This is a genomic window from Methylocystis suflitae, assembly GCF_024448135.1.
Lineage (GTDB): Bacteria > Pseudomonadota > Alphaproteobacteria > Rhizobiales > Beijerinckiaceae > Methylocystis > Methylocystis suflitae.
This window is the reverse complement of record NZ_JAMRYX010000236.1, coordinates 1-56,589: the sequence shown is the minus strand read 5'-3', so window position 1 is coordinate 56,589 and position 56,589 is coordinate 1. Positions and strand designations below refer to the sequence as shown.

49 protein-coding genes and 10 pseudogenes are annotated in these 56,589 nt (G+C 60.3%); 39 read left to right on the top strand and 20 right to left on the bottom strand.

Translation table 11 applies throughout. The annotated features are described in order from the left end of the window. Positions 1–278: 278 nt before the first annotated feature. Positions 279–455 (top strand): annotated as a pseudogene (locus tag NEI07_RS18265) (IS3 family transposase); the annotation flags it as partial. 18 nt (positions 456–473) lie between these two features. Here NEI07_RS18265 and NEI07_RS18260 read toward each other — a convergent pair. Together NEI07_RS18260 and NEI07_RS18255 are read right to left on the bottom strand one after the other, a co-directional pair. After that, positions 474–734: pseudogene (locus tag NEI07_RS18260) on the bottom strand (strawberry notch-like NTP hydrolase domain-containing protein); the annotation flags it as partial. Positions 735–1,106: 372 nt separating this feature from the next. Continuing rightward, entirely contained in the window at positions 1,107–2,249 is a 1,143-nt protein-coding gene (locus NEI07_RS18255) for a hypothetical protein (RefSeq protein ID WP_256036578.1), read from the bottom strand. 635 nt (positions 2,250–2,884) lie between these two features. Between NEI07_RS18255 and NEI07_RS18250 the strand changes: the two are divergent. After that, positions 2,885–3,910: pseudogene (locus NEI07_RS18250) on the top strand (IS110 family RNA-guided transposase); the annotation flags it as partial. Positions 3,911–4,112: 202 nt separating this feature from the next. Here NEI07_RS18250 and NEI07_RS18245 read toward each other — a convergent pair. The 4 genes from NEI07_RS18245 to NEI07_RS18230 form a co-directional block, all read right to left on the bottom strand. Further along, positions 4,113–5,384 (bottom strand): tetratricopeptide repeat protein, encoded by a 1,272-nt coding sequence (locus NEI07_RS18245; RefSeq protein WP_256036577.1) that lies wholly within the window; start codon positions 5,382–5,384, stop codon positions 4,113–4,115. Between the two features lie 105 nt (positions 5,385–5,489). Further along, positions 5,490–6,134, bottom strand: a complete 645-nt coding sequence (locus tag NEI07_RS18240) for a J domain-containing protein (RefSeq protein WP_256036576.1) — start codon at positions 6,132–6,134, stop codon at positions 5,490–5,492. Continuing rightward, positions 6,112–8,409 carry a GumC family protein gene (locus NEI07_RS18235; protein WP_256036575.1) on the bottom strand — a complete coding sequence of 766 codons (2,298 nt, stop codon included), beginning with the start codon at positions 8,407–8,409 and terminating at the stop codon, positions 6,112–6,114. Before NEI07_RS18235 ends, NEI07_RS18240 begins: the two co-directional genes overlap by 23 nt. 86 nt (positions 8,410–8,495) lie before the next feature. Then, positions 8,496–9,122: a polysaccharide biosynthesis/export family protein gene (locus NEI07_RS18230; RefSeq protein ID WP_256036572.1), complete on the bottom strand. Its 627-nt coding sequence runs from the start codon at positions 9,120–9,122 to the stop codon at positions 8,496–8,498. Positions 9,123–10,161: 1,039 nt separating this feature from the next. On the opposite strand from NEI07_RS18230, the gene NEI07_RS18225 reads away from it, so the two are divergent. The 12 genes and pseudogenes from NEI07_RS18225 to NEI07_RS18170 all read left to right on the top strand — a co-directional run bounded on the left by NEI07_RS18225 (position 10,162) and on the right by NEI07_RS18170 (position 21,639). Next, the gene (locus tag NEI07_RS18225; RefSeq protein WP_256036570.1) at positions 10,162–11,610 is read left to right on the top strand and encodes an O-antigen ligase family protein; all 1,449 of its coding nucleotides are present in this window, start codon (positions 10,162–10,164) and stop codon (positions 11,608–11,610) included. Positions 11,611–11,673: 63 nt separating this feature from the next. Further along, positions 11,674–13,024, top strand: a pseudogene (locus NEI07_RS18220) (IS3 family transposase). A 203-nt stretch (positions 13,025–13,227) separates the two neighbouring features. Next, complete coding sequence (locus tag NEI07_RS18215) at positions 13,228–13,497, top strand: CopG family ribbon-helix-helix protein (protein WP_256036568.1); 270 nt, start codon at positions 13,228–13,230, stop codon at positions 13,495–13,497. After that, the gene (locus NEI07_RS18210; protein ID WP_256036565.1) at positions 13,494–13,787 is read left to right on the top strand and encodes a type II toxin-antitoxin system RelE/ParE family toxin; all 294 of its coding nucleotides are present in this window, start codon (positions 13,494–13,496) and stop codon (positions 13,785–13,787) included. The genes NEI07_RS18215 and NEI07_RS18210 overlap by 4 nt, the downstream gene beginning before the upstream one ends. 1,058 nt (positions 13,788–14,845) lie before the next feature. Further along, positions 14,846–15,922: a dTDP-glucose 4,6-dehydratase gene (rfbB, locus tag NEI07_RS18205; RefSeq protein WP_256036563.1), complete on the top strand. Its 1,077-nt coding sequence runs from the start codon at positions 14,846–14,848 to the stop codon at positions 15,920–15,922. Continuing rightward, positions 15,903–16,493, top strand: a complete 591-nt coding sequence (rfbC, locus tag NEI07_RS18200) for a dTDP-4-dehydrorhamnose 3,5-epimerase (RefSeq protein ID WP_256036562.1) — start codon at positions 15,903–15,905, stop codon at positions 16,491–16,493. The genes rfbB and rfbC overlap by 20 nt, the downstream gene beginning before the upstream one ends. Positions 16,494–16,503: 10 nt before the next feature. Beyond that, entirely contained in the window at positions 16,504–17,385 is an 882-nt protein-coding gene (gene rfbD, locus NEI07_RS18195) for a dTDP-4-dehydrorhamnose reductase (RefSeq protein WP_256036637.1), read from the top strand. Positions 17,386–17,396: 11 nt separating this feature from the next. Beyond that, complete coding sequence (rfbA, locus tag NEI07_RS18190; protein ID WP_256036561.1) at positions 17,397–18,284, top strand: glucose-1-phosphate thymidylyltransferase RfbA; 888 nt, start codon at positions 17,397–17,399, stop codon at positions 18,282–18,284. Positions 18,285–18,466: 182 nt separating this feature from the next. Further along, a pseudogene (locus NEI07_RS18185) lies at positions 18,467–18,679 on the top strand (transposase); the annotation flags it as partial. A gap of 1,094 nt (positions 18,680–19,773) precedes the next feature. Next, positions 19,774–20,283: pseudogene (locus NEI07_RS18180) on the top strand (IS3 family transposase); the annotation flags it as partial. Between the two features lie 475 nt (positions 20,284–20,758). Then, positions 20,759–21,124, top strand: a complete 366-nt coding sequence (locus tag NEI07_RS18175) for an antitoxin Xre/MbcA/ParS toxin-binding domain-containing protein (protein ID WP_256036560.1) — start codon at positions 20,759–20,761, stop codon at positions 21,122–21,124. After that, positions 21,121–21,639, top strand: coding sequence for an RES family NAD+ phosphorylase (locus NEI07_RS18170; RefSeq protein WP_256036559.1), 519 nt, complete (start codon positions 21,121–21,123; stop codon positions 21,637–21,639). Before NEI07_RS18175 ends, NEI07_RS18170 begins: the two co-directional genes overlap by 4 nt. Positions 21,640–21,943: 304 nt before the next feature. Here the strand turns inward: NEI07_RS18170 and NEI07_RS18165 are convergent. Both NEI07_RS18165 and NEI07_RS18160 read right to left on the bottom strand, forming a co-directional pair. Then, a pseudogene (locus tag NEI07_RS18165) lies at positions 21,944–23,215 on the bottom strand (ISNCY family transposase). Between the two features lie 260 nt (positions 23,216–23,475). Then, positions 23,476–24,396, bottom strand: a complete 921-nt coding sequence (locus NEI07_RS18160) for a helix-turn-helix domain-containing protein (protein ID WP_256036557.1) — start codon at positions 24,394–24,396, stop codon at positions 23,476–23,478. A 355-nt stretch (positions 24,397–24,751) separates the two neighbouring features. Here NEI07_RS18160 and NEI07_RS18155 point away from each other — a divergent pair. The 3 genes and pseudogenes from NEI07_RS18155 to NEI07_RS18145 form a co-directional block, all read left to right on the top strand. Beyond that, positions 24,752–25,582: pseudogene (locus NEI07_RS18155) on the top strand (transposase); the annotation flags it as partial. Beyond that, entirely contained in the window at positions 25,579–26,004 is a 426-nt protein-coding gene (locus NEI07_RS18150; RefSeq protein ID WP_256036555.1) for a hypothetical protein, read from the top strand. The pseudogene NEI07_RS18155 and the gene NEI07_RS18150, both read left to right, overlap by 4 nt. A gap of 93 nt (positions 26,005–26,097) precedes the next feature. Further along, the gene (locus tag NEI07_RS18145) at positions 26,098–26,298 is read left to right on the top strand and encodes a hypothetical protein (RefSeq protein ID WP_256036552.1); all 201 of its coding nucleotides are present in this window, start codon (positions 26,098–26,100) and stop codon (positions 26,296–26,298) included. Between the two features lie 340 nt (positions 26,299–26,638). On the opposite strand, the gene NEI07_RS18140 is transcribed toward NEI07_RS18145, so the two are convergent. After that, positions 26,639–26,986, bottom strand: a complete 348-nt coding sequence (locus NEI07_RS18140) for a 4a-hydroxytetrahydrobiopterin dehydratase (protein WP_256036550.1) — start codon at positions 26,984–26,986, stop codon at positions 26,639–26,641. Positions 26,987–27,434: 448 nt separating this feature from the next. Here NEI07_RS18140 and NEI07_RS18130 point away from each other — a divergent pair, with 448 nt between their 5' ends. The 3 genes from NEI07_RS18130 (at position 27,435) to NEI07_RS18120 (ending at position 30,154) form a co-directional block, all read left to right on the top strand. Continuing rightward, positions 27,435–27,908: a ferritin-like domain-containing protein gene (locus tag NEI07_RS18130; RefSeq protein ID WP_256036549.1), complete on the top strand. Its 474-nt coding sequence runs from the start codon at positions 27,435–27,437 to the stop codon at positions 27,906–27,908. A gap of 643 nt (positions 27,909–28,551) precedes the next feature. Beyond that, complete coding sequence (locus NEI07_RS18125) at positions 28,552–28,893, top strand: helix-turn-helix domain-containing protein (protein ID WP_256036548.1); 342 nt, start codon at positions 28,552–28,554, stop codon at positions 28,891–28,893. Continuing rightward, a complete protein-coding gene (locus NEI07_RS18120; RefSeq protein ID WP_256036547.1) occupies positions 28,883–30,154 on the top strand; it encodes a type II toxin-antitoxin system HipA family toxin in 1,272 nt (423 codons plus the stop codon). Before NEI07_RS18125 ends, NEI07_RS18120 begins: the two co-directional genes overlap by 11 nt. A gap of 124 nt (positions 30,155–30,278) precedes the next feature. Here NEI07_RS18120 and NEI07_RS18115 read toward each other — a convergent pair whose 3' ends face one another. Beyond that, positions 30,279–30,407: a hypothetical protein gene (locus NEI07_RS18115; RefSeq protein WP_256036546.1), complete on the bottom strand. Its 129-nt coding sequence runs from the start codon at positions 30,405–30,407 to the stop codon at positions 30,279–30,281. Positions 30,408–30,503: 96 nt separating this feature from the next. Between NEI07_RS18115 and NEI07_RS18110 the strand changes: the two genes are divergently transcribed. Then, complete coding sequence (locus tag NEI07_RS18110; RefSeq protein ID WP_256036544.1) at positions 30,504–30,920, top strand: DUF429 domain-containing protein; 417 nt, start codon at positions 30,504–30,506, stop codon at positions 30,918–30,920. Positions 30,921–30,961: 41 nt separating this feature from the next. Here NEI07_RS18110 and NEI07_RS18105 read toward each other — a convergent pair. Then, a pseudogene (locus NEI07_RS18105) lies at positions 30,962–31,270 on the bottom strand (hypothetical protein); the annotation flags it as partial. Here NEI07_RS18105 and NEI07_RS19790 point away from each other — a divergent pair. Then, positions 31,175–31,612 (top strand): annotated as a pseudogene (locus NEI07_RS19790) (hypothetical protein). The pseudogenes NEI07_RS18105 and NEI07_RS19790 overlap by 96 nt on opposite strands. 279 nt (positions 31,613–31,891) lie before the next feature. Further along, positions 31,892–32,455, top strand: a complete 564-nt coding sequence (locus NEI07_RS18095) for a thioredoxin family protein (protein WP_256036543.1) — start codon at positions 31,892–31,894, stop codon at positions 32,453–32,455. Positions 32,456–32,626: 171 nt separating this feature from the next. On the opposite strand, the gene NEI07_RS18090 is transcribed toward NEI07_RS18095, so the two are convergent. Next, a complete protein-coding gene (locus NEI07_RS18090; RefSeq protein ID WP_256036541.1) occupies positions 32,627–33,472 on the bottom strand; it encodes a bifunctional DNA primase/polymerase in 846 nt (281 codons plus the stop codon). A 213-nt stretch (positions 33,473–33,685) separates the two neighbouring features. Here NEI07_RS18090 and NEI07_RS18085 point away from each other — a divergent pair, with 213 nt between their 5' ends. Both NEI07_RS18085 and NEI07_RS18080 read left to right on the top strand, forming a co-directional pair. After that, entirely contained in the window at positions 33,686–35,371 is a 1,686-nt protein-coding gene (locus NEI07_RS18085; RefSeq protein ID WP_256036540.1) for a DNA topoisomerase VI subunit B, read from the top strand. Continuing rightward, on the top strand, positions 35,368–36,504 hold the full coding sequence (locus tag NEI07_RS18080; protein ID WP_256036538.1) for a DNA topoisomerase IV subunit A: 1,137 nt from the start codon (positions 35,368–35,370) through the stop codon (positions 36,502–36,504). The genes NEI07_RS18085 and NEI07_RS18080 overlap by 4 nt, the downstream gene beginning before the upstream one ends. Before the next feature lie 387 nt (positions 36,505–36,891). Here the strand turns inward: NEI07_RS18080 and NEI07_RS18075 are convergent, their stop codons facing one another. Further along, the gene (locus NEI07_RS18075; RefSeq protein WP_256036536.1) at positions 36,892–37,620 is read right to left on the bottom strand and encodes a helix-turn-helix transcriptional regulator; all 729 of its coding nucleotides are present in this window, start codon (positions 37,618–37,620) and stop codon (positions 36,892–36,894) included. Positions 37,621–38,000: 380 nt separating this feature from the next. On the opposite strand from NEI07_RS18075, the gene NEI07_RS18070 reads away from it, so the two are divergent. The 13 genes from NEI07_RS18070 to NEI07_RS18010 all read left to right on the top strand — a co-directional run bounded on the left by NEI07_RS18070 (position 38,001) and on the right by NEI07_RS18010 (position 50,618). After that, a complete protein-coding gene (locus NEI07_RS18070; protein WP_256036534.1) occupies positions 38,001–38,570 on the top strand; it encodes a lysozyme family protein in 570 nt (189 codons plus the stop codon). 73 nt (positions 38,571–38,643) lie between these two features. Further along, positions 38,644–38,937, top strand: coding sequence for a TrbC/VirB2 family protein (locus tag NEI07_RS18065; RefSeq protein WP_256036532.1), 294 nt, complete (start codon positions 38,644–38,646; stop codon positions 38,935–38,937). Beyond that, complete coding sequence (locus NEI07_RS18060; protein ID WP_256036530.1) at positions 38,937–39,275, top strand: type IV secretion system protein VirB3; 339 nt, start codon at positions 38,937–38,939, stop codon at positions 39,273–39,275. The genes NEI07_RS18065 and NEI07_RS18060 overlap by 1 nt, the downstream gene beginning before the upstream one ends. After that, positions 39,268–41,634: a VirB4 family type IV secretion/conjugal transfer ATPase gene (locus tag NEI07_RS18055; RefSeq protein ID WP_256036528.1), complete on the top strand. Its 2,367-nt coding sequence runs from the start codon at positions 39,268–39,270 to the stop codon at positions 41,632–41,634. The genes NEI07_RS18060 and NEI07_RS18055 overlap by 8 nt, the downstream gene beginning before the upstream one ends. Beyond that, on the top strand, positions 41,631–42,347 hold the full coding sequence (gene virB5, locus NEI07_RS18050) for a P-type DNA transfer protein VirB5 (protein ID WP_256036527.1): 717 nt from the start codon (positions 41,631–41,633) through the stop codon (positions 42,345–42,347). The genes NEI07_RS18055 and virB5 overlap by 4 nt, the downstream gene beginning before the upstream one ends. Further along, positions 42,344–42,637, top strand: a complete 294-nt coding sequence (locus NEI07_RS18045) for an EexN family lipoprotein (RefSeq protein WP_256036526.1) — start codon at positions 42,344–42,346, stop codon at positions 42,635–42,637. Before virB5 ends, NEI07_RS18045 begins: the two co-directional genes overlap by 4 nt. Positions 42,638–42,648: 11 nt before the next feature. Beyond that, positions 42,649–43,611, top strand: a complete 963-nt coding sequence (locus NEI07_RS18040) for a type IV secretion system protein (protein ID WP_256036525.1) — start codon at positions 42,649–42,651, stop codon at positions 43,609–43,611. 379 nt (positions 43,612–43,990) lie between these two features. Further along, a complete protein-coding gene (locus NEI07_RS18035; protein WP_256036524.1) occupies positions 43,991–44,662 on the top strand; it encodes a virB8 family protein in 672 nt (223 codons plus the stop codon). Further along, the gene (locus tag NEI07_RS18030) at positions 44,659–45,513 is read left to right on the top strand and encodes a TrbG/VirB9 family P-type conjugative transfer protein (RefSeq protein ID WP_407659939.1); all 855 of its coding nucleotides are present in this window, start codon (positions 44,659–44,661) and stop codon (positions 45,511–45,513) included. Before NEI07_RS18035 ends, NEI07_RS18030 begins: the two co-directional genes overlap by 4 nt. A gap of 10 nt (positions 45,514–45,523) precedes the next feature. Further along, complete coding sequence (virB10, locus tag NEI07_RS18025; RefSeq protein WP_256036523.1) at positions 45,524–46,669, top strand: type IV secretion system protein VirB10; 1,146 nt, start codon at positions 45,524–45,526, stop codon at positions 46,667–46,669. Continuing rightward, the gene (gene virB11, locus NEI07_RS18020; RefSeq protein ID WP_256036522.1) at positions 46,666–47,697 is read left to right on the top strand and encodes a P-type DNA transfer ATPase VirB11; all 1,032 of its coding nucleotides are present in this window, start codon (positions 46,666–46,668) and stop codon (positions 47,695–47,697) included. Before virB10 ends, virB11 begins: the two co-directional genes overlap by 4 nt. Continuing rightward, a complete protein-coding gene (locus NEI07_RS18015; protein ID WP_256036521.1) occupies positions 47,663–49,609 on the top strand; it encodes a type IV secretory system conjugative DNA transfer family protein in 1,947 nt (648 codons plus the stop codon). The genes virB11 and NEI07_RS18015 overlap by 35 nt, the downstream gene beginning before the upstream one ends. Next, positions 49,593–50,618 (top strand): LPD7 domain-containing protein, encoded by a 1,026-nt coding sequence (locus NEI07_RS18010; protein ID WP_256036519.1) that lies wholly within the window; start codon positions 49,593–49,595, stop codon positions 50,616–50,618. The genes NEI07_RS18015 and NEI07_RS18010 overlap by 17 nt, the downstream gene beginning before the upstream one ends. Positions 50,619–50,639: 21 nt before the next feature. Here the strand turns inward: NEI07_RS18010 and NEI07_RS18005 are convergent, their stop codons facing one another. Beyond that, the gene (locus NEI07_RS18005) at positions 50,640–50,912 is read right to left on the bottom strand and encodes a helix-turn-helix domain-containing protein (protein WP_256036517.1); all 273 of its coding nucleotides are present in this window, start codon (positions 50,910–50,912) and stop codon (positions 50,640–50,642) included. 133 nt (positions 50,913–51,045) lie between these two features. On the opposite strand from NEI07_RS18005, the gene NEI07_RS18000 reads away from it, so the two are divergent. Further along, the gene (locus tag NEI07_RS18000) at positions 51,046–51,462 is read left to right on the top strand and encodes a hypothetical protein (protein WP_256036515.1); all 417 of its coding nucleotides are present in this window, start codon (positions 51,046–51,048) and stop codon (positions 51,460–51,462) included. Between the two features lie 317 nt (positions 51,463–51,779). Here NEI07_RS18000 and NEI07_RS17995 read toward each other — a convergent pair whose 3' ends face one another. From NEI07_RS17995 to NEI07_RS17970, 6 genes are all read right to left on the bottom strand, one after another. Beyond that, positions 51,780–52,085 carry a HigA family addiction module antitoxin gene (locus tag NEI07_RS17995; protein WP_256036514.1) on the bottom strand — a complete coding sequence of 102 codons (306 nt, stop codon included), beginning with the start codon at positions 52,083–52,085 and terminating at the stop codon, positions 51,780–51,782. A 14-nt stretch (positions 52,086–52,099) separates the two neighbouring features. After that, on the bottom strand, positions 52,100–52,381 hold the full coding sequence (locus tag NEI07_RS17990) for a type II toxin-antitoxin system RelE/ParE family toxin (protein ID WP_256036513.1): 282 nt from the start codon (positions 52,379–52,381) through the stop codon (positions 52,100–52,102). A 115-nt stretch (positions 52,382–52,496) separates the two neighbouring features. Continuing rightward, positions 52,497–53,579, bottom strand: a complete 1,083-nt coding sequence (locus tag NEI07_RS17985) for a relaxase/mobilization nuclease domain-containing protein (RefSeq protein ID WP_256036512.1) — start codon at positions 53,577–53,579, stop codon at positions 52,497–52,499. Next, a complete protein-coding gene (locus NEI07_RS17980) occupies positions 53,576–54,094 on the bottom strand; it encodes a MobC family plasmid mobilization relaxosome protein (protein WP_256036511.1) in 519 nt (172 codons plus the stop codon). Before NEI07_RS17980 ends, NEI07_RS17985 begins: the two co-directional genes overlap by 4 nt. 151 nt (positions 54,095–54,245) lie before the next feature. Beyond that, positions 54,246–55,160 (bottom strand): ParB/RepB/Spo0J family partition protein, encoded by a 915-nt coding sequence (locus NEI07_RS17975; protein WP_256036635.1) that lies wholly within the window; start codon positions 55,158–55,160, stop codon positions 54,246–54,248. 69 nt (positions 55,161–55,229) lie between these two features. Next, positions 55,230–55,973: a ParA family protein gene (locus NEI07_RS17970; RefSeq protein ID WP_256036510.1), complete on the bottom strand. Its 744-nt coding sequence runs from the start codon at positions 55,971–55,973 to the stop codon at positions 55,230–55,232. Positions 55,974–56,589: the final 616 nt, after the last annotated feature.

Genomic DNA, 56,589 nt, shown 5'->3' with positions numbered 1-56,589 from the left:
CACCTGATCCAGCAGGGAGGATAATGCGTTGAGCGCTTGCAGACTGACGGCGGGGACGGAAGTAAAGCTGACTTCTGACGCGCATGCAGCGCGATCGAACATCCACGCGGGGACCTCGAGCAGCCGCTTGACGTTTGAGCCGTCGACTGAGCACCGGAACACGACGCCATCGATCTTGTCGATAGCCTCATGGATGAAAACTTCGCGCCCGAACCACGGATGAAGCCGATAGAGAACCTCCCCGCAGGCGGTCCTGTGGGCGTTCTCAAGCCCCGTTCTACAACCATCGACGCCCGCATTCTTCGCTCGGCTACGCGACGCCGGCGGAATATGCGGCCAATCTCACCGCAACAGGCGATCGGCTGCGCAACCCCGACCAGCTCCGCCGATCGCCTGTTGCTACATCCGCGCCCTCGGGCGTATCAAACACCGCGACTCTAATTGCCGCTGGATGAAACTTCAGGGGCAGGTCAACGGCCCTTTCCGGCGCCCGTGCCGTCGACGTCGAAAGCCCACCGCCTTTCCGGCGTCGTCCGGCGCGACAGCAACCATATCGAAGCTTTCGTTGACGAGGAACGAACCGGCGAGATGACCGCCATGAGCCTCGCCAGCGTAAATGACGCTCTCGAGCTGCGCGTCGGAGAGAAGTCCGGACTCGATGACGCCCTTTGGCAGATATGCGGCCGATAGGAGGGATTTGGCGGTGCGATGGACGCCATGGCGGCGGATTGGACTCAGACACAAGACTCGGCACGGTTCGTTCACTGCACGTTCGACAAAGGCTCCCGAAAATTGCCACTGTCGCCGTCGTTTAGGACGCTGATAGTCTCTCGCGCTGGAGAGTGTGGAACTCGCGGGGAAATGATCTGTAGAGACGGGGCTCGAAACCGCGACCTCCGGCGTGACAGGCGAGCGGTTTCGATGATAACCGTAAGAAATTCAAAATTCAGATGCCCCTAAAAAAACCTATTTTGAAATGGTTAGCGATGCGCTTCTGATGCAACGTCGCCACCCGACGCGCGTTCGACGTCGCCGCCCTCCGTCGGCACCTGCGCGATCGTGTTCACCACTCGCGTCCTCCACTCCAATCTCGACAATTAAGGGGCTCATTCCGAGCCGTTGAGCGCGTCGAGCGCGCGTTGCAGAATGTACTCGCTGGGCCGGTGGGCTTCCGCGCCGCCCGTGTCACGAGGCGTTTCCTGTGGAGGGGCGCCTCCGTCCTGCTCGCCCTGTGCAGTTTTCGCGCTCGGGCGCTCCGATGGCGAGCTGACGGAGCGGCGCCGCGGCAGAGGCGCTCTCTTGGGCGGCGATTGTGGGGAACCAGCAAGGGGCTCACCCGGCGTCTCGCCGCGAGCGTGAGCGATCTTGCCTGATCTTCCGGGAGTTTCTTTTGTCGACCCCGCCGCAGGAGCTTGTGGGGGCTCCTGCGACAAGAAAGCGCCCGTCGGGAGAGCTGGCGCGTTAAAGCTCGCCATTGGCTGCGCGAGCTGAGCCGCCGCCGCAAGCGGATCCTGTACTTGCTGTGGCGAAGCGGTAGGAGGGCGGTTCGCTTCGCTCGCCACCGGTCCGCTCTCGCTGGGTGGCGACGCCTCGCTTGCGTCTTCGACTTTATCCCGAAGCGCCGAAGATAGCTGCGGGTCGCCGGCCGGCATGTCCCGGGGCATAGCCTGCGCTTGCGTCTCCTCCTGCTCCAGCTCGGACGTCTTTGGCTCAAGGTTCTGAGCCGTCTCCCCCACGCTGTCAAAAGCGAAGCTTGCGGCGAGCGCCGCCAATCCAAGGACAATGACGATCGCCGACGCTCCCAAAAGATAGCGACGTGATATGACGTTGACGGCGGCCGCGGATGTCGAAAACTGTTCCTCGTGCTCAGGAAGGAAATCTTCCAGCTCGTCCTCATCATTGCGATGATCGCGCATAGCATCTGATGGATCGGCCCCAGGCGACAGCGCCATCTCCGCTCTTTCCGCGAGGATGTCCGCAGAAGCCGTCTGCCGACCGTGCCCTCGCGGCCCCAAACCTTTGATTTCCGAGCCCCGCCCCTGCAGCGGAGGAGTCGGTCTTCGAACCCGTCCGTCGGGAGCGGCATGCGCCCCCCGCCCGCTCGCAAGATCGGCCGCCCGCGCGGGAGCCTCGACGCGCCTTTCGCGAGGGAACTCGACCTGAGGATTTTTGCCGGCGCTGGCGATGTGTGGGTCGCGCACCAATTCCTGCAACTGGGCGATAGTGCGGCGGCGCTCATCTTCGTTCATGCATCCGTCCTTCAAAAACGCGCGGCTGCGCTCTGCGGCGAGGCCTTTTGACGCAGAACGCCCGGGGCAGTTTGCGCCAGTCTCGCACGGAATTGTGGCTGATTTTGCGGCCGGCCGCGTCACGCAAAGAACTCGGCCTCGGGGAGATCAGCGATGGCCGTGAACGGAATCAAACGGTGCACAGACGACCGGCGGCTCCCACCGCCGCCGGCGCTGCGGGTCGGTCAGGATTTCGGCTTTCGGAAAAGAACCAGTCATAGACACGGCATTACTCCTTACCCTTATCTTAAGGGTGGGCCGTGTCCGGGCAATTAAGGGGCTACGTCAGAGAACCTCCCCGCAGGCGGTCCTGTGGGCCTTCTCAAGCCCCGTTCTACAATCATCGACGCCCACATTCTTCGCTCGGCTACGCGACGCCGGCGGAATATGCGGCCAATCTCACCGCAACAGGCGATCGGCTGCGCAACCCCGACCAGCTCCGCCGATCGCCTGTTGCTCCATCCGCGCCCTCGGGCGTATCAACAAACAGATGGGGTGATTGGTCTTGGCCGAGGTGTGATGAAGGCGGCTGCTCCTGTCGAGATGTGAGAACGTGGTCGGTGTCGAATGGCCACGAGCATCGGGAAGGAGCAGCCATGAAGTATTTTGCCGGACTGGACGTGTCATTGGAAGAGACCGCGATTTGCGTGGTCGACGAGACTGGCCAGATCATGAAGGAGGCGCGCGCGGCCAGCGAACCGGAAGCGCTCGACGCTCTCCTTTCGAACCTTGGCCTGCCGCTGGAGCGTTTAGGATTGGAAGCTTGCTCGTTGACGGCATGGTTGCATGGTGAGTTGAAAGCCGCTGGGTGGCCGGCGATCTGCATCGAGTCGCGACAGGCGAAGGCGGCCATGGGCGCCATGCCGAACAAGACCGATCGCAACGATGCGCGCGCGATCGCCATGCGGACTGGCTGGTTCCGCGCGGTGCATGTAAAAACATCGACTTGCCGTTCCTGGCGTTCGCTCTTGGTCGCGCGCCGGACGGTTCTCAACAAGATGCGATCGATCGAAAACGTGGTTCGGGCCATCATGCGCGAAACCGGCCTCAAGCTCGGAACTCCGGCGCGAAGGGACTTCGTCGTCCGCGCCCGAGAGCTGATCGAGGACGAGCACGGCTTGGCGCGCATGATCGAGCCTCTGCTCGAAATTCTCGGCACGATGCTGCGTGAGTTCGCAAGATTGACCAAACAGGTTCTCGACATCGTGCGGGACGAGCCTATTTGCCGCCGATTGATGAGCGCTCCGGGCGTCGGTCCCCTGACGGCTCTCGCTTTTCGAGCGACGATCGATCAGCCGGAAAGATTCCGTAAATCGAGGGATGTCGGCGCTCACTTGGGTTTGACCCCACGACGCTATCAATCCGGCGAAACGGACATCCAAGGGCGGGTCAGCCGATGTGGCGACGAACTGGCGCGCACGGCTCTTTATGAGGCGGCGCATTCGCTGCTGGTTCGCAGCAAGAAGTGGTCAATCCTGCGCGCATGGGGCATGAAGATCGCCAAACGTCGCGGCCTGGCGAGAGCCAGGGTCGCCATCGCCCGCAAGCTCGCGACCATCCTCCATCGGATGTGGGTCGACGGCGCCGAGTTCCGGTTCGAGAGTGAAAAGGCCGCTGCAGCAGGCGCCTCGAAGATGATCGCCGCGACCGCAAGGGATACCTTTCGTCTGCTGAACGTCCTCCAGCGAGCGCGGCGGGATGGGGTCTCTACGGAGGCCGAGCGGAAACGCTTCCGCGTTCGCTTTCACGGCACAGGAAACAACTCGATCCGTTCTGTTGCGTCGCGAGAACGATCTACAGTGCGATAGAACTGCGGCCGAACCTTTAATTAGGCGTGCTTTCGTTTGCCCGCGATATTGAAATCTTATCGAACCAAATTTCTCCGTTGACTAATTGTTCCGAGGGGGACCGCGCCGCTAGGCTAAGCTGTACCATTTGCGCGGAGCAACCGGCTTCTGGCACGACGAATGGAAATTCAAAGGCGCGCCAATTCGGGAACGACCCGCGAACCATTTCACTTGTGCCAATTGTAGACCCGCCCATACACTTGACGCTCCACTGCAGGCCGCGAGGTCCCGCAACCTCGCCCATCAAAGATCCCTTGAGCAAATATGAGCCTGGGGCCAGAACTACGGCCTGGGTCACGCGGGGAAACTCTACCCGGCCTGGGCCGAGCTCTATTAAAAGCGCATGAGCTCTAGGGTTTTCAGGCCTCGGCGCAAAATTGACGACAACGTTACCGCCGGCGGGCCACTGCCAATCGAAGGGGGCGCCTGACGGACGCATCTCGAAATCGCCGTTGAATAAGAACCCAGCAGACTCAAATTCCTCTGGCGCTAAAAATTGCAACCAAACGTAATAGCCAAGTTCATATAGCTTGTGACTGAATAGAAACGTCTGATAAGCGTTAAGCTCTTTCCTGGTCGGGGGCGCCTTACTATCTTTAAGATTCAAGAGCAGATGAAATGGCGCGCGCGCGTCAGTGAGATACGGTCCTAGCGCGTTGAAGAACGAAGGTCTCCAGCGTGGATTGGCGGAGAGAAGCCTTTCAACTTCTTGCTTGGCGAATTTGTCTTCCGCCATATGCGCCAAAATTGGCATCGCACTGCTCATTCGACTTGTTGATCGCAGGAGCACGTCCGCGTAAAAGGCCGCGCCTGCATAATTCTTCCTTTCGAAATTTCTCCGCATCAACCAGTCGACAGCTAAACTTTCGTCGAGCGAATGACGCGTGGCGGCCAGCATGAATTTCTCCGCCTCTTGGGCGGAGCCTTGAAGTTCGGCAATTTGTCCCAGCAACCGGTAGGCTTTCGATGGAAGCGGATCGTTAGCGACCGCTGATTGAATTTGCCTGCGCAATATCGTTAAACGCTGCGGCGTGAGTCGGGGTCGATCAGCTGTATTGCCATTGCGGTCCTCTGAAGAATTGATCTCCGCGTCAGCGACAGTAACGAGCGATCTCGCCTCGTTGGAATTCAGGAACAGCGCAGATCTCGGCGCTGTCGTGGCCAAAAAAGCTGCGACGCTATGGACAATGATTAACCAACAGAGCGCTAGTGCAAGGAAGGCAAAAACCGTTAGTCGTATTGGCTTCAACCGAACCCCTACACGCTCCCGAGGGGAGGGAGGCGGTTCCATGCCGGCATAATCATGGGGCACCCAGTCTTTTAGCATCAAATTACTCTCGTTTTTAAGCCTGTTTCATCGCCGTAAACACGGGCCGAACACGAAGTCTGCCAATTCACGCCAAAAATTGATGGCGCCCCTTCCATCTGGTGAACGCCGCTTTCGGCCGCCGCAAGTATCGACCATCGGCAGCAACCCCATGCCTTTTCGCCGATCCGGATTTGTCTTTTGATCTCGCTTTCGACGAGAGGCATTCGGTGCCCACAACCGCGCGTCCAATTTGGCGTCGTAGGCGCTGCGACGCTCAGGCGTTTTGAGGTCATTCCACGCTTGAGTGACACGCAGCAAAAACACGGATTGCATCGTGTTCTGGCAGACGTCTGAATGCAACCACTTGCACAGATATCCTAGATTTTGACGCAGTTCAGCGGCGGTAGCGTTCCGTTGGCCCCCGAGCACCCGGTAGCTATCGGAATGCGGCGCTAGCATCACTTGTTCGATGTAAAACTCCGCAGCCTGACGTAGCCTTTTAGGGGACGCTTCGGTCCATGCTGCGGAGCTATTGACCGTATTCGGGTCGTCTACGACGATCCGCAAGAGCAAAACAATGTCTCCTGGCAGAGGACTCTCTCGCATGTAGCGACGACGCGAAGGCAGCGCCAATAGATCGAGCGCCGCCCTGACCGCAGAGATGTCCTCATGATGCCGCTGCAGCGCCACTGTTCAGCTTCCGAGGATGTTCAGGCTGCTTCTCGAGCTTCTCACTATCAGCCGCCATCTCGGCGCCATACCCGTATCCATACTCATACCCATACCCATACCCATACCCATAGGCAGAGGTCGCGGCAAACTTGTTAAGGATCATACCCAACGGTCTTGCCCGCGCCAGGCCAAGGCGCTTCAGAGTGCCTCTGACCATATGAGTTCGTCCCTCCCCAGCTGCGATAACAAGCAGTGTGGTGCTGGTCATATTTGCGAGTATCAACGAGTCCGCCATTCCCATAACGGGAGGACCGTCGATAATAATTAAATCAAAGATCTCGCCGCCCACCGACAGCAAAGAAGCGAATCTCGGTCCGTGGAGCAATTCAACGGGATTCGGCGGCAGCGGGCCTGATGTCATGGCATACAGGTTCGTCTCTTCAATTCGACGAATTGCATCGCGGACTTCGCAATTGTGCGTCAGATAACTGCTGAGCCCAATGCTGTTGTCCAAACCAGTCTTCTTGTGGAGCGATGGATTACGAAGATCGGAGTCCAGGAGAAGCACCTTAAGGCCAGTCGCGGCGAAATGGTGGGCAACGCCCAATGCAACACTTGATTTTCCTTCACCGGGTCTGGAACTCGTAATTAATAGCGTTTTGGGAACACCATTTTCCGTAGAGTAATGCAACGAAGTGCATAACGATCGGAACGACTCTGAGATAGGCGAGCGGAGATCCTCGCACGCCGCTTGAAAAGTCTGCGGCGGCTTGGTCTTAGGTATAACGCCCAGAAGCGTCAATCCCGATGCCAACTCGGCCTCGACGGGCGAGTAGATAATATCATCGAATTGTTCGAGCGCGAAAGCGCCCCCAACCCCGAGGACTAGTCCAAGTGCTAGGGAGATCAGAAAGGCCTTAGGTATGTTAGGCGAACTAGGACTAACTGGCAGCTGAGCTTTATCGACGATAAATACGTTGTTTGTTCCAACTCCGCTCGCCACATCCACTTCCTTGTAACGCTGCAGCAGATTCTCATAGAGAGAACGAGTTGTCTCCACCTCGTGCTTCAGTATATTATACCTGATGCTACGCTTTTGTAGGTCAAGCGCTTCTGTGCGGAGCTTCTCGATTCGTTGTTTCATGTCTGCTTCTTGACCAAGCGAAGCATCGTAGGCGCCTTTGAGGGACGACTTTATCATCTTTGTCTCAATACCCAACTGACGGTCGATCTCCTTGATTTTGTTATTGAGCTGAATCATAGCCGGGTAATCTGCACGGAATGTATCCGATTTTTCTTGGTATTCGGCGACAAGTTGCCCGCGTTGGCTTCGCAAGTCCCCGATTGCTTTGTTCGTTAATATCTGTGGCAAATCGAACGCTGAGGCGTTTTGGGTCTGTCGCCACAACTGTTCGTTCTTGATGCGCTCGCCGATAACGGCGCCGAGAGCAGCGTTGGCGGCGGTTAGCTCGTTCTCCGTAATTGATGCTTTATCAGTCGTCGCAATAATCTGCTCCTTTTCTGCGAAGGCGATCATGGCCTTTTGGGAATCCTCAAGACGATGTTTTATTTGTACGAGCTGATCTTCAAGGAACGATTTTGCGTGAGCATTAGCCTGAAATCGTTTATCAAGGTTGGTTGCGACGAAGGCCTCGCCATAAGCATTGGCAATTCTCTGCGCTCGTTCGGGCTGCGGATCAGTGTAACTTATATCAACGAGCCTTGTGCCTGGCGCCAGCTTGATTAAAAGACCGTCAAGAATCACCTTCGCGGCTTCGCGCACACCATCTCTACTCCCAATTTTGCCATTCTCGCCAGAACCTTCTGCCCTCGACGCGGAAGCGGGCTGTCCTGACAAGTCACGCGAAAAGTGGGTCAGCGACGCCACCCGTTCTGCAAGGTTGTGACTTTTGAGCAGTTCAATCTCTGTTGCAAGATCGGCCGCGTCGCTTTCGTGCAATCCGATATCATCCCCTTTGAACATCTTCGGCGCGGAGCGCGCGATCTCCAGTCGAAGAGACGCAGTGTAGAGTGGTTTTTTCAAGAGGGTCCACAGCAGTCCGGAAAGCAAACACGCAGCAATGCAGCCACCGATCAACCATTTTCGCTTACTGAGAATGCGCCAGATTGCGCGCAAATCCATGCCGGCGAGCGCACCGGCAGTCTCGGCGAAGCTTCCTCCGCTCTCGCGGTAACCGTACCCCGGCAACTCAGAACCACGGGTCTGGACCATCGAGTTTTTTGCCAACGCGCTGTCCTGCGTAGACAACGCGCTGCTATGATGGTCACTCATATCGTACCTTCCCCGTGTCGATGGCGCCCCAGCGATCGGGCGATAAAAGTGCTATTTCTGCGACAGATGCGTCTGACGTGAAGCCTTCAAAGGATGGCAACTGCATAGCCCGCTATTGGCAGCAGTCGCATCAATGCATTGAATCCCGACTTCGCCATAGAATCGTCGACGACGATGACATCGCCGGGGCGCACCTGCGGATCGCGTTCCGTTCCGCCGTGAATGGCGGCAATATCAAACCTAGTGGCAGTGCGCGCGCCATCAGCCGTTCGGAAAATGACGACATTGCTCGACGCCGTCGCTCGATCCAACCCACCGCTCTTGGCGATCACCTCCATAAGAGTGTGATCGCCTCGCAGGGTGACCACCCCTGGGGTTTTTACCGCTCCTTCTACGGTAACCCTCTGACTGTTGTATTCTTTAACAAAGACAGTTACTTGCGGAGATTTCATATAACGGGCGTTGAGGCGCGCCTGAATTTCCTTCTCGAGTCGAGAGGGGCTCTTCCCCGCAGCCGGCACCTCACCTAGAAGAGGCAAATTGACGACTCCATTCTCGTCGACCTGCACCGTCTGGGTGAGTTCCGGCGCCTGAAACACGGCGATAGCCAAAACATCCTGCGGGCCTACCAAATAGCCGGCGTTTCCGGGAGTGGAGGCTGCGACGTGCTCTGCCGCTACGCGCGCGAGTTCCGCGCTGTCTCCAGCGGCCAAACTCGACTGCGGAGCAAATGTGGAATTCTCTCCCGGAACCCCGTTGCAGCTACCGAGCTGTATCAAGCAGCTCAACACAAAGATCCGCCGTGAGGCCCTTAGAACCCCACCACCGAAAAATTTCGAATTACGAACCCCCATAGCGCACCTCAAAAAAGGAATCGACTAACCGTCCAAACCGCATGTGCCAAAAAAGATAATCAGGTTGGGACAATGTCGCTCCTGCTGTCTGCGTTTCGTCGCGTGTCCTTTTGTGAACGCCGCATTCCTTGACGTCCCATTTTCGCGAATTGATCCTTAGCCGAGAGTCAGTACCTTACATCCGAACATACAGCTCGGCACTCCTAAATACCCAAAAATTGACAAAATGATGGAGCAACTTAGCGTAGTGCGCGTCAGAATAATTGCGCTCGGTTGCGCCAATGATGGGGGCAGACTGTTGCGCGGGCGCCACACTGGAATGGAAAACGCATGAGTCGCGCCTCGTTCCCTTGCTAAGTGCCGCATAGCTCGGTAGAATTTTTCCCGTGACGGTTTGCAAGTCGCTCGAGCTGGCGATTGAAATCATTGCAGCTCATCGTCTGATCAGAGAAAGGAAGTGTAATATGAGGCCTAGCAAGATCTTCTTTTTGGCTGCTCTGCTTGCCAGCAGCTCCGCCAATTCGGCTTCGCTTCGAGATGTAACCGGAGACGTCTGGGTTGGTCGGGAAAATGGGTTTACCTCTGTTCGCGGCTCAGCCGACGTTGCTCCGGGAGACAAGGTAAAAGTTGGCCGCAAAGGGGTCGCCCGTCTGGTCTATCCCGATGGCTGCAGCGTGAATGTCCACGCAAATTCGCTGACGAGAGTGTCGAAGCATTCGCCTTGTTCGTTTAACGCTCAAATTATCGACCCGTTGGGCCAGCCTGACGACGACCGTAAATGGGGCGCTGTTGGCCTGGGGATAGCGGCTGCGGGCGGTGGCATTGCGGCCGGACTCCTAGCTACCGGGGGCGGCAGCACTCAGTACGTGCCAGTCCCCGTATTTATTCCGGCGAGCCCATGAAGTCTGCCATGTCGGCCCTCAGGCCGACTTGGTTTTTTTTTCTCTCCGCGACAAACCTTCTGTCCTGCCTCTTGCTTGGAGGCGGGACAAAGGGCGGTTTTCTTTCTGATGCGATTCTTGAGCTATGTTCAGTTCCTCTGTTTCTCGCCGCACTCTGGCGTCTCACGGATGCTGCCTACGACCGCGCGCTTCGCTGGGCCTTGACGTTTTGCGGCCTCATCGGAGCCTTGGTATTAGTTCAACTGATCCCATTGCCGCCAGCGATTTGGACAAAATTGCCTGGCCGGGAAGCTGTCCTCAGCTCTCTTGAGCTCCTTGATCGGCGTCCATTGTGGGCGACCATCAGCATGGCTCCGGAAGCGTCTTGGTTGACCGCGCTCTCCCTATTGCCGCCTGCGGCGGTGTTTCTTTCTGTCCTGACGCTCGACTGGCGAGAGCGCAGGTACTTGAGCCTCTTGGTCATCGGGGTCGCCGTGATGAGCGCCTTTCTCGGATTGATGCAGCTCGCGCAGGGCTCGAATAGTTCGCTGCGGCTTTTTCAGATAACCAATCAGAGTTCCCCGGTTGGTTTTTTTGCCAATCGGAACCACTTTGCGGCGTTGCTCTATTGCGCCTTCTTGTTGTCGGCGGCGTGGGTCCCGACTGTGGTCGGCGATCTGCAATTTCCCTTCCCTGGACAAGACCGCCGCAAATATGACACAGCGCCCTTGATAGCGGGGTCTGTTGCAATAATAGGGACGCTCCTCGTGCTCGCCGCCGCAGTAGTTATGACGCGCTCCCGGGCCGGGCTTGTTTTGACTTTTGTAGCGGTCTTGGGAGCTTTGGCGCTGCCGAGCAGTCCGCTCCAAAGGCAAAAGCCGAAAATTTCGGTTACCCTCTGGGCAATGATCGGCGTGGTTGTGCTCGCATTGCTCTTTGTAGGCGGCTCCGAATTGCTAGGAGCGCTTGATCGATTTGACGTCAGTCCTCTGGCCGACGAACGAAAGATATTTGCCCGCGTCACTTTTGAGGGCGCCAAGACTTTTATGCCAGTCGGAGCTGGACTCGGCGCGTTTGTCGCAGCCTATCCGATGTTCGCTAGACGCGACGACCTGGTCCCGGGCACCTACGCCAATCATGCCCACAACGATCTGCTTGAGTTGTGGTTGGAGACTGGGATTGTAGGTCCTCTGCTGCTTGGGTTTTTCGTTTACTGGCTTCTTCGAAGAGGCATAACCGCGTGGGGACCTTCGAACCCTGGGCCTCTCCCGATCGATCGATCCTTAATCCGAGCTGCAGTTTTGATTGTTGCCTTGCTTCTTGGCCACTCACTCGTCGACTATCCATTGCGAACTGCCGCAATGATGGCGATCCTGGCGTTTTCCTGCGCCTTGTTAATCAGGCCTACCGTCACGCGTTCGGTTTTCAGTCCTTCACTCAGCAGTGTCCGGCGTCAGAGCCATTGAGACAAACTGGGCGGATTGCTGAAAGGAGGATTTCTGGCTCATCGTAACCGTCAGGAAGTGAAGATGAGCCAGAAATCCGATAGCCCGAAACAGTCGTCTGAACGGCTTGTGAGCGATATTCGCCGCGCGACTCGCCGGCATCATTCGGCCGAAGAGAAAATCCGCACCGTTCTCGATGGCCTGCGCGGCGAGCACAGCATCGCCGAGCTGTGCCGACGCGAAGGCATCGCCGAGAGCCTGTATTATTCCTGGTCGAAAGAGTTCCTCGAAGCCGGCAAACGGCGTCTTGCCGGCGACACGGGGCGGGCGGCGACGACCGGCGAGGTCAAGGATCTGCGACGGCAGGCCAAGGAGCTGAATGAAGTCGTCGCCGAGCAGGCGCTCGGATTGCGACTGCTTAAAAAAAGTATGATCGCGGATGGGGGAGACGAGGAATGAGATATCCCCAACCGAAAAGCTGGAGATCATCCGCCTTGTTGAGCAGTCGCATCTGCCGGCAAGTAAGACGCTGGACAAGATCGGCGTCGCACGTCCGACATTTTGCCGCTGGTGCGATCTCTATCGGTCCGGCGGATTGGAAGCTTTGGCCGACAAGCCGTCCCGACCTTCGCGCGTTTGGAACCGCATCCCCGATGAGAAGCGCGATGAGATCGTTCAACTGGCGCTCGATGAGCCGGAACTGTCGCCGCGGGAGTTCGCAGCGCGCTTCGTCGATACGAAAAACTATTTTGTGTCAGAAGCTTCAGTCTATCGCCTACTCAAAGCGCATGATCTGATCACGAGCCCGGCCTTCATCGTCGTCAGGGCGGCGGATGAGTTTAAGGACAAGACCACCGCGCCCAACCAGCTCTGGCAAACGGACTTCACCTATCTGAAGGTGATCGGCTGGGGCTGGTTTTATCTCAGCACCATTCTCGATGACTTCTCACGCTACATCGTCGCCTGGAAGCTGTGCACGACGATGAAGGCTGAGGACGTGACCGAGACGCTGAATATGGCGCTCGAAGCATCCGGCCTCGATCAGGCCCATGTCGTTCATCGGCCGCGTCTGCTCTCGGACAACGGCTTGTCCTATATCTCGGGCGATCTGGCGACATGGCTCAACGATCATAAAATCGAGCACATTCGCGGCGCGCCGTTGCATCCACAGACCCAAGGCAAGATCGAGCGCTGGCATCAAACGCTCAAGAACCGCATCCTGCTCGAAAATTATTATCTTCCGGGCGACCTGAAGGCGAAGATCGGCGCCTGCGTCGATCACTACAATCATCGCCGCTATCACGAGAGCCTGAACAACCTCGCGCCCGCCGACGTCTACTGCGGACGCGGCGCAAAAATCCTGCGCGAAAGAGAAAGGATCAAACGCATCACAATCGAGAATCGACGCTTGCAACATCAAATGACCGCCGCTTAAACTCAATCATCAGGTGAGCCGCGTCCTCCAATAAATCGCAGCCCAGCCTGTCTCAAATCATTCGACGACGGACAACGTTAGGGATCCGCACGGAGCGCAGCGGAGATAGAGCTGCGATCCCCGCAGGGAGGTGCCACAAACTAACCATCTTGTTCTTCTTCATTTCGATTATATTTTAATCGAAATGATGGCGGGTGATAAAGATGGCTAACGAGACGAAGGTATTGACCGCGCATGTCCCACTGGGACTCGCGGAGAAAGTTGAAGCAATGGCCGCCCGGCTCGAACGCTCTCGCGGCTGGGTGATGAAGCAGGCGCTCGCTGCCTGGGTCGACCAGGAGGAGGAACGTCACCGTATGACGCTCGAAGCCTTAGAGGATGTCAATGCGGGCCGGGTGATCGACCATCAGGCGATCCAGGCATGGGCCGACAGCCTTGGAACGGATAAGCCGCTGCCCTCGCCAGTCAATTGAAGATCCAGTGGACCAGCAAGGCGCCGTCGGACCTTGTGCGACTGCACGAGCATCTAAACTCGGTCGCCCCCGAGGCGGCGACGCGCGTGGTCCAGCAGCTCGCCCACGCGCCGGAGCGGCTACTCGATTATCCGCGGATCGGCGAGAAGCTGGAAGCCTATGTGCCGCGTGAGGTCCGCCGGATTATCGTCGGCAATTACGAGATGCGCTACGAGATCGCGGCCGAGACCATCTTCATCCTGCGTCTCTGGCATTGCCGTGAAAATCGCAGCTTCGAGTCGGAGGAGTAGCGGCAATGGCACCCCGCTTCGCGTGGAGGAAACCCCGACGGTCATGGCGACGGCCCGCGCGCCGCGCTCTATCTCGCGTTCCACCGGCCGAGAGGCCGAGAGCGACCTGTCAATTCCCGATCAGCGCCGCTAGATCGAAGGCTATTGCCTGTAGCGCGGCTGGGAGGCCGCGGCCGAGTTCCTCGAACCCGGTGATACCGCGACCGATGATCGTCGCCCCGCGTTCCAAGCGATGATCGACGCGGCGCTACAGAAGCCGTCGCCATTCTGGAATCGCCGAGGCCGGGCAGCGTGTCGCGAAGATCAAAAAGATGCCGGAGCGACCCGATCCAGCCGAGACGGTGCGGCGCATCTACCGGATGGCGCTGAATGGGGTCAATAACAATGGACCGATGGGCCTAAACGCCATCGTAACGTGGCTGAATGCACACAACATCCGCACTCGCGACGGCGGGCGAGCGTCAAATGCGGATTTTCAGAGATCTGGGATCTTCTATGTCGTCCCTGGAGCGGGGTCAACGCGACGACCGTTTCGATAGAATCGCGGTCGATGTTGAAAGGCCGCGCGCCCGTTCCAGAATTATTTTGGTCTCATTGAGGCGAGTTTCGAGGCCTCGCAGCGCGCGGCGATTCATTCGACCGCGGCATTGGACAGAGCAAAATGGCTGCTCGGCGGTGTTGTTATCCAGAACGGCAGCTAATCGCACCTGCCGCAGAATCGATGGCGAACGCATACGCCGAAATACCGGTCATCTTGGAGCATCGCCTCGAACAGCTCGAAGCCGCCACTCTATCTTAGCGCGAGGAGTGTAATACGCCGACGCGACCATAGAGTCGTCTCAGTTTGATATGGGTTCCCTCTCCGCTTGTCGCGCGCAGCAATCGCGCAATTCAGGCCATCGCGCGCGGCCAAGCCAAATTCTTATGCAGCGCCATGACGTTGTTCTGCCACATAGTCCGCGTAAACGGCTTGAGCGCTGACCGCCGCCTTCGCAATAAAGCTTGCGGGCGTGAAGGCGCGATTTCAGGGCGGAGCGATAGCGAAAAGCGGGGCTTTGATGAAATTATTGATCACCGGGGGCGCGGGGTTCATCGGCTCGGCCGTTGCGCGCGCCGTCATCGGCAAGAGCGTCGATCAGATTCTCGTTCTCGACAAGCTCACCTATGCGGGAAACCTCGCATCGCTGCGGCCCATCGCCGACAATCCCCTTTTCGCCTTTCTTCAAGCCGATATCTGCGACGCGGTGGCGGTCGCGCGCGCCTTCGAGGATTTTCAGCCTGACATCGTCATGCATCTTGCCGCCGAAAGCCATGTCGATCGCTCGATCGACGGGCCGGCCGCCTTCATCGAGACTAATGTCGTCGGCACATTTGTCATGCTGCGGGCGGCGCTCGACTATTGGCGGCGGCTTGATCGCGCCCGCGCGCGCGCCTTCCGCTTCATGCATATCTCCACCGATGAGGTGTTCGGCGCGCTCGGCACGGAAGGCCTCTTCTGCGAAGACACGCCCTATGCGCCGACGTCGCCCTATTCGGCCTCGAAGGCGGGGTCGGATCATCTCGTGCGCGCCTGGCGCCATACATATGGTCTTCCGACGATCGTCACCAATTGCTCCAACAATTATGGTCCCTATCATTTTCCCGAGAAGCTCATTCCGCTCACCATCATCAACGCGATCGAGGAGAAACCGCTGCCGATCTACGGCCGCGGCGAGAATGTGCGCGACTGGCTTTATGTCGAGGACCACGCCTCGGCGCTGATGCGCGTTGCGCGCGAAGGGGAAGTCGGCGAATCTTATAACGTCGGCGGACGCAACGAATGGCGCAATATCGACGTGGTGCAAGCGATCTGCGAACTCATGGACGAATTCCGTCCGCGGCGGGCCGGACCGCATCGCGATCTCATCGCCTTCGTCGCCGATCGGCCGGGACATGATCTGCGCTACGCCATCGACGCCTCCAAGATCGAACGCGAACTCGGATGGCGGCCGGCTGAGCGGTTTGAAACCGGTCTTCGCAAAACCGTGCGCTGGTATCTCGATAACTCGGATTGGTGGCAAGCGATCCGTTCGGGGACATATCGCGGCGAGCGCCTCGGTGTGCTTACCGAGCAAGATGAAGAAGCCGTCGCCTGACGCGCGACAGGGGGACTGTTTGTTTGAAGATCTCGAGCTTCCTGGGCTGAAGCTCGTTACGCCTATAAAATTCGGCGACGAGCGGGGCTTCTTTTGCGAAACGCATAACGAAAAGACCTGGGCGAACGCCGGATTGAATTTCGACTTCGTCCAGGACAATCACTCATTGTCCCGCGACGTCGGGACGGTGCGCGGCTTGCATTACCAGACCGCGCCCTTCGCGCAGGACAAGCTCGTCCGCGTGATCAGTGGTCGCATACTCGACGTCGCCGTCGATCTTCGACGGTCTTCGCCGACGTTCGGGCGTCACGTTGTCGTCGAGCTTTCGAAAGAGAACTGGCGTCAGCTGTTCATTCCCATCGGATTCGCGCATGGTTTCGTCACGCTCGAGCCCGATACGGAAGTCATCTACAAAGTTACGAATTTCTATTCGCCGCAGCATGATTGCGGCGTCGCTTGGGATGACCCTGACATCGGGATAGCGTGGCCGGCCGCCGCCGGAAGCGCCGTGCTGTCGGACAAGGATCGCAAATGGCCGCGGCTGCGTGATCTGGCGGAGGTTTTTGCGTAAAGTGGGCAAGATGAAGCGCATCGCCGTCACCGGGCTCACGGGCCAGGTCGTCAGCTCCCTCATCGAGCGCGCGCCGAGAGGCGTCGAAATGCTCGCGCTCGGCCGTCCGCGCTTCGACCTCTCCTCGCGCGACATGGTTCTCGCGTCACTACGCAGCGTGCGCTGCGACGCGATCGTCAACGCCGCCGCTTACACTCAAGTCGACAAGGCCGAGAGCGAACCCGACGTCGCGATGCGCGTCAATGGCGCGGGCGCGGGCTTCGTCGCCGAAACCGCCGCCGAACTGAAGGTGCCGCTGCTGCATCTTTCGACCGACTACGTCTTCGATGGAACGCTCGATCGGCCCTATCGCGAAGACGACGAACCCGGCCCGACCGGCGCCTATGGACGCTCGAAGCTCGAAGGCGAAAAGCAGATTGCCGCGCGCTGCGAAAATTCGGTCATTTTGCGCACCGCCTGGGTTTACAGTCCGTTTGGAGCGAATTTCGTCAAGTCGATGCTGCGTCTTGGCGAGACCCGGGACGAAATCGGCGTCGTCGCCGACCAGATCGGCAATCCGACGAGCGCGCTCGATATCGCCGACGCGCTGCTCGCCATCGTCGAAAGGCTGGTCGACGATTCCGATCCGAGCCTGCGTGGCGCTTTCCACATGACCGGGGAGGGCGAAGCAAGCTGGGCGGACATGGCGGACGCGATCTTTGCCGCGGCAGAGAGGCAGGGCCGCAAGCCCGTGCGCGTCAAGCGCATCGCCACCGCAGACTATCCGACGCCGGCCCGCCGTCCAGCGAATTCACGGCTCGACAACGCCAAGCTCGAAGCCGGCTACGGCGTCGCGCTGCCCAAATGGCGCGACTCCGTCAACGCCTGCGTCGCCCGATTAATTCCAAACTGAATAGGATTCTCATGCGTGGCATCATTCTCGCTGGAGGAAGCGGCACAAGGCTGCATCCGATGACGCTCGTCACCTCGAAGCAGTTGCTTCCCGTCTACGACAAGCCGATGATCTATTACCCGCTCAGCACGCTGATGCTCGCCGGCGTGCGTGAGATCCTGATCATCACTACGCCGGAGGACCTGCTTTCCTTCAAGCGGCTGCTCGGGAGCGGCGCGCAATGGGGCCTGTCGCTGTCTTACGCCGTGCAGCCGCGGCCGGAGGGGCTGGCGCAGGCCTATCTTATCGGCGCCGAATTCGTCGATGTCGAACCCTCGGTGCTCATCCTTGGCGACAATATCTTCTATGGCCATGGCCTGCCGGAAGTATTGAGCGAATCGTCGCGCAGTTCGGCCGCGGTATTCGCCTATCATGTGCGCGATCCGGAGCGTTACGGCGTCGTCGAATTTGATTCGGCCGGCCGCGCGATCTCAATCGAAGAAAAGCCGACGCGCCCGCGATCGAATTGGGCCGTGACAGGCCTCTATTTTTACGACGAACGTGCGCCGGAATTCGCGGCGCAACTGAAGCCTTCCCCGCGCGGCGAATTGGAGATCACTGATCTCAACCGCGTCTATTTGGAGCTCGGCGAACTGCAGGTCGCTCGACTTGGCCGCGGATTCGCCTGGCTCGACACCGGCACGCCCGAGGCGCTGATCGAAGCGAGCGAATATGTGCGCGCCATCGAGCAGCGGCAGGGACAGCGCGTCGCCTGCCTCGAAGAGATCGCCTTCCGAGCGGGGTGGATCGACGCCGCGCAGGTGCGCGCCGCCTCGTCTAGACTCTCCAAGAGCGGTTATGGTCAATATATCTCGCAGGTGCTCGCCGAGACAGAGCGGGAGTTCTCGCCGGTCGCATAGAGCGGCGAAGCCGCGGCGCGGCGCAGCTCAGCGGCGATGATTTTGGGATCGAAGCGACGCCTCGCATCAGCCGGCGGCGCCGAGTGACGCTGGCGCGGAACGACGGCGCTGACCTCCCCCTTAAAAAGCTCCTCCAGCTTCCATCAGAGTCCCCATCTGACCCCATTGCAGGGACGGACGAGATGAAGAAGAAGCGGTTCACAGAAGAGCAGATCATCGGGATTTTACGGGAGCGGGAAGCAGGCGCGAAGGTCGCGGATCTGGCGCGCAAATACGCGGTTTCGGAAGCGACGCTCTACAATTGGAAAGCCAAATTCGGCGGCATGGACGCTTCCGAAGCGAAGCGGCTGAAGGCATTGGAGGACGAGAACGCAAAGCTGAAGAAGCTTCTGGCTGCGGATACCGACGAAGCCGGCCATGCATTCCAATATGAAGCCGGCCACCTATTCCAATCCGAAGCCGGCCGGCATTCCGATTTGATGTCGGCCACCGGCGTTGCTCTGCTGCAGATCGGTTTGAATGATGTTTCGCGTTTTGAACGCGGTCAAGCGGGTTCGTTTTTTGTCGCGGCCGAGCGCCGCTTTGTCACGCGGTTTTCTCGGCCGAGCTGGCAGCACGCCGACGCCGTAATGCGACGCGAGCGCGCCATAGGTCCGATTGATCTCGGGGTCGTAGAACGACGCCTTGTTGACCCCGCTCTTCAGATTGTCAGGAACCAGCAGCCGCGGCGCGCCGCCGAAAAAACGGAACATGCGCACATGTGCCCCGGTTCAATCCGTCAGCTTCTGCGTCCAAGTTGCTTCCGCATAAGTGAGGTTCGAGGTGCCGAGCACGGCGACGAAAATCTCCGCCTCGCGGATCTCGCCCGTGGCTGGGTTCACGATGCCGATGCGCTTGGCCGAATAGTCGACGAAGACCTTGTCGCCGGGCGCATGGCGCTCCCGTATCACCGGCGTCAGTCGTCGCTCAAAGCCGCGAAGCAGATCGCAAAAACGGCTGTAGCCATAACCTTCGGTTGCGTGGCCCGGTATTCCTCCCACAAGATCATCATGTTGACGCCGGCGCGTTTCAGCTCCCGCGCCAGTTCCGCCCAGTCCGGCTCAACCCGGCGGCGCGCACCCGTCTTGACGCCGGCTGCGTGAATAGACGCTTCTCCAGCGCCGCGTCGTCCAACTCCTCGGGCAGCGGCCAGATCACACCCCCGTCGTGGCCCGCTTCAAATTGTCCTGGATCGTGCTGCGCGCCACGCCGAGCCGGCGCCCCATCTCGCGCGCGCGCTCACCCCCTCGTGGGCAAGCCGCAGCATGTGCCTCAGTTGTCCCATGGTCGGTTCTCTCTTCGCCGGCATCCCGTTCTCCCCGTCGATCTCGACAAGGCGGAATGCCAAAGTTGCTGACCTGCAGGCAGCAGACGAAAAGAGGACCAAAGGACTCTCAGGCGGCCGGCTTCATCTCGGAATGGTGGCCGGAATGAAATCGGAGTCCCCGGCGCCGTGAAGCGTGCAGCCGTCGCGCACCTTCGGGCCGTCATGGGCCTGTCGGAGCGTCGGGCCTGTAACATCGTCGCCATCGACCGCACGACGGTTCGCTATACGCCAAAGCGGCCGGCGGATCGGGAACTGCGCGAAAGACTTCGGGAACTCGCCAACGCGCGCCGACGCTTTGGCTATCGGCGACTGTTCATCCTGCTGCGCCAGGAAGGCGAGCGCTCGGGCAAAAAACCCATCTACCGGCTTTACCGCGAGGAAGGGATTACGGTGCGCAAACGCGGCCCGCCACGCCGTCGGAACACGGGTGCCGATCCTTGTCGAGCCAAGGCCGAATGCGCGCTGGTCTTTGGCCTTCGCGCATGACAGTTCGCCTGCGGCAGGTGGTTCCGCATCCTCAACATCGTCGTCGACGACGTGACGCGCGAATGCCTGGCGGCGATCCGCGACACATCGATCTCGGGCAAGCGTGTCGCCCGTGAGCTGTCGACGCTGATCCGAGGGCGCGGAAAACTGGAATGATGTCTCTGATCGCCTCCCATCTTACGAACTGACGCGGGTCGCGGGCGCGACGCGGAGGAGGGGATAAAGCGCGAGAAGTTTCTCGACGATTTTGCAGCCTCATCGCCGAGCGGCACGAAGAGCCGCAGCTTCCAGGCGACGATTCCTGCAATCAAGCCCTGCGCCTTCAGTCGATCGACCATCGTATCGCTGAAGCCCACGAGTTTCGAGCCGATGCCGGTTCATCACGAGCGCGCGCTTGAGAAAGAGTCCGTCGACAAGAACAATGAAACGCCCCGGGTTCCGCGGCACAAAGCCCAAAGGGCCCTCTTACTTTTCCACTTGAGGCGGCGAGAAGATGCCCTATAATATGACCTGTAAATCTGGCAGGATATCTCCCATGGCCGCCCCCAAAGCCCCCGCCGCACAAGTCAAGAAACTCCCCACGCGTAGGACGCATAGGCGCAGAGCGGCTCAAAAGACTGTCATGGCCGCCGGCCCCCTTGCGGCGATCCTAATAGGCAAACGCGGCCTCGTGCAGCTCGATGGCGTCGCCTCGGCCTTCGGCATGTCCAAAGGACAACTCGCCGAAACCATCGGCCTCAGCCGCGAAGCCCTTTATAAGCGCGCGCGTCTCGAGGGACCCAAGACCCAGTCGCGCCTCAAGGAAATGCTCGAAATCGTCTCTCGTATTTCCGACTGGGCGGGTGGCAAGGAGCAGGCGATGGCCTGGTATCGCGCCCAGCCGATTCCGGCGTTCGGCGGCCGAACCGCCGAAGCGCTGGTCAAGGATGGGCAGGCTGGGGCGCTGCGTGACTATCTCGATCACATTGCCCTTGGCGGGTTTGCTTGAGATTCCATGGGACCTGCTACCGGGCGCATGATCCGAGATGGTCCTTCGCGCCGCTCTCTGGTGAAGGCGCGGCGATCCATGGAGGCCGCTTCAATCCGAAAGGCGTTCCAGCGCTCTACCTTGCGCTGACGATCACGACAGCCGTCAAGGAAATCAACCAGGGATTCGCACATAAGATCGAGCCATGCGTGATCTGCTCTTATGACGTCGACTGCGACGACATCGTCGACCTGCGCACCGAGGACGATCGAAAAACCGACGGTGCCTCGCTCGCCGATTTGGCTTGCGCTTGGTTCTCGAACATCTCGCAAGGCAGTGAGCCGCCGTCGTGGCGGATCTCACGGAAGCTGCTCGACGCGGGAAAGGCCGGCATCCTTGTTCCGAGTTTTGCGCCCGGCGCAACCTCCGCCGATCAAAATCTCGTGCTTTGGAAATGGGGCAAGAGTCGCCCTCACCAAGTTTCCGTTTACGATCCGAGCGGTCGGCTACCCAAGGATCAGCTCTCATGGAGATAGTGTAGTTTCGCTTCCTGCACTTCCGGATAAAGGTGTCCGATTTTGATCGATCGCGGGCTTTTGTGTTGAGCCATAACGAGCACGCAACACCAAATACGCAGGGAGCCGAGAAGGAATGCGACATCTCTATATTGCAGCTACAATATTTGTCAGAACTCAATAGACAAGTCGCAGCTTGTGCTCGTTAGAAATGTCACAGGCAGCGCCCGCAATCTCGGGGTTCGGGCAGCGCGCGGCGCAGCCGGTCGGGTTAGCGCAGCCGCGCTGCTCGAACGGAACCCGCAATCTCTCAGAGACATTCAGCCTACCTTGAAAATGCTCTTGGCGTGGCCCCACGGCGCGGCGCCTTTTTGCTGCGGCTCTCACCGAGTTGCTTCTGGCGGTCTGCGATATAGGCCAGAACGGGCCCCAATCGCTTGTTCTCGACAATGGCGGCTTGATCGACCTGCTGCACCTTATCGAAAATGCGATAGGGCAGCTCGCGGCCCTGGTGCTTGATGACGAAGCGGCCATCCGGATAGTCGAAAATCGTCACGCGCTGGCGGGCGAGGGGAGGTGTGATCTCGTTCGCCTCGAGGATGAATAGCACCTTGTCGTGTTGAAGCGTCAGGCTGTTGGAGACCGTGCGATCCTCCTTCCAAGCGAAAACCTCATCAAGATCGTCGTCCTTGCAAAGCGGCCGGTGAAGATCTTTGTCGCTGAAAGGGGAACCGGCGATTGTAATCCTCCATGAACGCCGGCAAGAAAGCGTTGCCGGCTTCCATCGTCGAGATTCCGGCGAGCCGAAGCTCCTTCAAAAGCCGATCCTGCAACGTCAGATTCGCGCGCTCCACTCTGCCTTTCGCCTGGCTGGTATTCGCGCAGATGATATCGATGTTTAGCTCATGCAGCGCTCGGCCAAATTGCGTCATGCCGTTGCCACCCGTCGCACCGGTCTTGTTCACGCGAAACGCATGCTTGTCCGAGTAAAAAGCCACCGGCTTGCCGTAGTGCTGCAAATACGTGCGAGCGGCGACGAAATAATCGAACGTCGATTCGGTCTCGATAAAAGCCAAATGCATGATCCGGCTCGTGGCGTCGTCGAAGAAAACGAGCAGGGTGCATTGAGGGCCACGATCCTCAAACCACCAATGCTCGGAGCCATCGATCCGACTAAGTTCGCCGACGCAGTCGCGCCGATGCCTCGGCTGGTGAACCGGTTTGAGACGTTGCCGGCGATCTTTCCAGAGCCCTTCAGCCAGCATCCAACGCCGCACTGTTTCTACGCCCAAACGCAATCCGTGACGTTCAGAAAACTTTTTCGGCCGCCAACGTCGGACCAAAGTCTGAGTAGTTGGCTCTTATCAGCGCCAGCACTTCAGTCCTGACGACCGGCGGATACGATCGGTTGCTCGGCTTGCCCCGTCGCTTCGATAATAGCGCCGATGGCCCATCTGCCCGATAAACCTGCAACAAGCGAAACACCTGGCGCGGCGTCATGCGCATCAGCTTCCCGGGCCGGAATCCGCTCTCCAATAACATCACGCAACACATATAACCGGTCGATCTCCGCGCCGCTCATCGACAAGAGCGTCATCACTCACTTCTCCAAGCGGGTCGCCTCGGGATGAGTGACATCTCTAACGGGGAGAGCTGTGACCTTTCTAATGGGGTTCTACATCCATTGTCACAGCAAGGCAGAAATGGCGCTGCTTGTGCAAAGTTGAAATGTCACCCGTCGGGCTTCCCGGATGCTGCGGGTTCGAGCAGCGCGGCAGAGCTGGTCGGGTTGCGCTGCCGCGCTGCTCGAACGGAGCCGTACCTTTCTGCTAAGCTTTAGCCTACCTTGAAAAGCGCTCAACTGACCTTGAACATATGCCGCTCGGCCTGGCCCCGGCGGCGCGGGGCTTTCTTGGAGCGTCCCTCGGTCTGCGTCTCCTGCCGCGCGGCGATGTAGGCCAGCACTTCGCCAAGCCGCTTGTTCTCGACGATCGCCGCCTGATTGATCTTCTGCAGCTTGTCGAATGTTCGGTACGGCAGGTCGAGGCCCTTGTGGCGGATGGCGATGCGACCGTCGGGGTAGTCGACGATCATTAGGCGCTGACGGGCGAGGGGACGCGTGATCTCGTTCGGCTCAAGCATGAACAGCACTTTGTCGTAATGAACCGTCAGATTGTGCGTCAGCGTGCGTTCTTCTTTCCAAGCGAATACGTCGCCAAGCAGCTGGCGCCCGTCATGCGGCCGATGCGCCGCATGTTGAATCCGGCTCGTCGCGTCGTCGATATAGACGATCAGCGTCACTTCGGGGCCGCGATTCTCAAACCAGTAGTGACGTGAGCCATCGATCTGAACGAGTTCGCCGACGCGCTCGCGCCGATGTCGAGGCTGATGAACCGGGGGTAGGCGATGCTTGCGGTCGATCCAAAGCCCGTCTTCAATCATCCATTTGCGCAGCGTCTCACGTGAGACGAGGCACGCGTGGTTCTCTCGCAGCTTCTCGACGGCGAGCGTCGGACCAAAATCGGCGTAGCGCTCTTTGACGATCGCCATAGTGAGTTCGCGGACGGCGGCGGGCAGTTTGTTGTTCCTCGGCCGGCCTCGGCGTTTTGACGCCAGACTGGCGGCGCCATGCGCTCGAAAATCCCTGCGGAGGCGAAGCACTTGCCGCAGACTTATGTTGAGAAGTTGCGCCGCGTCCCCAATCCGTAATCGTCCTGAATCAATGTCCATCAAAACACGAAGCCGCGAAAACTCTCTTTCGCTCATAGAGACCACCATGCCGCCGCCCGTCCTCAGTCGATGCGCTTATCGAGGGGAGCGACATCTCAACTTTGCGGGCCGGTGACATCTGTATATTGCAGCTACATCCATGATTCGCATAATTTGGATTATGGAACTAAAACAATATGTTACGAAGATTTTGCGTAAGTTATTTGCGTAAGTTAAATGTCTTCGTCACCGCCACGTCCGACAGACGCCGCGCCGCCCGGCGCATCGCAACGACGTGCTGCAAGCCACTGAAGACGCAACGCCTGGGTTTGCAGCATGCGGCGGAGGCCTGTGTATACTGAAAACTATATCCGGACGTAATGGTGATGAAGTCCGCCGAGAATGGGGTGTGGTTTTAAGTCTCCAATCCTATGAGCGCATCGGCAAGCACGCGCTGATCGCGCATCAGCGTTACGCGCACGCCAAGCAGTTCAAACGCGCGAACAAGGCGTTGCGCAAACTCCACACGTTTCTGGGCCGCGTCGAGCGCGACATCGCGCGCAGGATCAAAGATGACTTCTCGTTGCGCGCGATTTTCGCGCGTCCGCTCTATCTCGCCGAGCGCGTGCGCGAGCAAAGGCAGAAGCAGCGGGGCAAGAAGGTCTATTCCCTGCACGCGCCCGAGGTGGAATGCATCGGCAAGGGCAAGGCGCATCGCCCCTACGAGTTCGGCGTGAAAGTGTCGGTGGCGACGACGCTGCATCCCTCGAAGGGCGGCCAGTTCGTGGCCCATGTGAATTCGCTGCCGGGCAATCCTTACGACGGCCACACGCTCGCCGTCCTCATTCCGGAAATGGAGACGCAGATCGGCGCACAGATGAAGCGCATCGTCGCCGACCGCGGCTATCGCGGCCACAATGCCCCGGAGACGCATAAGTTCAGGGTCTACATCTCGGGCCAGAGACGGCGCATCACCGAGGCGATCAAGCGCGAACTGCGACGCCGTTCCGCCGTCGAGCCGGTCATCGGCCATCTGAAAGCCGACCATCGCATGGGCCGCAACTTCCTCGCCCATGCGGTCGGCGACGCCATCAATGCCGTCCTCGCCGCCGCAGGCTACAACTTCCGCCGCTTGCTCGCCTGGCTCGCAAGCTTGTGCGCCCTCTTGCTCGCCGAGCTCGCCGGCCCGACACAATCAGAAAATAACCCCGTCACGCCGCAAGGACCGTTCTTCACGGACGACTGCTTAGTATGACCCTTGAAGGAAGACCCGACGACCGGCAGGTCGAGACGACTGCCAGCGCAATTTATCTGAATTTGCGGAGGCTACAGCCGTACGTAACACTGCAATCCTATGGCCCCGGTTTTTGGGAGATAATCGCTTCGACCTCGCCCAAAATGATCGTCAAAGCGGGTAACGACAAAGCGTCGGGTATATCGCTTATGCTAACCAACAGGTATGATCCGCCCGAGCTATACATTGAAGAAATTAACTCGCTGCGAGTTGGGATGGGCGCACAGATGGTGGGCGCAATCATCGATGCGTTAAAATACCAACCCAGAGCCTTTCAAATCAGACTCAATGACCGGTCGCCAATAGTGAGAGACGACCTTACCTGGTGGCAGCACATCATCTCGGCGCATCCAGAATTCACATGGGTCAGAACGCAATTTTAAAATGAGGTGGCAACAGCGCGGACGACTGTCAGGAATCTTGTGTGTCAGGCCCACATTGCCATTCCGAACCATTCGTCGAGCATGGTGGCGTGCATGGAAGCAATCATCTTCTACATCCTCCTCATTGACGCAATCAGCGCCAATCTGATGGCTCGATTTGGTAGCGAGTGGTACGTGCACAACTTCCGCACGATCTCCCGCTGGTTCCCGCCGGCGGAGGGATGGGCGCTCTATTACTTGGCGCTTGTCTTGTGGGTCGGCTCGCTCCTCTACCGCACTGGCAAGCTGTTTTAATCGCCGTAATGGACAGCATGAGCATTCGCGGCATGCTGACAAGCGGTATAATGCAGTAAGCAGCCTCCCCCTCGCGCTTCGACGCGCCACTGTGGTGCGTCGATTGTGAGGAAGAGCACAAATGCCGCGAATTGACACCGCACGATTGCATCCGCGAATTAAATGATGCGTTCCACAAGACGTTGATTTGCTCGAAAGGCTCGCCTGTTCTGACCGCCGGCTTCGCTTCCCTACCGAGCGACGAGCAGGCTACCGGAATGCGCCGCGATAAAGGCCAGCGTGATGGCGATCGTTGGAGTGAAGGGAGCCGAACGGAAAGTAGCGGCGAGACGCCCGATCTTCAGCCGCGCGGCAGATCGAACAATCGATCGATTTTCGCCGCTATGATGAAGTCGTTCTCGTGCAGGCCCTTGATCTTCTTGGTATGCAAGGAGACTGTGGCGTATCCCCAGCCGAAACTCACGTCAGGATGATGGCCTTCGGCATCGGCGAGTTCGCTTACGGCGGTGACGAAGTTCAGCGCCTCGCGGAAATTCGCGAAGAGGAAACGGCGCTCGATGCGATGCGCATCGTCGCACAAATCCCAGTCTTGGACATTCGCCAGAAACGCCTCGGCTTGCTCACGCTCGAGAGGCGGAACGCCGCCGCGGCAGGGTACGCAGGTCTTCTCCGCGAGAGCCATAGTCATCGATCGAACTCCTCGAACACGATATCTAGCGCGCCGCCGATCGCTGACACGCCGGCCAGCCAACACAAAGAGCAGTACAATGGGATGAAGAATTCTCTCGGCCGACGCGGCGACGATAGCGGATCATGAAGCGGATGAAATCGCGGCGGCAGGCCCAGAAATTCCTTTCGATGCACGATCAGACCGCCAATCTTTTCCAATTTCGCCGTCGCGAGAATATGTCTGCGCCTGATTGTCACGCCTTTCGCGACCATGCCTTTGCGGCCTGGCCCGAGATCACAAGCGCTCAGCTCGCCGCGCGAAGGAGCCGTTATCCGGAAAACCACCTCTTCGCGTCCACGGTCAGGTTAACTTGACGGCGCCCCGAACCGGACTACGTCATGGAGAATTCGTCAGCGTCGAGCAACTCCATGCAGAGCAACCCGGATATTCCAACCAGGAGACGGGCATGGCCAAGAAAGAAAATGCGATCAAGAGCGACGACAAGATCATCGCCATGCTCAACCGCATCATGGAAAGTGAACTGGCGGGGGTGGTGCGCTATACGCACTATTCCTTGATGGTATTCGGCTACAACCGCCTCCCGATCATTTCCTGGCTGCGCGGACAGGCAGACGAATCTCTCGCCCATGCGCACCAGGCGGGTGAGCTGATCACTCACATCGGCGGCCATCCGTCGCTTCACATCGGCCCGCTGCTGGAAACCCACAAACACGATATCGGCGATATCCTGCGCGAGTCGCTGGCCCACGAAGGGGCGGCGTTGCAGCTTTACCGCGACCTGCTCAAGGAAGTGGAAGGCGTGTCGGTGATGTTGGAAGAGTATGCGCGCAAGATGATCTACACCGAGGAACTGCATCAGGGAGAGGTCAACAAGATGCTGCGAAAACCGGGGGACGTGTCCGTTTTTTCCGGTCGCTGATCAGCCCCTGCCTCGCCCTGGCAAAATGCTTTTGCCGAACGGTTAATCGGGTCGATCCGACGCGAGTGTGTCGACCATCTCATCGCTCGATCGAGCTGCGCAACGCGCACTACAACCTACACATCATCCGCAGGGCGCTGGCGCGGCCGGGTAACGGGCCGCGGCTGTGAGCGCAGCGGGCCCGCGCATGCCGGAAGCGGTGTGCGCGGTCCACTCAGGCGGCCCTGGCCGCTGCCGAAGCGGACCCCCACGCTTCACAACTCAGGGGGTGTCCTCCTTCCGCCAAAAAGGGCGGATGCGGCGGGCCAAAAAACCGGACTTTTTCGAAGCAAAACGCGCCCCTCGTTGTCAGCTATGTTGTTGAATTTCGACACGCTATGAAGGCAGTAGACCGGACAAAAAACGGACGCAGAAACGGGCAATGGCGGGGGCGGGACGTTTCCCCTTACGGACGCGCTGCTGAATCGCAGCCGCTTCTGAACGCCAATCGACGGGCCGTTTTGTGTTAATTTAAAATAACCTGTATTCTAGACAAGTTGCTTCAAATCAACCAATGCATTAGCCATACCTTGACTTAACAGTAATCTTCGTGATATGTTATTTTAAAGCATCTCATGCGCGTAAGAAGTAGCTTTAAAATGCCATGACCCGTGTAAGCAAGATCGCAGAGGCACCACCCTACGCCGTCGAGACGGCCCTAAAGCGCCTCGGCGCGAATATCCGTACGGCACGGCTGCGCCGCGGCCTGCGCCTCGACGAGCTTGCCGCAAAAATCGGGCTGTCCCGCTTCGCACTATCCGATGTCGAAAAGGGCAAGCCGACGACCGGCATCGCCGCTTACGTCGGGGCGCTCTGGGCCCTCGGCCTGCTCGGCGACATGGAAACGGTTGCCAGCCCCGACCGGGATGAGGAAGGCAAGACCCTGGAAGCCGCGCGCCGGCCGAAGACCGCTCATGGCAGCAGGAAGCTGGACAATGAGTTCTGAGCGCGAATGTTTCGTCTATATCGTTCTGCCCGGCGCGACGGAGTTCGTGACAGCCGGCCGTTTCCGCGTGACCACCGACCGAACCGGGGTTGCGCGCGGCTCTTTCGTCTACGGCAAGAGCTATCTTGCCCGGCCCGACGCCGTTGAATTCGACCCCATCGAATTGCGCCTTGCGCCGCGTGTCTATGAGACCGTGCGGCTTGACGGCTTCTTCGGCGCGATCCGGGATTCCATGCCGGATTATTGGGGCCGCAGGGTGATCGAAAAACACGCCGGCCTCACCGTTCTCGAAGAATTCGACTATCTGCTGCAAGGGCCGGACGATCGCGCGGGCGCGCTCGGATTCGGGCTCAATGTCACTCCGCCCGCGCCGCGCCGCGCGTTCAACAGCACCCTCGACCTTGCGCGTCTCCAGGCCGCCGCCGATGCCATCATGGCGGATGACGCGGACCGGGCCGATGAAATCGTGGCCCAGGCCGGCAATCTGGTCGACCCCGGCACTTCGATGGGCGGCGCCCGTCCCAAGGCTGTCGTCCAAGACGACGGCAGTCTCTGGATCGCGAAATTCAGCGCGCGCGAAGACCGCTTCAACTATCCGCGCGTCGAGCATGGCATGTTGCGCCTTGCCGCCGAATGCGGCCTTCATGTCGCGGACAGCCGTATTGAAACCGTCGGCGGCAAGGATGTCCTGCTCGTGCGTCGCTTCGACCGCGACCCCACCGAAAGCGGCTATCGCCGTCACCGCATGGTCAGCGCCCTCACCTTGCTGCGGACGGGTGACCAGCCGGAAGACCGCGCGCAGTGGTCCTACCTCCTCCTTGCCGATGAAATCAGGCGCGTCAGCGCTGCACCGGAAGCCGATCTCCGGGAGCTGTTCGGCAGGATTTGTTTCAATGCGGCGGTTTCCAATCTCGACGACCACCCGCGCAATCATGCGGTGCTCGGCAAGGACAGGAGTTGGCGGCTCAGCCCCGCCTACGATCTCACGCCAACCCCGGCCATCGCCGAGGAGCGGCGCGACCTTGCGATGACATGCGGCCCCTATGGCCGCTACGCGAACCGCGTCAATCTGATCGCCGACCACGGCCGTTTCCTGCTTTCGGAAGATGACGCGGCGGCAATCTTCGACCGCATCGCCGCAACGGCAAAAGAGCACTGGCGCCCGCTCATGCGCAGCATCGGAGTGACCGAACGCGGCTGCGAAATCATCGCCCGCGCCTTCGTATACGGCGGACTCTTCCTGCAAGAGCGCGAGGCCTGATCGATGAGGGTCTACGATATCGATCACGAGCACGCCATCACGCCGCAAACCCCTCGCCTGCCTTGCCTGCACGTTTGACGGCGGCCTCCTGCGTACAGAAACCCTCGAAGAATGGCGGGATTTTTCAGAGTTCGAGCGGGCGCTGAAACGCCCCGGGCCGTGGATCGCCGGCATTGACTTTCCATTCGGTCAATCCCGGCAATTCATTGAAAACATCGGCTGGCCAGCCGACTGGGCCGGCTATGTCCGCCACGCGCAAAGCCTCGGACGGGCCGGATTCCGGAAAGCGCTCGACAGCTAACGCGCGTCCCGGCCTGACGGCGACAGAGAATACCGCCGCCAGACAGACATGGCCGCGGGGTCGATAAGCCCGCAAAAACTTTATGGCGTTCCGATCGCTTTGATGTTCTCCGAAGGCGCTCCGCGCCTGATCGACGCAAACGTTACGATTCCGCGTCTCCAGGACGGCGACCCCGGGCACATCGTCGTCGAGGCCTACCCCGGCATGCTCGCCCGCTCGATCATCGGCCGCCGCAGCTACAAGCAGGACACGAAAAAGAAACAGACACAAGACCAGCGCACCGCGCGGCTTCAACTCCTCTCTGCCCTGCGTGATGGTGACGCGGAAGCTCGTTACAGCTTCGCGATCGAAGCATCGGAAGCGCTCTGCCACAATCCCGGTGGAGACCATCTCGATGCTCTGCTTTGCGCCATACAGGCCGCCTGGGCTTGGCGGAACAGAGAGAACGGGTTCGGGGGCGCCTGAAACGCTCGACGCTGCCGAAGGCTGGATCGCCGATCCGCAGCTCAGCGATGAAGCGAACGGCAAGCACGGAGGGCCACGGTAAATGGAAGCGACCACGCCGCCACACCTCCTTCATCCTGCTTCCCGCCCCTTACTACGATCATGAGCGCGTCGTCCGCGAGTGGCCCCTGCAGCCTGAGCGCCTCTTCGGCGGGAGCGGCCATCCAAAGGTCAATCTCCTTGCGCGTCGTCAAAATGACGGGCATTGCCTTCGGGTGGATTACGCCGACTGCCTTGTTCGGCTCAGTGGTGAGAAACGCGAAGAGTTCATCGGTTGTCTCGCCTGCCTTTACCTTGCACACAGAGGTCCCGCCTGCCTTTACCCCGACCCTTTTCCGCATGCGCATGTCGTGACAACGACTACATACAAATCCCTGCACGGCGCGCGCGGCGGCCTCGCGCTCTGGAACGATGAAGCGCTGAGCGACAGGATCAACCACGGAATCTTCCCGGCGTGCAGGGATCAGTGATGCTGCATGGCGTTCACCGGCAAGGCCGCCTGCCTCGGCGGGGCGCTACGCCCAGAGTTCAAAGTCTACAATGAGGCAATCGTGGAGAACGCGCAGGCTCTGGCGGTGACGCTCAGCGACGGCGGGCTTCGCATCGTCACCGGTGGAACCGACACCAGCCTGATGCTGATGGAGCTTGCTTGAGCGCGCGGGCCTCGCCGTCAACAAAAACCTGATCCCTTTCGATCCGCGCCCTCCAGAAGCGACTTCGGGTTTGCGCCTTTCCAGCAACGGGGGGGGGGACGCGCGGCTTTGGGGTTTCGGAATTCCTAATGATCGCGCAATGGATAGCCCGCATCCTGCAAGTTCCAACTGACGCGCTGACGATCGCGACTCTTCGTGAAGAGGTTCGGGCGCTCTGTAGGAGGCACCCTATCTACTGAGCCTCAAGAAGCCCTTTTTAAGTAGAATGGAGGCGCGGCCATGGCGGCGATGAGTCCCGAAGAGATCATCCTTGAGACGTCGGCGGCGGATTTTCGACTTCCCGCCACGGACGGCCGAACCTGCTCGCTCGACGATATCGCCGGCGAAAATGGAACAGTGATCGTCTTCATCTGCAATCACTGCCCTTACGTCAAAGCCGTGATCGACCGGCTTGTCGGCGACGCCCGCGTGCTCATGAAAGAAGGGATCGGCTTTGCGGCCATCTGCGCGAACGACGCCGAGATTTATCCCGAGGACTCCTTCGACAAGATGAAGGAATTCGCGAAGACGCACGATTTCCCCTTTCCCTATCTTCACGACGAAACACAATCCGTCGCGCGAGCCTATGGCGCGGTCTGCACGCCCGATTTCTTTGGCTACGATCGAGATCGCAAACTCAAATATCGAGGTCGTCTCGATGCGGGACGCACGTTTCCGCCTCCGGCCGGAGCGAGGCGAGAACTCGTCGAGGCGATGCGCGCGATCGCCGCCAGGGGAGCGGCCCCGCCCGACCAAATTCCCTCGATCGGCTGTTCGATTAAATGGAAATCGACGCTCGGCTGAGCGCACCAAGCAGACTTGAGATAGCGCCTGCCCTAAACAGGCGGCGAAATAGCGCCGAGCGGTAGGCGCGATTTGAGGACGGGCGCAACATGACCCTCCTCGTTGTATGAGGCCGATCCATGCAATCACCTGCTCCTGTTGAGCAACACGCTGTTCGGATTTGTGGGCGCGTCATGGCGCCTTTGGCCACGACCTAAATTCCTCCGAGCCGAGTCGTTGCTGTTCGAACGCGTTTTCAACGTCGTGCAGTTTTGTGATACTTGCCACAACCCCCGCAACCTCCGCATCGTCAAGCGGGGGGCGACATCGCATGCGGTTCCAGGCGAGCAATAATTCGAGCGCGACGTCGGGGTCGACATTGTGCCAGAGCAAATGGCCGGTCAGCGAGGCAATCGTCGAGTTGCGTTGACCCTCCGCCACCCCTTCTTTCACGAGATGCCGCCAATCGGAAAGCGAACGTCCGACGCGCAGCCCCTGCATTGGCGCGATCAGCCAGCGCGACAGAGGCGCCAGCGCGATCTCGTCGGGGTTGCGTCCCGGAGCCCATTCGTAAAAAGCGCCGCTCGGGTGAATGGACGGCGGGGCGACGATGTAACCGCCGTCGCCGCGCAAATCGATTCCCTGCGCCAAGCCAGCGCGATTCCTGACGAGGCCTCCCGGGTGAGCGAAATAGAGGTGACGGCCGCCGCCGCCACTTGTCGCTTCCACCGTCGCGGGAACCGGACCGTATGTGCGCTCCAATCGTTCGAGCGCCGCGTCGCTTCCGTGCTTCGGATCGACATCGAGGACAATCAGATTTGAAATCTCGCCGCTGACGACTCCGATATTGGCGTCCGGCCATCGCCGGAACCATTCGGCGACGTCCTCCCTCGAAGGTCGTCGGATCTGCAGATGCGCCCAAGGGGATGAGCGGTCGCTTATCGCGCGGCCGCAGCGGCAAAATCGACCAGCCGTGAGCCAGGTAACGCTTGGCTGCTTCGGCCCTCGCAGCCTGTTCGGCCATCGCCTCCGCCTCACCCGAGCCGCCGGAAGAGCTCTCGCTCGTCCCTTTACGGGCTTCTTCCCTTTAAAGGACTTACGGGAGGCTTCGGAAATAGGTCAAGCGCTGGCGACGCTAATGCAAAGCTCCAAGTGCATATATGTTACATAAAGACGGGCGCGGTCAGGGAGCCCGCCAGCAAGACTCCAACCGAGCACCTGATAAGGGCACGGCAATCGACGCGGCGACGGATGGCGCAAATCTCGTCTGACAAGCAAACCAGGGTCCCCACCGCCATTGAATTGGCGAGTCGGCAGCGCGAAATTTCCGTTTCAGAGTTCTTCCTCAAGAACCGTCACCTGCTTGGATTCGACACGCCCGCCAAGGCCTTGGTCACCGCCGTTAAAGAGGCCGTGGATAACGCCCTCGACGCTTGCGAGGAGGCGGGGGTGTTGCCCGAAATTGTTGTGCACGTGCGCGATCGTTTGGGGAAAGCGCGAGTCGTGGTCGAGGATAACGGCCCTGGCATTGTCGAGAGCCAAATCGCGCGCATCTTTGGCAAACTGCTTTACGGATCGAAATTCCACAAACTGAGCCAGTCGCGCGGTCAACAGGGAATGGGAATCTCGGCCGCGGGAATGTATGGGCAGCTGACCGTGGGTAAGCCGCTGCACATCATCAGCCGCACCGAAGGCGATGAACTGGCTTCGGAGCTTTACGTATCGATCGATACGGCCAATAACCGGCCGGACATCCATAAGAAGAGACGCGTCGAGTGGGACTGCCCGCACGGAACGCGGGTCGAGATGGAGATGGAGGGCCACCATCAAACGGGGCCGCATTCGGTTGAAGTCTATTTGAAGCAGACGGCCATCGCCAATCCGCATGTGTCGATCACATACGTTGACCCCCATGGGAAAGAAACCCAATTTCTTCGCTGCGCCGATACCCTTCCCCCTCGACCAAAAGAAATCAAACCGCATCCGCACAGCGTCGAGCTTGGTCGGCTCATCCAAATGTTGAGCAACACAACGAGTCGGTCCTTAATGCGGTTTCTCGTCGATGAGTTTTCATGCGTGGGTAAAAAGACGGCGATCGAGATTATCAAGCGCGCCGGCAAGCCGCTGACCGATCGCTCTTACCCAGCTCACATCGCCCACGCGCAGGCCGCGGCATTGCATCGCGCCATCCAAAAAACACGCGTCTTGGCCCCGCGGACGGACTGCATTGTCCCAATCGGCGAACCGCAACTTCTCGAAGGCTTACGCAAGGAATTGGCGGCGGATTTTTACACAACTGCCACGCGGCCCGCCGCAGCCTATCGCGGCAACCCGTTCCAAGTGGAAGTCGGAATGGCGTTTGGCCGTCCCGGCGAGCCCGACATTGAAGTCGACGCCGGCGGCCATATGCGACGCAAACAAAAAGCGCAACATGCCAGCACGGTCGAACAGCTGATCGCGCCAAAGGACGAGCCTGTTCGTCTTTTGCGTTTTGCGAATCGGACGCCGCTCCTCTACCAGCAGTCAAGTTGCGCCATCACCAAGGCCGTAATTCAGACGAACTGGCGGACCTATGGCCTCCACCAGACCAAGGGGTCGTTGCCGATTGCGCCAATGGCGATCTTGGTCCACGTCGCCTCGGTTTGGATTCCTTACACTTCCGAGTCCAAGGAAGCGATCGAGCCCTATCCGGAAATTCTCAAGGAGATCAAATTAGGGCTGCAACAATGTGCGCGTCGACTCGCGCATTACCTGCGCCGCGAGCTTCACCTTCGTCAGGAATATGACAGACGGGCCCACATTGAAAGGTATCTGCCGCATATTGGCGCCGCCCTGCAGGACATTTTGGCGCTGAGCGACGATGAACGGGATTCTACCGTGAACATGCTTGATGACGTCCTCCACACGAGCCGCACGACCCGAAGGTCAAAACCATGAAGAACGCCAGCTCCGTCAAGACGCCCAGCGATCAGGATAAAGAAACGATCACCTTGATTGAATCGATCGCGCGCGAGGTCCGCAAAGACATCGACACTGGAGTCTTGCCTAGCATCAAGCTCCCCGCCCGCGGCCTCGACAATGTGACCTATGATGAAATGAAAGGCTATTTGGAGCTGTGCGGCGCACACAAGCTGCGCACGTTGACGGTGAACACCGCCCGATCTTTCGCGCAAACGCTACGCCTGATGGCGACTTCCCGCGCCATGGTCGAGAGCAATGATTTCGCCACGAAGCGCGAAGCCTATTACATCAGCAAGAACTGGGGGGACTGCCGATTCGACGAACAAGCCGAGTCTGACGCCATTATGGACGACATCGAAGCCATGGCGTCGATGCATGGCCTTTCACGCGAGCAATTACGCTTCTACCCCGAGTCGCATGGCGGCTCAGTCGCCGGCCGGCTCACCGTCATCGACAAAGATTCCGCGACTGGACGATCCATTGAGATCGACTGCGCCAATCTCGGGAGCGGCGCCTATAGTATTCCGCGTTCGGCCGAGCACTTGAGCTTCAGGACTGATGCGCGTTTCGTGCTCGCCATTGAAACCGGCGGCATGTTTCAACGCCTCAACAATCACCGTTTCTGGGAAACCGCGAAATGCATCATCGTTGAAATGGGCGGCGTGCCGACCCGCGCGACTCGGCGGTTCATTCGCCTTCTTTCCGACACGCAGGATTTGCCTGTCTACTGCTTTGTGGACTGCGACCCTTATGGGTTCACCAATATTTACCGCACGCTCAAGGTAGGTTCAGGCAACGCCGCTCACGTCAATCGCTTCCTGTGTGTGCCGCAGGCGCGCTTCTTAGGCGTCACGCCCCAAGACATTCTCGACTTTGGCCTTGAGGACGCGACCCACCCCCTTACAGCGACCGACGTTAAACGCGCGCGAGACGCGCTGCAAAACGACCCGTTCATCAAGGCTAATCCTGCGTGGATCGCCGCCGTCGAGCAATTGCTTAAGATGGGGGTACGCGCCGAGCAGCAAGCGCTGGCCAAATGGGGCCTCAATTACGTTATCGACCAATATCTGCCGCGGAAGCTCGCCGACGAGAGCGCTTTTCTGCCGTGAGACCGGACGCAGTTAGATAAAGAAGCATTGCGACGTGGCGCATTTGCGCTGATTGGGCGCGGGTCGCCCCGCGAGGGCGGTTGAGAAGAACCCGTGACGGCGTCCAGAAGAATGGCTGGTCGGGTTGTCGTCGCGCGCGAGGCTGAGGGCTAACCTCAGCGCCAGCCATGAAGCTAAAATGCTATCGCGCTCGTCGCGCCAGGGCAAGCCCGGGCCCTGGCTCGCGCTCCGTTTGGCGATGCGAAAGGTCCTCCCCTCGCAACCACCTTGCAATAGGTCCAAATCAGGATTCAGGAAGGAGAACATCGGTGACCCCGAAGAAAATCCCGATCATCGCATGCGGGATTGCAAATCGGCAGTCATGAAATCGGTAAGCGGTGAAATCTCCTACGGCAGCAATTCCCGGCGAAGGGCAAGGGCGACGGCGTGAGGCAACGTTGATGCGCCGAGCTTCCGCCGACCATTATCGAGATGAAACTTCACCACGCGCGGCGTAACGCGCAAAATCGTCGCCATCTCTTGCATCGTCTTTCCCAACGACGCCCATCCGAGGCATTGCCGTTCTCTAAACGTTAGCACGACGTTGTCACCATCGAGCTCCAACGGATCCGACATTCTGGCTTTTACGTGAGCATGGTAACTGACGCCCATCATCTGCAGCAGATCTTTTGAGTTCTCCGTGAGACGATCGAGCGCGGGACTGTGGTCGTCGGCCGCAAACGTGAAGGCGCCGAAGCGGCCGTAGCCTGCAGCAATAGGGACGGTCACTCCTGCTCTGATGTTGAAACTAAGCGCTTCATCGAGGAAATGATGTTCTTTCATTGATCGCGTCGCTGCCATGTCACTCGCATCCCACGGAAATGCCGGACCAATAATGCGCGCCTGACGGAGGACGGGATCAATGTTTTGATATTGTTCGTCGTAATAGCGATCCACCCAGTTCTTTGGATACGACGTGACGAGAGTGAGGTCGCCATTACCTCCTTCGAAATAGGCGAACCATTCAAACCCTAGCGCACACGCAGCGCGCTCTCCGACGCGTTGGAATTCCTCCCTCGTGTTCGCAATGTACACGGCGTCGATGAACTCATGGAATGCTCTTTTAGCCTTTTTCATTTGGCCTCCAACCGCACACAAATGCTAGATTTTTTGCCCCTCGAGAGACGAGCGAGATAGATACCAGGCCATCTATTGTCCTGATGGGGCGACTTTTGGGCGGGAGCTGAGCATTTACCCACAGCCGCCCTGTCTAAAGTGGCAGGTTCCATACAGAGTCCTCCTGCTGCATTGCTCGCGCGCCTCAACTCCGCAGCTGGAGACGATTCGGAAATGAAACTGATCGCGCTCGCGTCCTTGCTAGATCCTCACACTTATAAGTGGACGCTTGCGATGCACGCTCGTCGAGCGCGCAGTCGCGAAATGGCAGCTCATCGCCTGATTTGAAAAAGCCAAATGCTCCGCAATCTCGACTGACGCTTTCAAAGAGGACCCCGGACATGGATCCTGCCACTTTCGCTGCTCTCCTTGAACGTTGCGCGCCGGGAGCGGCCATCAAGCCGTTGACGGCGATCGTGCGCCAAACGAGCGCTTTCGAACCGCTCTTGATCACGATCGACGGAAGGAAGCCGATCTCCGTTCAGGCGACCAGTCTCGAGGAAGGCGTTCAACTGGCGAGCGAAGCGACAGTCGCCGGACAAAACGTGCGAATCGGTCTCGCTCAACTCGGTCCCGAAGAAAGGAAACAGGCTGGACTGACGATTTCTGCAAGCTTCGACGCTTGCAAGCATGTCGCCGGCCTTCACGCATTGTACCAAGCGCGACTCGAGGCAGCGCGCACAAGGGTGGGCGATCCCGAAAAAGCCGCGGCGTCCGTCGTCGCGAGTCTTGTCGAAAAAGAATTGCGCGCGGCCCCTGAGATTGCGGCGCGTCCACAGGCAGGCCCGCACGTAGGCGGATCCGCAGCGGAACGTTCCTCGGCGAACATTTCGCCCGTCGAGCAGCGTCCAACAACTCTCGACGTGTATCGCTCCGGCCGCGGCGCTTCGCTTTTTGTCTATGAGCGCTGAATGAGCGCCCTCTCGTTTCGTTCGGTTTAACAACACGCGACCCATTCGCCGCGAGCCCAATCGGGAGTCTCTAATGTCTTCTTTTCGCAAATCCTCCGCGCTTCTCTGCATGGGCCTCATTATCAGCATCGGCCTCGTCGAGCCGGCATTCGCGCAATCAGCAAACATCGAGGGCGTGCTGCAAAACATCGTTACCCTGCTGACCGGCAATGTCGCGCGTCTCTTGGCGACTCTTGCCGTGATCATTGTCGGCGTCGCCTGGATGTTCGGCCACCTCGATTTGCGCAAGGCTGCTTACGTGGTGCTCGGCGTCGCCATCGTCTTCGGCGCCTCAGAAGTGGTGTCGACGCTGACTGGCGGTCATTGATGATGGAGCCGCTCCGCCTGAGCGAGGACACGTTGTTTCTCGCCTGCACGCGCCCGGCGATGATCGCAGGGGTCACCATGGAGGCTATGGCCTTCAATATGATTTTCTCCTGCATCCTCTTCCTCGCCGCCGGGAGCATCCTTTACGGCCTCGTCGCGCTCCCGATCCACGGCGTTAATCGGATCATCTGCCGGCATGATCCCAACATGTTCCGCATTCTTCTTGCCTGGCTCGAGACGCGTGGGCGGATGCGCAATGCATTGTTCTGGGGCGGCTCATCCTGCACGCCGCTGCGGCTCGTGAAGCCCTATCGAGCGAAGGACTTCGCTCATGCGTAAGGCGGTGATCAAAGCGCGCGAGCTCGAACCCGACGTCTATCTGCCGTTCGTGCGGCACGTGAACCAGACGGTTATCAGCCTCTCGACGCGCGCATTGATCACGGTTATCCGCCTCGACGGGGTTTCGTTTGAGACCGCCGCGACCGCTGATCTCAACGATCTCCACGCCAAGCTCAATCTGACGCTGCGCAATCTCGCCGACGAACAGCTGGCGCTGTGGACGCATCTCGTGCGTCGGCGCTCGATGGATTACCCCGAAGGGCAATTCCGTTCGCCCTTCGCCGCGGCGCTAGACGCCTGTTATCGCGAACGGCTGCAAAGCGAACGGCTCTTTCGTAACGATCTTTACCTCACGCTCGTCTGGCATCCAGGACGCGCTACAACTGACGCCGCCGCCGACTTCTTCAAACGGCTCGGCCGCGCGGTTCGCATCGCAGCCGAAGTCGACACTGAGGCCTTGAAGCGGCTCGGCGACGCCGCGCGCGACATCGTGGCGGCGCTCGAACGCTATGGAGCCCGCCCTTTGGGATTAGTGGCGCGTAAGGCGCTCGTCTTTTCCGAGCCGATGGAGTTCCTCCACGCGCTCGCCTCCGGCGAATGGCTGCCAACGCCCTTGCCGCAGGGGCCGATCGGGTCGGCGCTCTATACGAACCGGGTCATTTTCGGGCGCGAAGCCCTCGAAATCCGCCGCAGCGGCGATTCGCGCTTCGCCGGCATGTTCGGGATCAAGGAATATCCGGCTTCAACCAAGCCCGGGCTCCTGAATGGCCTGCTCTCCCTTCCGTTCGAACTCGTCCTGACGCAATCCTTCGCCTTCCTGTCAAAGGCCGACGCCAAGACGGTGCTGACGCGTAAGCAGAACCAGCTGGTTTCTGCGCGCGATCCCGCGGCCTCGCAAATCGAAGAATTGAGCGACGCCCTCGACGATCTCGAATCGAACCGCTTCGCGCTCGGCGATCATCATCTTTCGGCGCTCGTCTACGCTGAGACGCCGCGGCAGCTTGGGGATCACATGAGCCTGGCGCGGCGGGCGCTCGCCGACGCGGGCGCGGTCGCAGCGCGCGAAGATTTGGGGTTAGAGGCGGCCTATTGGGCGCAGCTCCCCGGCCTTTTCAAATACCGCGCCCGGTCCGGCGCCATCACCTCACGCAATTTCGCGGCGTTCTCCCCCTTCCACACCTATCCAACCGGCAAGCCGGATGGAAACCATTGGGGATCGGCGGTCGCCATGCTCGAGATCGCCTCCGGCTCGCCCTATTATTTTTCCTTCCATCACGGCGACCTCGGCAACACTTTCATCTGCGGCCCCTCAGGATCGGGCAAGACGGTTGTGCAGAATTTTCTGCTGGCGCAGGCCGAGCGGCTGGGGGCTTCTTACGTCTTCTTCGACAAGGATCGTGGCGCCGAGATTTTCGTGCGCGCCGCTGGCGGAACGTATCTGACGCTGCGCAACGGCGTTCCGACCGGCTGCGCGCCGCTCAAAGCCTTGGAGCTGACGCCGGCCAATCTTTCTTTCCTCGGCCAGTTGATCCGCAAGCTGGTCACGCCCGAAAACCGGCCGCTGACGGTCGCCGAAGAAGAGCGGATCGATTCGGGGTTGCGGGCTCTTGCCCGCCTGCGGCCGCAAGAGCGCTCGCTCGGCGCGTTGCGGGCGTTTCTCGGCCAGCAGGATCCGGAAGGCGTCGGCGCAAGGTTGGAGCGCTGGCAGCGGGGCGGCGCGCTCGGCTGGGTGCTCGACGGCGATGAGGACGAGATCGGCCTCAATTCCCGTGCCATCGGGTTCGACATGACCGAGCTTCTCGATCATCCGACCGTGCGGACGCCGCTGATGATGTATCTCTTCCATCGCGTCGAGCGGCTCATCGACGGCCGCCGTCTCATCATCGACATCGACGAGTTCTGGAAAGCGCTCGGCGACGACGCCTTTCGCGATCTCGCCAACAACAAGCTGAAAACGATCCGCAAGCAGAACGGCGTTATGGTGTTCGGCACCCAGTCGCCGCGCGACGCCCTTGCTTCGCCCATCGCCCATACCATCGTCGAGCAATGCCCGACGCAAATTTTTCTCCCGAATTCGCGCGGGACGAAAGCCGACTATGTCGACGGCTTCCATCTGACTGACGCCGAGTTTCGCCTGGTCAGAGAGGAGCTCGCCCCCGAGAGTCGGCGCTTCCTCGTCAAGCAGGGGCACAATTCCGTGGTGGCGAAGCTCGATTTGACCGGCTTCGACGACGAGCTCGCCGTGCTCTCTGGCCGCACCGAAACCGTCGAACTCCTCGACCGCATCCGCGGAGAGGTCGGCGATGATCCAACTCGCTGGCTACCGATCTTCCACGCTGAGCGAAAGAAGACCCGATGAAGTTTGCTCCCCCTCGGATCAGCGCGGCCATTCTGGCCGCCCTGCTTTCCACCTTGCCCGCCGCCGCCCAGGTCGTGTTCGACCCGAGCGTGTTTGCGCGCCAGCTCGACCAGCTGATCGAAATGAAGAAACAGGTCGATACGCTGACTTCGCAGCTCCAGGTGGCGCGCGATCAGTTGAGCGAAGCCAAACGTCTCTATGACAGCGTCAATAAGCTCACGAACGCCAACGACATTGGGGCGCTGCTCAACACCCCGCAGTTTCGCAAAGTTCTGCCGCAACAATTCTCGGAGATCGAGAAACTCGTCGCGGGGCAAGGAAACGGCAGTTTCGCGAGCACAATCGATTCCTATCTCTCACAAAACCGGGCCTACGCCGGCAATGGCGCGAACTCATACTATCAGAGCGAGCTCGACCGCATTGCTCGCGAGACCGGCGCCAAGCATTCGCTCGGCCAAGCTGTTTATGACACAGCTTCGCAAAGGATCGACGCTCTCGAAGAGCTGCGCAGGCGCATCAGTTCGGCGAGCGATGCGAAAGAAGTGCTCGATCTGTCGGCGCGCCTCCAGGCCGAGCAGGCGCTGCTGCAAAACGACGTGCTCCGCATGCAGGGCCTCGCCATGATCCAGCAGGCGCGCGGCGACATGGATGCGCAGAGAGAGCGGGAAAAGCAGCGACAGATTGTCGACGAAATGAAGGCGGCGCTAAAATGAAGCGATCGGCGCTCCTTCTCCTCGCAACGCTCATCGGCGTCGGACTCGCTGGCTGCGGCGAAGGCAATAAACGCGCCAAAGACGCGCCGCCTCGGCCCGCATCAAGGCAAGATTCTCCGAAGCCAGCGAAAACGGTCTCGTGGTTCATCGAGCGTCGCGACGAGCTGCAGGCGACGCTCAAGGCCTGCCGCAATAATCCCGGCGCGCTCGGCAAGACGCCCGATTGCATCAATGCGAACGCCGCGCGCGACAAGATCACCGTGCAAGAGATGAAAGACGCTTTGAAATAGGATTCGCCCGCATGGCCGTGAACGTCTTCGACAGTTTCCTGCACGAGTTCGAGCAGCCGCTCACGAATTTCGTGTCGACGTCGGCGGGCAATCTCGCCGCTTACGTTAACGGCCCCTTGCGCGTCGCGGTCATGCTCTATGTGATCCTCTACGGCTTTGCCGTGATGCGCGGCGTGATCGCCGAGCCGATCCTCGATTTCGCGTGGCGAGCGATGCGCATCGTCGTCGTCGTCTTGCTCGCAACGAACTCCTCGGCCTTCCAGCAATATGTCACCGGCCTCTTCTTCGACTCTCTTCCCAAGGAAATCGGCAACGCCATTGCGGGCTCCGGGCTCAACGTCAATTCCGGCGCGCCGTTTGATCAATTGCTCTCGAAGGGCATCGACATCGCCAACAAAATCTACGACCAGGCGGGCTTGACCAATATCGCGCCGGCGCTGATCGCCGCCATTCTCCTGGTCTTCGTTGCGATCGGCTCGTTTCTGCAATTCGCCGTCCTGCTCTACGCCAAGATCGGTCTCGCGATTGTCATCGCGCTCGGCCCCCTCTTCATTGCGCTCGCTCTCTTCGACGCCACGCGCCCATTCGCGGAAAGCTGGCTGCGCCAGGTCGCCAATTTTCTGATCCTGCTGGTGCTCGTCATCGCCCTCGTCGGACTGATGCTGTCGGCCGTCAGCGGCTTCATCGACAAATTCTCCAACAGCGCCACGACGCTCGGCGAGGCGCTGGTCGGCGCAGTCGCCATCAGCACCCTGCTTGGCCTCTCTGGCCACATTGCCCTGCATCTACCCTCGATCGCCAGCGGGCTCGCCGGCGGCGGCGCTTCGCTCGCGAGTCGGCTGGTGACGCGAACGCTCGTCGCCAACGCGGCGGCCGCAGCGGCTGGGGCCTATGCCGGGGCGCGCTGGTCGGCGAACCGCAGCCTCGCGGCGATGAAGGTGCGCAGGCAAGGCGGCAGCATTCAACGGGCCTGATCGAAGCAACCCGAGCCAACGATGGGGCGGCGGCGGCCGCGCCGGACGATATGGGATTAATGAGAATGCGGCGATTAATCATTATGTGTGTGATGGCGTGGCCGCTCGGCGGCTGTGCGACTTTTTCCAGCGCGCCGCCGACGTGCGATGGATTCGCGCGGCGTCCCCTCAACCGCTCTCTGTGGGATTGGGAGGGCGCGCCGCAGGCTCTTGGCTCGGTTCCCTCATCGGCGATCCGCGCGGCCGAGACCGACCGACCGAATGCCACAACTGCGCTGAATCGCGCGGCGCCGGCGCCTTCCATCGCAAGCGACAAGCCCAACGCGAGCCGCCTCAATGACGTCGCCTCTTATCGCTCATGCGGCAAGGAGGGCTGACGATGGTTCGCCCCGACGAACTGCAAGCCTATTTCAAGAATGCGCGCCACTGGGAGCAGGACCTGTTGCTCTCGGCGCAGCGCTCGAAGCGGATCGCTCAGGTTATCGCCGCTGGCGCCTGCGGCTTGGCGGTCGTCTCCGTGGGTGCGGTGGCGGCGCTCGCCCCGTTGAAGACGGTCGAACCCTTCGTGATCCGCGTCGACAATTCGACGGGGATCGTCGAGACCGTCGCCGCGCTGAAACAAACGCCGGCGCGCTACGACGAAGCCGTCACCAAATATTTCCTGGCGCGTTATGTGCGCGCCCGCGAGGGCTACAGCGCCGCGGAGGCGGAGACGAATTTCCGCACGATCTCCCTGCTCTCCGCCCCGGCCGAACAGACGCGTTTCGCCGCCTGGTATCGCGGCTCCAATCCCGAGAGCCCGCAGGTTCTGCATGGCCGCTTCGGCGTCGCCAATGTGCGCATCAAAGCAATCTCGCTTTTGAGCGATAACGTCGCCTCCGTCCGCTATCTTGCTGAGAGCCGCAAAGGCGAAGAGACGCGCATCGCCCATTGGATCGCGACGCTCACCTTTTCCTATGTCAACGCGCCGATCTCCTCGAGCGACCGCCTCATCAACCCACTCGGCTTTCTCGTTTCTGAATACCGCGCCGATCCGGAGGCCCTGCCGTGATCCGCAATCTCCTCCTCATCCTACTGACGCTCGCCTGCGCCGGATTGCCGAGCACGCCGGCGATCGCCCTGCAGCAGCCCTCCGCCGGCCCGCGCGACGCGCGCGTGAGGATGGTGACCTATGACCCGGCCAATGTCGTCAAGATCAACGGCGTCATTCGCGCCTCAACGCAGATTGTTTTTTCCGACGACGAAGAGATCGCACATGTGGCGATCGGCGACTCCGTCGCCTGGGAGGTCGCGCCCGCTGGATCGATCCTGTTCCTCAAGCCGCGCGAGAAGCATTCGCCGACCAATCTACAGGTCGTGACCACGCGGGCCAACGGCCGCAAGCGCTCCTACCAATTCGAGCTGTCGATCGCGGAAAGCTCGCTTGCGGAGGGCTATTTCGTCGTGGGCTTCGCCTATCCCGGCGACGAGATCGAGCGCCGCCGTATAGAGGCGGCGGCTCGGGGGGCCGGGCGCGAAGGGGCTCTGATCGAAGACGCTTTCGCCGTCTCTCGCGCTCATGGGGCGCGCAACTGGCGCTTCTCGGCGCAAGGATCAATCGATCTCGAGCCCGAAGCGGTATTCGACGACGGCAAGGAGACGACCTTCCGCTTTGCGGGAAATCGCGAAGTGCCGGCGATTTACCTCATCGCCTCGGATGGCTCCGAGACGCTTGCGCCAAAGGACGTGCGCGGCGAGCTCGTCACCGTCCATGCGACAGCGCTGGAGTTTCGGTTGCGCAAAGGCGGCGACGTTCTCTGCATCTACAACGAAGCCTTCGATCCGGTCGGCGTCAACCCCGACACGAATACGATGAGTCCTAATGTCGCTCGGCTGCCGAAAGCCCCGACCAGACGGCGATGAAAGGTGAGAAATGACTCAAGCTCAGACCGACGCCCTCCCCGGTGAACGCGGCATTACTCCGGTAGCGGGCTCGAATGAAGCCAGCCGGCGAGCGACGCTCCAGCGCGGGCTCGGGGCCGTGGCGCTGACCGCCTTCGCGGCGCTGATCATCTGGGGAACATGGAAGGGCGAAAGGAAAGCAAATGACCCCGCGCCCAACAAACTCCTGATCCGCCAGGCGGCGGCCTTCGAACCGGCGCGGGAGCCGCCGACGCCGAAGGGGCCGGACGTCACGGGCGCCATTCCGCGCTCCGCCCCTGCGGCGCTGACGCCCTCGCCGACCGATCAGTTGATGGAGAGCGCACGGCGCGCGCCGGTGCTGGCGTACAACCGGCCGCTCCAGGCGCGGGCGACTCACAATCCGCTTACAAACGAGTTGGGGTCCCACCGCAACGGAATCGGGGAGCCGCCGCCGCAAAACGAGCTTTTGGACAAATTACAGCCGACCCCCCTCGAAGGCGTGCGCGCCTCGCGGCTTCCCAACCGCAATCTTCTCGTCGCGCAGGGCACCGCCATTCCTTGCGTTCTCGAAACCGCCATGTCGTCGGACGTTCCCGGCTTCGTTTCCTGCGTCGTCTCACGCGACGTGATGTCGGATTCGGGCAATGTCGTATTGATGGAAAAGGGGACGCAGATCGTCGGCGAATATCGCGCCAATGTCCGGCGCGGCTCGCACCGCCTGTTTGTGCTGTGGACGCGGGCAAAAACCCCTACGGGCGTGATCGTCGCGCTCGCCTCACCCGCAACCGACGCGCTCGGCCGCGCCGGATTCGATGGCGAGATCGATACGCATTTCTGGCAGCGTTTCGGCGGCGCGCTCTTATTGTCGATCGTCGGCGACGCCGCCGCAATCGGTCGCCAGCAGCTACAAACGAGCGACATTCAGATCGTCAACGCGCCCGGCGCCGCCAATACCGCCGCGGCCGTCGCCGTCCAGCACTCGATCGACATTCCGCCGACGCTGAACAAGAACCAAGGCGAACTCGTCAATGTGTTCGTCGCGCGCGACCTCGATTTCTCCTCCGTCTATCGGCTTCGCCGCATCGAGACGCGTACCCAGATATTCGATCCTCCTCCGGCGCCCATCGCGGACCATGTCATGGTGACCAAGCCGTGAGATCCGCCGGAACCGGCGATCGCGGCGGCGCGCGCCTTGTCCTCGAGCGCTATCTCGAGCCGTTGGCGCCCTATCTCTCGGACGAAAGCCTGACAGAGATCGTCGTCAATCGCCCGGGCGAAGTCTTCATCGAAGGTCCTAGCGGCTGGGCGCGGCATGAGGCGTCGTCGCTGACGCAAGAGCACCTTCTGCATCTCGCGACCGCAGCGGCCGGCTTCACCAAACAGGATGTCAGCGCCGAGCGCCCGATCGTGTCGACCACCCTCATCGCCGACGAACGCTGCCAGATCGTCGTCCCGCCCGCCGTCTCCACCGGCACACTCAGTCTGACGATCCGCAAGCCCGCGGCCCTGACGATGACTCTTCACAACCTCGAAGAGGCGAAGCTCTTCGACGATGTGCGCGCGGCAAGCGACGAGCTTTCCGCCGACGAACATCGCCTGCTCGCCTTGAAGGAAGCGGGCAAATGGCGCGAATTCCTGGAGTTCGCGGTGCTGACCCGCCGCAACATCCTCATTTCGGGAGCGACGGGCTCCGGTAAGACGACGCTCTCGAAGGCGTTGATCGCGGCGATCCCCGAGGACGAACGGCTGATCACCATCGAAGACGCCGCCGAGCTCGTCATCCCGCACCCGAACTGCGTGCGATTGCTCTACTCAAAAGATGGCCAAGGCCTCGCCAAGGTCGGACCCCGCGAACTCCTGGAATCTTGTTTGCGCATGCGCCCCGACCGCATTCTGTTGCAGGAGCTGCGCGACGGCACGGCCTTCTTCTATCTCCGCAACGTGAATTCCGGGCATCCGGGATCGATCACCACGGTGCACGCGGACAGCGCCCGTCTCGCCTTCGAGCAACTGACCCTCCTCGTGAAAGAGAGCGCGGAAGGCCGCGATCTCCATCGCGACGACATCCGCTCGCTGCTTCTCCTGCTTGTCGACATCGTCGTGCAAATGCAAAAGCGCGACGGCCGTTACCGCATCACGGAAATCTATTATGATCCCCTTCGCAAACGCGAGCACGCCCGTTAGGGCGGCGCTCTTTGCGGCGCTCGTCGCCGGCGCCGTGGCGCTCTTCCTCTTCGTCGCCTCGAACGTGTTGCTGCTCGGGCTTCGCGCGCACGACGGCGGTTTCCATCTTATAGAGATCGTCAGCAGCTGGGCGCATTATGGCGCCGACAAACGCCTCGAACGTTGGCTGACGCTTTCAACTCTCGCCGGCCTCGTCGTCTCCTTCGGCGCACTCGGCGCGATTTTACGGCCCCGTCCTCTGCCCTTGCACGGGAAAGCAAAATTCGCCAGCGCGCGCGAGATCGCCGAGGCGGGCTTGCGAGCGCGGCAAGGCCTGTTGCTCGGACGCAAGGACGATTCTCTCCTCTGCTTCGGGGGCTCGGAGCATGTTCTCGTCTACGCCCCGACCCGCACCGGCAAGGGCGTCGGCTACGTCATTCCCAATCTCCTCAACTGGTCGGATTCGGTCGTGGTTCTCGACGTAAAAAAGGAGAATTGGGATAAATCGGCGAGCTTTCGCGCCGCGCACGGGCAGGAAGTCCATCTCTTCGATCCCCTCGACGAGAGCGGCCGCACCGCCCGTTACAATCCTCTCTCTTATGTGCGCAGCGAGCCGGCGGATCTCTATGACGATCTGCAACGCATCGCCGTCATGCTGTTTCCCTCTGAGAGCCGCGGCGATCCCTTCTGGTTCGAAGCCGCCCGCTCAGCTTTCGTAGCGATCGGCGGCTATGTCGCCGAAACGCCCGGGCTACCCTTCACCATTGGCGAAATCCTGCGCCAGCTCTCTTCTACCCATGATCTGAAGAAGCATTTCGACAAGATCATAGCGGCGCGCAAATCCGGCCCATCGCCCCTCTCGCGCCATTGCGTGACCGCGCTCAACGATTTTTTGGCCGCTTCTGAGAACACCTTGAACTCTGTGCGCAAGACGGTGACGGCGCGTTTGGGCCTCTGGCTCAACCCCCGCATCGACGCGGCGACGGCGGAGAACGACTTCGACCTACGGCTTTTGCGGCAGCGGCCGATGTCGATCTATCTCGGGGTGACGCCCGATAATCTCGACCGCTTAAGTCCGCTCCTCAATCTGTTCTTCCAGCAGACGATCGATCTCCATACCCGCGAATTGCCGGAGCAGAACCAAAAGCTCAGTCGCAAGCTGCTGTTGCTCTTGGACGAGTTCGCCGCGCTCGGCAACGTCAATGTGCTCGCGAAATCCGTGGCCTTTCTCGCCGGCTTCAACGTGCGTCTCCTCACGGTCATTCAGAGCCCGGCGCAGCTGCGAGCGATCTATGGGCCGGACCTCGCCAAGAACATCATGACGAACCACGCCATCGAGGTGGTGTTCGCCCCGAAGGAACAGGACGTCGCGAACGAGCTGTCGGAGCGCATCGGCTATGACACCGTGAAGGCATCGAGCCGCAGCGGGCCACGGGGATTGGCGAGGCGGGCGACGAGCGAAACCGTCTCAGAGCAGCGCCGCGCTTTAATGCTGCCCCAGGAATTGAAGCTGCTGCCGAAATCCAAGGCGATCCTGTTGATGGCCGGCGTTCCGCCGATCATCGCCGACAAGATCGTCTATTACAAGGATAAGGCCTTTCTCGAACGCGTGCTGCCGGCGCCGGTCCGCGAACTGCCGAAGGGCCGCTCCACGGCCCTCATCGACGCCGAAATCAGGGAGCTTCGCTCCGAGGTGGCGGAACTGCGCGCCGTCTTCCAGACGCGGCCGTTAAGCGATGACGAAATCGCCGATCCGTCGACCATTCCGACTGACGCCACTTTTGATTTCGGGGACGTCGACGTCGATCTCGAAGGGCTATCTGAGGAGGAAATGAAGGCCTGGACTCTGAACTATGTTGACAGCCAAGCGATCGAGCCGGCGCGACGGTCGGGCCGCACGTCGAGAGGGGAGCGACATGAGCGACGCGGCTGACGCACAAGGCGACTTTACAATCGAGCGCGTCGCTGAAGCTGGCGACGATGGCAAGAGCGACGAGCCGCAGGCGGCGCGCGACTCTGAAAAGCGCGATCCCATCCTCGAGGCCGTTAACGACGCGCCGCCTCCCGAAACGTCAGCGCCGACGACGGATAACGATTATAGTTTCCCGGATCGCGTCCGTCGTAAATATTACGTGGTCGCCGACCAGCAGGCGAAAGAAGGCGTGGCCCTAAAAGCGCGCGTCTATGCCGACGAACGCGGCGAATATCTCGCCTTCAAGGCCACGGACGACCGACTCACGACGCGGTTCGCCTCCGCGCAAGTGATCCACGACATGATCGCGGTCGCGGAACACCGAAACTGGCAGGCCATCCATCTTCGCGGCTCGGCGGAATTCCGGCGCGAGGCCTGGTTAGAGGCAAGCGCGCGTGGAATGGAAGTCAAGGGCTATGAGCCGACCGACATCGACCGGCGGGCCTTGGCAAGCAGGCGCGAGGCGCGGGAGCGCGCAAATCGGCGCCTGCCGGAATTGTGGAACCGTTCGAACTTGAGCAAGGCGAAGCCCGGCGATCGATTCGAAACGCGCAGGAACGGCGCCGACCGAGCCCCGAACAACGTCACAGCGATCGACTCCTCCCCTGGCAAGCTGAGCGCCGATCGGCGGCCGGTTCCGCAGGGCCATTGGCGGGCGCGGGCGGAAAAATTCCGCGCCGCCGATCGTGAGGCGGCGGCGCGAGACGCGGACCTCGTCGCCGCGCAATCGCAGCTCGCGATCATCGAAAAAGCTCTCGAACGCGCCTTCCCGCGCGACCCGCAAGCGCGTGAAAAAATCCTTGATGCGGCGAGACAGCGCATCGCTCAGCACCTCGAACAGGGGCGCTCCTTCGAACGGGCGATGGTCAAGGAGCGAGTATCGGAACACAACAGGTCGCGAACCGACAGGGGCGAGGCCCGGCGGAGCCCTGAAGAGTGCCGGGAAAGGACCCATCAGCGGGAACGCTGATACGCGCCACGCCCGATTATCTTATTCTTTCGATTTTAGAGAAACGCGCTTCGCCCCACGCGCCGGCTGCAAGCGTTCAATCAGCTCGGCCGGGCGGACCCGCAAGGCGAATGCGAGGTCGATGAATTCGATGACATCGAGCCGCCGCTCGCCGCCTTCCACTTTCGCGATGAACGATTGCGGTTTTCGAAGTCTCGCCGCAACCTGCGCCTGGGTTAGCCCGCGCCCCTGTCGCGCCTGAACCAGCAAAGCCAAGAGCTGGCGCTGGCGAGGCGATCGAAGCGTTTTGGACATCGATGCGGACGGGGCTCGAAGAAAGCGAGCCCGTCCGATAATCCGGTTTTGGAATTATCCCATTTTGGGATATTCGGCTTAAACAGATGCACGGTTCGAAGCCGTTAAAAGTTTCTTCAGCCGAACTACTCTAATGATCGAACCATTGGCCTGGGACGAGAGCATGAGCGAGAGGGCTGATCTCGAGAAGAAAGCCGTCGAGGCGCTGCAGCGCTATCGCGAGGCATATGCCAGGGCCGAGGCGCTGGAACAGGAGGAGGCGGCCGCGCGCCAGGAAGTTTTCAGGCGGCCCAACCGCTTGGAAATCGCGAAGGCCAAGGGCGGGACGGCGCGCGTAAAACCTGAGGTCATCGCAGCGGACCAGGAAGCCATTTCCAGGCTGAGTGAAATCCGCACCGCCCTGAGCGAAGCGACCGCGACACTCGATTCGGCTTTCCGGGCCCTCGCCGCCTTGGATGAGAAGTTGGGCTACATCCCTGGTGTGAGCGCCGCGAATCCTGATGGGAGCGACATCGGAAGCAGCGCCGAAGAAAACGGCGAGCTACCCTGACCCACGGCTTGCGGCTGGCCCGCCATGCGGTTGGCCAGCCCAACAGGCGATTTGAGACCGGCGGCGTTGTGATTTAACGGAGGACGCGGCTCATCTGACAGGCGGCGTCCTCGATCGCCGGGAAGTGACAGAACAGGGGCAGGCGGCGATTTCCAAATTGAACGAGACGCGCCTTGCCCTCAGCAATGCGACGGCGGAACTCGACACCGCCTATCATGCCCTCGTCGCTCTTGAGGGCGGGACTTGAATTTCTGAGTGGAGTGACGGCCCTCGATTAAGCCAGCAGTCTCAAGAGGTAGATTCGCGGAGCCGGTTAGTTAGGCCGCCTTCGGCCCGTTTATGGTCTCGATCCGATCGAGAGTCTTGCCGAGATTGCGCACCGCGACTTGCACATCATAATCGGTCTGCAGATTGAGCCAAAGCTGCGCCGTCGTATCGAGCGCCTTGGCAAGCCTCAGCGCAGTGTCCGCCGTAATGCCGGTCTGCTCGTTGGCGATCCGCTCAATTCGCGTGCGCGGCAAGCCGCATACCTTAGCAAGAGCGCCCGCCGACATTTCGAGCGGAATGAGGAACTCTTCCCGCAAAACCTCACCAGGATGCATTGGCTTGAGCTTCTTGGTCACCGTCTCGTTCTCTTCTAGTGGTAGTCCACGATCTCGACTTCCGCCGGGCCTTCGGCCGTCCAAACAAAGCATAGCCGGAATTGGTCGTTGATGCGGATCGAGTGTTGCCCTTTCCGATCGCCCACAAGCGCTTCAAGCCGGTTGCCCGGCGGCGCCCTCAAGTCTCCGAGATCGCCCGCGGCGTTGAGGTAGCGCAGTTTCCGGCGCGCCGCCTTGATCAAGTCGGCCGGAAAGCCCTTCGGACTCTCGCCGTTGAAGAGGGCTTCAGTCGTCTTGTTCCGGAAGCTCCTGATCACGAACCGTATGTATCATAGAATGATACAGGCGTCAAGCTACACCGTATCAACCAGTGATACGGCCTCAATTCGAGGCCGTTCGAACTGATCCAGCTCCCTGCCGGCAAGCAGCAGCTTATTTTTCTCGATCGCCATCACGCAGCTTATCGTGCCCTCCAGAATCCTCTTTGCGCTCAGCACCCCTTTGGCGTTGGCGATTTTTGACGAAATCTGCGAGCTCGCGCCTCAAAGCATGCCGCCTTGTTTCGATTGTTGGCATGTCGCGGACGAATTCACGCATCTGTCTCGCTAACGCCTTATCGGACGACGAGCCGGCGGCCTCCAATTCCTCGGCGAACCGCAGATAGGTCTGACGGATCGCCTTCTGCCGCGACTGAATTTTCTCCTCCCAGGGACGCGCCCCTGACTTCCCGTCCCGGGCGGCGCGCAAGACCTCTTCTCGCGCACGGCGATCGACAAGGGGGGAAATGCCTCGCTTGCGAAGCGCCAGCACCGCGCCGCGGTCGGCTTTGCGCACCTTGCCCCGCGCGCGCCGTGGCGTCGCCTCGGCCTCAATTCCCCGCAATCGCAACTCGCCGGCGAAACGCTCGCGCCAGATCTGCAAATCTGCTTTGCGCGGATTGAGGCGTCTGCCGTTGTAGCCGAGAGAACGCACTGTTAGATGTATGTGCGGATGCTTGTCTTCCAGATGCTGCACGAACACGAAATCGTGATTTTCGCCGAAGGTCTCGATGGCGAAGGCCCGGGCCGCGTCCTTGACGGCGGCGGCATCGGTCCCGGCCGGCATAGATAGAATGACGTTGACCGAAAGCGATCCATCGCGGCGCCGCCTGTTATCGAGAGCCGCGTCGTCCGCCCATCGACTTTGCAGGTCCTTCAACCCTACGCGCCCCACCAACAGCGCGCCCTGTTCCGTCTCGCCGGCGAGCTCGCCGTTGCGGGTAATGTATTCGAAATGCGACTTGAGATGCTCAACACTCTTGGTGCGACCGGTGATTTTCACCATCACTTCCGGCGCTCGTTTGACGATGCGCTCCAACTTGGCGCGCATCGCCGGGGTCAGCCGTCCGGATCGCGCGCCATCAGGAATATCCCATTCCGCCGGCCGCGGACGCCGAATGGGCGTTTGCCAGACATAAGAGATCGGGGGCAGTTCCGCGAACAGGTCCGCCTCGCGCGGCGAGCGACGCCGGCTCATCCGCCTGCTCTCCAGTAATCGGCATTGTCCCCAAATATTCTGCGCAGCTCCGTGAGCGCGCTTTCGACAACAGCTTTCGCTTCACGGATTTCAGACAGACCTACTTCGGATGCCCTGCCGTGTTGAACGCCGGCGTTCGCCGCGCGCACAATCTGGTTGACGTTCGCGCCGATGCGATTGAGCTCGCGCAGGATGGCGCGCAGCGCTTCACGTTCGTCGGCAGAAGGCTGCACCGGTGATCCCAATCGCGCATGCACAAGGGCGACGATCCAGCCGGTCCGCGTCATGCCCCGCCGATGCGCGATCTCGGAGAGCTGGCGCATTTCGCTGTCGCGAAAGCGCAACGTGACCTTCTCAGGCCTGCCGATCGGCAATGGCGCGGCGCCTGGCACTCGCATGTCGAGCGCGTCAGTGATGAGGCGGCGTAGCAGCGCCGATTTGCCACCCTCGGTTACGGCGAGCGCTGCAAAGCGCGCCGCCACGTCGTCGGAAATGCGGAGCGAGATCAGCGCCATCGGCCGCTGACCCTGTCGCGATGTATTACATCGCTGGCGCAAAGCCTATCCTGCACTAGAATCGCTTCGCAATTCCTCCTACGAAAAGATCGTTTCTCATGAGCTATTGGGCAAGTGAAAGGCAAAACGTGCCGAGCCGAGATTGCGGACATTAACATGGCGCGATCTCTTCGATGCGCAGCTCGGAAACCGGAACTTCCTCTGTCTGACCGGTTTCGAAAAAGCGCACCGACGCGAATCGGGTCCCTTTGTTAGCAGGTCCATCAGTGAGCAAGTGGCCTGTGCGATCGCCGTGCTGCACCAGGATCGAAACAGCGGATTTGCTTCTGCGTTGCTCGTGTGGACTGCGCGCACGTGCGGAAGTTTGGTGGCGCTCGTTCTGAACAGACCACGGAATATTCGGTCTTGAGCTCTCGATGACTGGAGCGGTGCTCGGAATATCGCCGGACGCACTCAGAGCGGACGTGAACGACGGATCACGCAGCTCGTGCGCGATGCGCCGCGCTTGAGCATCGGTGAAGCTTTCCTGTGTCGAGCAGACCTGTTCGATCGCTTCGGGTTGCGCGCGCCAAGCCTGGTAGAGCTCATAGACGGCGCGAATGGAGCAGGTGTGGAGCTTCCCTTGAAGAAAGCCCGGCATTTTCGGAATGGCGGCGAAACGTGAAACCCAGTCCCTCGGCTTGCCGAGCTTGCGGGCGATATCAGCCTGCTTCTCCCCTGCTTCGAGTCTCGCCACGATGAAATTAGCGATTTCAGCGGTGGCAAGATCGTCACGCTGAATGTTTTCGATGATCTGCGCATAGCGATCGGGCGCACATCCCTCTTGGACGATGGCGGGCGCTGAGTCGAGGCCGGCAATTCGCGCTGCCCGATATCGGCGCGCGCCCATTATGATCAAGTAACGCCCCGAGATCTCGCCAGGTCGGACGACGATGGGCTGCAGTATGCCCACGAGCCGGATCGAGTCCGCGAGCTGGGCAAGTTCATCTTCATTGAAAGCGCGCCGTGGCTGATCGCGATCTTCGTCGATCTGGGATAGCGGAATGAGCAGAGGACGGCCATTCATGTCCACGTTCTGCGCCGCGACCTCGGCGAGGTCTTTGAAGCTGAGGTCTAAAGCCATCGATCCCCCTCCTCAGCCGGCGCGTTCGACGATGTTGGCCAACACGGCCCGAATCTCGCGGCCAGCTTCCTGCGCCGAACGCCGCTTCAACGACCACACCGGCGCTCGCTCGGCGACCGCCTCCGCGTAGCCGTCGCGCGCCACGACGTGTCCGGGGAAGACATATTTGCCCGCGTCCCGAAGCAGTTGCTCGAGATGCGCCCGCTGACGTGGCGACTTGCTGTTAAAGAGAGATGGCAATAGGCCGAGAAACATCGCATCGGACCGTCCATATCGTTTTTGGACGCCAACGAAGGTTTGCAGCAGTCCCTTCACGCCCTTGACCGAGTAGTCCTCGAGATAGATGGGAGAGAGCACATGAGTGGCGGCGACAAGCGCCGCTACGCTGCGCAGCCCGAGAGAAGGTGGCGTGTCGATGACGCATATGTCGAAATGCTCGTTCGCCGCGGCGAGGTTCTGTCGCAGCGTCGGGATTGCAGCCGCGTTGCCACGATCGACGTCAGTCAAGGAGGTGTCGGCTGGAGCGAGGGTTAGGCCTTCGATTCCGCTGGGCGCAATCGGCGTCGCAGGCCGGAATAATTCCGCTGCGGAGGCGTTCCCTGCATGGCGGGCGAGAGTGTCCGTCGCGTTCGCTTGAGCATCTAGGTCGAGGATCAAGACGCGGCGACCGGCTTCTGCCAGATACCAGGCCAGATGCACCGCGAGCGTCGTCTTGCCGACGCCACCCTTCTGGTTATTGATCACGATCGTCTTCATGCGGCTGGTCGCCTTCAAAATGGACGCCGATTGAGGCTGCGGTCGGCTGCGGCCGTAATCGTGGTTTGCACCACGGCGCCGACTTGCTGCGACCAATGACGCGACTCGCGATCGGAGTCGCCCTGTCACAATGGACAGGGTGAGGAAGCCAGGGTCGATGACGCCTCGTTTGCGCGATGAGTGCGGCAACCACGTTTTCTGGGGATTCACCGGGGTGGGCAATTTGTCCGGAGATAGTGATCGGCGTGGTTAGCAGCGCGCCGCGCGACGAACTTCACTGGCCCTTGAACGTGGTGCAAACCACCGATCCGATATTGCTGCTTCACGCCGGGCGCCAGCGAAACGCTTCGTTGCCGCCTGGTCGAAGCGGTGGTGCAAACCACGGTGTTCTCGAAAGCCTCGGTTCGCCCTTTCTACGGGCATGCGCGTGAATAGCCGTAACGAGCGCGGCAGGCGCGCCGACAACATGGCGCGCTTCTGTTACGGCGCCGGATGCAGAGAGAGAGCGGCGGCCACTGCCTGAGACATCAGTCGCCGCAATACTCTCCGTCCATAAGGCGCCACACCAAAACAAAAAAAAGCTGCCAGCGATCCGCTGGCATCGTTTAAATCCGAA

What these genes read in the sequence shown, in the direction of transcription:
- rfbB (WP_256036563.1), top strand. Translation starts at nt 14,846, where the DNA reads ATGAAATTATTGATCACCGGGGGCGCGGGGTTCATCGGCTCGGCCGTT.
- NEI07_RS17975 (WP_256036635.1), bottom strand. Translation starts at nt 55,160, where the DNA reads ATGAATGGCCGTCCTCTGCTCATTCCGCTATCCCAGATCGACGAAGAT.
- NEI07_RS17980 (WP_256036511.1), bottom strand. Translation starts at nt 54,094, where the DNA reads ATGGCGCTGATCTCGCTCCGCATTTCCGACGACGTGGCGGCGCGCTTT.
- NEI07_RS18010 (WP_256036519.1), top strand. Translation starts at nt 49,593, where the DNA reads ATGAGCGACGCGGCTGACGCACAAGGCGACTTTACAATCGAGCGCGTC.
- NEI07_RS18040 (WP_256036525.1), top strand. Translation starts at nt 42,649, where the DNA reads ATGGCCGTGAACGTCTTCGACAGTTTCCTGCACGAGTTCGAGCAGCCG.
- NEI07_RS18045 (WP_256036526.1), top strand. Translation starts at nt 42,344, where the DNA reads ATGAAGCGATCGGCGCTCCTTCTCCTCGCAACGCTCATCGGCGTCGGA.
- NEI07_RS18065 (WP_256036532.1), top strand. Translation starts at nt 38,644, where the DNA reads ATGTCTTCTTTTCGCAAATCCTCCGCGCTTCTCTGCATGGGCCTCATT.
- NEI07_RS17985 (WP_256036512.1), bottom strand. Translation starts at nt 53,579, where the DNA reads ATGAGCCGGCGTCGCTCGCCGCGCGAGGCGGACCTGTTCGCGGAACTG.
- NEI07_RS18140 (WP_256036550.1), bottom strand. Translation starts at nt 26,986, where the DNA reads ATGACTATGGCTCTCGCGGAGAAGACCTGCGTACCCTGCCGCGGCGGC.
- NEI07_RS18095 (WP_256036543.1), top strand. Translation starts at nt 31,892, where the DNA reads ATGGCGGCGATGAGTCCCGAAGAGATCATCCTTGAGACGTCGGCGGCG.
- NEI07_RS18015 (WP_256036521.1), top strand. Translation starts at nt 47,663, where the DNA reads ATGATCCCCTTCGCAAACGCGAGCACGCCCGTTAGGGCGGCGCTCTTT.
- NEI07_RS18000 (WP_256036515.1), top strand. Translation starts at nt 51,046, where the DNA reads ATGATCGAACCATTGGCCTGGGACGAGAGCATGAGCGAGAGGGCTGAT.
- NEI07_RS18235 (WP_256036575.1), bottom strand. Translation starts at nt 8,409, where the DNA reads ATGAGTGACCATCATAGCAGCGCGTTGTCTACGCAGGACAGCGCGTTG.
- NEI07_RS17970 (WP_256036510.1), bottom strand. Translation starts at nt 55,973, where the DNA reads ATGAAGACGATCGTGATCAATAACCAGAAGGGTGGCGTCGGCAAGACG.
- NEI07_RS18120 (WP_256036547.1), top strand. Translation starts at nt 28,883, where the DNA reads ATGAGTTCTGAGCGCGAATGTTTCGTCTATATCGTTCTGCCCGGCGCG.
- NEI07_RS18225 (WP_256036570.1), top strand. Translation starts at nt 10,162, where the DNA reads ATGAAGTCTGCCATGTCGGCCCTCAGGCCGACTTGGTTTTTTTTTCTC.
- NEI07_RS18075 (WP_256036536.1), bottom strand. Translation starts at nt 37,620, where the DNA reads ATGAAAAAGGCTAAAAGAGCATTCCATGAGTTCATCGACGCCGTGTAC.
- NEI07_RS18150 (WP_256036555.1), top strand. Translation starts at nt 25,579, where the DNA reads ATGACCCTTGAAGGAAGACCCGACGACCGGCAGGTCGAGACGACTGCC.
- NEI07_RS18055 (WP_256036528.1), top strand. Translation starts at nt 39,268, where the DNA reads ATGCGTAAGGCGGTGATCAAAGCGCGCGAGCTCGAACCCGACGTCTAT.
- NEI07_RS18255 (WP_256036578.1), bottom strand. Translation starts at nt 2,249, where the DNA reads ATGAACGAAGATGAGCGCCGCCGCACTATCGCCCAGTTGCAGGAATTG.
- rfbA (WP_256036561.1), top strand. Translation starts at nt 17,397, where the DNA reads ATGCGTGGCATCATTCTCGCTGGAGGAAGCGGCACAAGGCTGCATCCG.
- NEI07_RS18160 (WP_256036557.1), bottom strand. Translation starts at nt 24,396, where the DNA reads ATGGTGGTCTCTATGAGCGAAAGAGAGTTTTCGCGGCTTCGTGTTTTG.
- NEI07_RS18130 (WP_256036549.1), top strand. Translation starts at nt 27,435, where the DNA reads ATGGCCAAGAAAGAAAATGCGATCAAGAGCGACGACAAGATCATCGCC.
- NEI07_RS18005 (WP_256036517.1), bottom strand. Translation starts at nt 50,912, where the DNA reads ATGTCCAAAACGCTTCGATCGCCTCGCCAGCGCCAGCTCTTGGCTTTG.
- NEI07_RS18080 (WP_256036538.1), top strand. Translation starts at nt 35,368, where the DNA reads ATGAAGAACGCCAGCTCCGTCAAGACGCCCAGCGATCAGGATAAAGAA.
- NEI07_RS18060 (WP_256036530.1), top strand. Translation starts at nt 38,937, where the DNA reads ATGATGGAGCCGCTCCGCCTGAGCGAGGACACGTTGTTTCTCGCCTGC.
- NEI07_RS18035 (WP_256036524.1), top strand. Translation starts at nt 43,991, where the DNA reads ATGGTTCGCCCCGACGAACTGCAAGCCTATTTCAAGAATGCGCGCCAC.
- rfbD (WP_256036637.1), top strand. Translation starts at nt 16,504, where the DNA reads ATGAAGCGCATCGCCGTCACCGGGCTCACGGGCCAGGTCGTCAGCTCC.
- NEI07_RS18085 (WP_256036540.1), top strand. Translation starts at nt 33,686, where the DNA reads ATGGCGCAAATCTCGTCTGACAAGCAAACCAGGGTCCCCACCGCCATT.
- rfbC (WP_256036562.1), top strand. Translation starts at nt 15,903, where the DNA reads ATGAAGAAGCCGTCGCCTGACGCGCGACAGGGGGACTGTTTGTTTGAA.
- NEI07_RS18145 (WP_256036552.1), top strand. Translation starts at nt 26,098, where the DNA reads ATGGAAGCAATCATCTTCTACATCCTCCTCATTGACGCAATCAGCGCC.
- NEI07_RS18110 (WP_256036544.1), top strand. Translation starts at nt 30,504, where the DNA reads ATGGCCGCGGGGTCGATAAGCCCGCAAAAACTTTATGGCGTTCCGATC.
- virB5 (WP_256036527.1), top strand. Translation starts at nt 41,631, where the DNA reads ATGAAGTTTGCTCCCCCTCGGATCAGCGCGGCCATTCTGGCCGCCCTG.
- NEI07_RS18175 (WP_256036560.1), top strand. Translation starts at nt 20,759, where the DNA reads ATGGCCGCCGGCCCCCTTGCGGCGATCCTAATAGGCAAACGCGGCCTC.
- NEI07_RS18215 (WP_256036568.1), top strand. Translation starts at nt 13,228, where the DNA reads ATGGCTAACGAGACGAAGGTATTGACCGCGCATGTCCCACTGGGACTC.
- virB10 (WP_256036523.1), top strand. Translation starts at nt 45,524, where the DNA reads ATGACTCAAGCTCAGACCGACGCCCTCCCCGGTGAACGCGGCATTACT.
- NEI07_RS18070 (WP_256036534.1), top strand. Translation starts at nt 38,001, where the DNA reads ATGGATCCTGCCACTTTCGCTGCTCTCCTTGAACGTTGCGCGCCGGGA.
- NEI07_RS18125 (WP_256036548.1), top strand. Translation starts at nt 28,552, where the DNA reads ATGACCCGTGTAAGCAAGATCGCAGAGGCACCACCCTACGCCGTCGAG.